The sequence below is a fragment of the Salsipaludibacter albus genome (assembly GCF_019798055.1).
GTDB classification, from domain to species: Bacteria; Actinomycetota; Nitriliruptoria; order Nitriliruptorales; family Nitriliruptoraceae; genus Salsipaludibacter; species Salsipaludibacter albus.
In genome coordinates this window covers 1-57,533 of record NZ_JAHOPH010000013.1, presented here as the reverse complement: position 1 = coordinate 57,533, position 57,533 = coordinate 1, and the positions used below count along the sequence as shown (strand labels likewise).

General features: G+C 72.1%; 49 protein-coding genes, 5 tRNA genes and 1 riboswitch (1 of these 55 running past the window's edge). Of the genes, 33 read left to right on the top strand and 21 right to left on the bottom strand.

Annotation, left to right across the window (positions count from 1 at the left end):
• Positions 1-1,239: the 3' portion of an MFS transporter gene (locus KR546_RS09925; protein ID WP_238444549.1), read on the top strand. It extends 366 nt beyond the left edge of the window; 1,239 of the gene's 1,605 nt are visible here — the last part of the coding sequence; the start codon falls outside the window, past its left edge; it ends in the stop codon at positions 1,237-1,239.
• Positions 1,240-1,281: 42 nt separating this feature from the next.
• Here KR546_RS09925 and KR546_RS09920 read toward each other — a convergent pair whose 3' ends face one another.
• Positions 1,282-2,112, bottom strand: coding sequence for a PPK2 family polyphosphate kinase (locus KR546_RS09920; RefSeq protein ID WP_238444548.1), 831 nt, complete (start codon positions 2,110-2,112; stop codon positions 1,282-1,284).
• 98 nt (positions 2,113-2,210) lie between these two features.
• On the opposite strand from KR546_RS09920, the gene KR546_RS09915 reads away from it, so the two are divergent.
• Together KR546_RS09915 and KR546_RS09910 are read left to right on the top strand one after the other, a co-directional pair.
• On the top strand, positions 2,211-3,095 hold the full coding sequence (locus tag KR546_RS09915; protein WP_238444547.1) for an ATP-grasp domain-containing protein: 885 nt from the start codon (positions 2,211-2,213) through the stop codon (positions 3,093-3,095).
• Between the two features lie 54 nt (positions 3,096-3,149).
• The gene (locus KR546_RS09910) at positions 3,150-4,031 is read left to right on the top strand and encodes a TIGR01777 family oxidoreductase (protein WP_238444546.1); all 882 of its coding nucleotides are present in this window, start codon (positions 3,150-3,152) and stop codon (positions 4,029-4,031) included.
• Here KR546_RS09910 and KR546_RS09905 read toward each other — a convergent pair.
• Positions 4,028-4,735, bottom strand: a complete 708-nt coding sequence (locus KR546_RS09905) for a uracil-DNA glycosylase (protein WP_238444545.1) — start codon at positions 4,733-4,735, stop codon at positions 4,028-4,030. The genes KR546_RS09910 and KR546_RS09905 overlap by 4 nt on opposite strands.
• A gap of 81 nt (positions 4,736-4,816) precedes the next feature.
• Between KR546_RS09905 and KR546_RS09900 the strand changes: the two genes are divergently transcribed.
• Positions 4,817-5,689, top strand: coding sequence for a transglutaminase family protein (locus KR546_RS09900; RefSeq protein WP_238444544.1), 873 nt, complete (start codon positions 4,817-4,819; stop codon positions 5,687-5,689).
• Positions 5,690-5,796: 107 nt separating this feature from the next.
• On the opposite strand, the gene KR546_RS09895 is transcribed toward KR546_RS09900, so the two are convergent.
• Positions 5,797-6,747 (bottom strand): alpha-E domain-containing protein, encoded by a 951-nt coding sequence (locus tag KR546_RS09895; RefSeq protein ID WP_238444543.1) that lies wholly within the window; start codon positions 6,745-6,747, stop codon positions 5,797-5,799.
• 46 nt (positions 6,748-6,793) lie between these two features.
• Positions 6,794-8,341, bottom strand: a complete 1,548-nt coding sequence (locus KR546_RS09890) for a circularly permuted type 2 ATP-grasp protein (protein ID WP_238444542.1) — start codon at positions 8,339-8,341, stop codon at positions 6,794-6,796.
• Between the two features lie 142 nt (positions 8,342-8,483).
• Between KR546_RS09890 and KR546_RS09885 the strand changes: the two genes are divergently transcribed.
• From KR546_RS09885 to trxA, 3 genes are all read left to right on the top strand, one after another.
• The gene (locus KR546_RS09885) at positions 8,484-9,272 is read left to right on the top strand and encodes a DUF1295 domain-containing protein (RefSeq protein WP_238444541.1); all 789 of its coding nucleotides are present in this window, start codon (positions 8,484-8,486) and stop codon (positions 9,270-9,272) included.
• Positions 9,269-9,703 (top strand): M67 family metallopeptidase, encoded by a 435-nt coding sequence (locus KR546_RS09880; protein WP_238444540.1) that lies wholly within the window; start codon positions 9,269-9,271, stop codon positions 9,701-9,703. Before KR546_RS09885 ends, KR546_RS09880 begins: the two co-directional genes overlap by 4 nt.
• Positions 9,704-9,890: 187 nt before the next feature.
• Positions 9,891-10,268: a thioredoxin gene (gene trxA, locus KR546_RS09875; protein ID WP_238444539.1), complete on the top strand. Its 378-nt coding sequence runs from the start codon at positions 9,891-9,893 to the stop codon at positions 10,266-10,268.
• Positions 10,269-10,457: 189 nt separating this feature from the next.
• Here trxA and KR546_RS09870 read toward each other — a convergent pair whose 3' ends face one another.
• Positions 10,458-10,802 carry a hypothetical protein gene (locus tag KR546_RS09870; protein ID WP_238444538.1) on the bottom strand — a complete coding sequence of 115 codons (345 nt, stop codon included), beginning with the start codon at positions 10,800-10,802 and terminating at the stop codon, positions 10,458-10,460.
• A gap of 17 nt (positions 10,803-10,819) precedes the next feature.
• A complete protein-coding gene (locus KR546_RS09865) occupies positions 10,820-12,325 on the bottom strand; it encodes an ATP-dependent DNA ligase (RefSeq protein ID WP_238444537.1) in 1,506 nt (501 codons plus the stop codon).
• Positions 12,326-12,456: 131 nt separating this feature from the next.
• Here KR546_RS09865 and KR546_RS09860 point away from each other — a divergent pair, with 131 nt between their 5' ends.
• The 4 genes from KR546_RS09860 to KR546_RS09845 all read left to right on the top strand — a co-directional run bounded on the left by KR546_RS09860 (position 12,457) and on the right by KR546_RS09845 (position 14,940).
• Positions 12,457-12,912, top strand: coding sequence for an aromatic ring-opening dioxygenase LigA (locus tag KR546_RS09860; RefSeq protein ID WP_238444536.1), 456 nt, complete (start codon positions 12,457-12,459; stop codon positions 12,910-12,912).
• A 148-nt stretch (positions 12,913-13,060) separates the two neighbouring features.
• The gene (locus KR546_RS09855) at positions 13,061-13,546 is read left to right on the top strand and encodes an aromatic ring-opening dioxygenase LigA (protein ID WP_238444535.1); all 486 of its coding nucleotides are present in this window, start codon (positions 13,061-13,063) and stop codon (positions 13,544-13,546) included.
• Between the two features lie 75 nt (positions 13,547-13,621).
• A complete protein-coding gene (locus KR546_RS09850) occupies positions 13,622-14,041 on the top strand; it encodes a universal stress protein (protein WP_238444534.1) in 420 nt (139 codons plus the stop codon).
• Between the two features lie 149 nt (positions 14,042-14,190).
• Positions 14,191-14,940, top strand: a complete 750-nt coding sequence (locus KR546_RS09845) for a phosphoglyceromutase (protein ID WP_238444533.1) — start codon at positions 14,191-14,193, stop codon at positions 14,938-14,940.
• Between the two features lie 60 nt (positions 14,941-15,000).
• Here KR546_RS09845 and KR546_RS09840 read toward each other — a convergent pair.
• From KR546_RS09840 to KR546_RS09825, 4 genes are all read right to left on the bottom strand, one after another.
• A tRNA-Lys gene (locus KR546_RS09840) sits at positions 15,001-15,076 on the bottom strand.
• A gap of 85 nt (positions 15,077-15,161) precedes the next feature.
• Positions 15,162-15,239, bottom strand: a tRNA-His gene (locus tag KR546_RS09835).
• 120 nt (positions 15,240-15,359) lie between these two features.
• Complete coding sequence (locus KR546_RS09830) at positions 15,360-16,991, bottom strand: long-chain fatty acid--CoA ligase (RefSeq protein ID WP_238444532.1); 1,632 nt, start codon at positions 16,989-16,991, stop codon at positions 15,360-15,362.
• Positions 16,992-17,075: 84 nt separating this feature from the next.
• On the bottom strand, positions 17,076-18,407 hold the full coding sequence (locus tag KR546_RS09825; protein ID WP_238444531.1) for a DUF2254 domain-containing protein: 1,332 nt from the start codon (positions 18,405-18,407) through the stop codon (positions 17,076-17,078).
• A gap of 252 nt (positions 18,408-18,659) precedes the next feature.
• Between KR546_RS09825 and KR546_RS09820 the strand changes: the two genes are divergently transcribed.
• From KR546_RS09820 to KR546_RS09805, 4 genes are read left to right on the top strand one after another with little or no spacing between them, the layout of a single operon-like run.
• Entirely contained in the window at positions 18,660-19,103 is a 444-nt protein-coding gene (locus KR546_RS09820; RefSeq protein WP_238444530.1) for a hypothetical protein, read from the top strand.
• A 45-nt stretch (positions 19,104-19,148) separates the two neighbouring features.
• Positions 19,149-19,643, top strand: a complete 495-nt coding sequence (locus KR546_RS09815; RefSeq protein ID WP_238444529.1) for a superoxide dismutase family protein — start codon at positions 19,149-19,151, stop codon at positions 19,641-19,643.
• 31 nt (positions 19,644-19,674) lie between these two features.
• On the top strand, positions 19,675-20,226 hold the full coding sequence (locus tag KR546_RS09810) for an RNA polymerase sigma factor (protein WP_238444528.1): 552 nt from the start codon (positions 19,675-19,677) through the stop codon (positions 20,224-20,226).
• Positions 20,216-20,911, top strand: coding sequence for a hypothetical protein (locus KR546_RS09805; protein ID WP_238444527.1), 696 nt, complete (start codon positions 20,216-20,218; stop codon positions 20,909-20,911). Before KR546_RS09810 ends, KR546_RS09805 begins: the two co-directional genes overlap by 11 nt.
• A gap of 27 nt (positions 20,912-20,938) precedes the next feature.
• Here the strand turns inward: KR546_RS09805 and KR546_RS09800 are convergent, their stop codons facing one another.
• From KR546_RS09800 to KR546_RS09790, 3 genes are all read right to left on the bottom strand, one after another.
• Complete coding sequence (locus KR546_RS09800) at positions 20,939-21,781, bottom strand: alpha/beta fold hydrolase (protein WP_238444526.1); 843 nt, start codon at positions 21,779-21,781, stop codon at positions 20,939-20,941.
• A 78-nt stretch (positions 21,782-21,859) separates the two neighbouring features.
• A complete protein-coding gene (locus KR546_RS09795; protein WP_238444525.1) occupies positions 21,860-22,513 on the bottom strand; it encodes a class I SAM-dependent methyltransferase in 654 nt (217 codons plus the stop codon).
• An 85-nt stretch (positions 22,514-22,598) separates the two neighbouring features.
• Entirely contained in the window at positions 22,599-23,840 is a 1,242-nt protein-coding gene (locus KR546_RS09790) for an MFS transporter (protein ID WP_238444524.1), read from the bottom strand.
• A 76-nt stretch (positions 23,841-23,916) separates the two neighbouring features.
• Between KR546_RS09790 and ddaH the strand changes: the two genes are divergently transcribed.
• The 4 genes from ddaH to KR546_RS09770 all read left to right on the top strand — a co-directional run bounded on the left by ddaH (position 23,917) and on the right by KR546_RS09770 (position 27,192).
• Entirely contained in the window at positions 23,917-24,678 is a 762-nt protein-coding gene (gene ddaH / locus KR546_RS09785) for a dimethylargininase (protein ID WP_238444523.1), read from the top strand.
• Between the two features lie 139 nt (positions 24,679-24,817).
• Positions 24,818-25,855, top strand: coding sequence for a class 1 fructose-bisphosphatase (fbp, locus tag KR546_RS09780; RefSeq protein ID WP_238444522.1), 1,038 nt, complete (start codon positions 24,818-24,820; stop codon positions 25,853-25,855).
• Between the two features lie 57 nt (positions 25,856-25,912).
• Positions 25,913-26,290 carry a sigma factor-like helix-turn-helix DNA-binding protein gene (locus KR546_RS09775; RefSeq protein ID WP_238444521.1) on the top strand — a complete coding sequence of 126 codons (378 nt, stop codon included), beginning with the start codon at positions 25,913-25,915 and terminating at the stop codon, positions 26,288-26,290.
• Between the two features lie 77 nt (positions 26,291-26,367).
• A complete protein-coding gene (locus KR546_RS09770) occupies positions 26,368-27,192 on the top strand; it encodes a PIG-L deacetylase family protein (protein WP_238444520.1) in 825 nt (274 codons plus the stop codon).
• A gap of 24 nt (positions 27,193-27,216) precedes the next feature.
• Here KR546_RS09770 and KR546_RS09765 read toward each other — a convergent pair whose 3' ends face one another.
• From KR546_RS09765 to gcvT, 3 genes are all read right to left on the bottom strand, one after another.
• A complete protein-coding gene (locus KR546_RS09765) occupies positions 27,217-27,909 on the bottom strand; it encodes a nucleoside/nucleotide kinase family protein (RefSeq protein ID WP_238444519.1) in 693 nt (230 codons plus the stop codon).
• Positions 27,906-30,809: an aminomethyl-transferring glycine dehydrogenase gene (gene gcvP, locus KR546_RS09760; RefSeq protein WP_238444518.1), complete on the bottom strand. Its 2,904-nt coding sequence runs from the start codon at positions 30,807-30,809 to the stop codon at positions 27,906-27,908. Before gcvP ends, KR546_RS09765 begins: the two co-directional genes overlap by 4 nt.
• A gap of 109 nt (positions 30,810-30,918) precedes the next feature.
• On the bottom strand, positions 30,919-32,070 hold the full coding sequence (gene gcvT / locus KR546_RS09755; RefSeq protein ID WP_238444517.1) for a glycine cleavage system aminomethyltransferase GcvT: 1,152 nt from the start codon (positions 32,068-32,070) through the stop codon (positions 30,919-30,921).
• A gap of 206 nt (positions 32,071-32,276) precedes the next feature.
• Positions 32,277-32,370, bottom strand: a riboswitch (glycine riboswitch).
• A 294-nt stretch (positions 32,371-32,664) separates the two neighbouring features.
• On the opposite strand from gcvT, the gene KR546_RS09750 reads away from it, so the two are divergent.
• From KR546_RS09750 to KR546_RS09740, 3 genes are all read left to right on the top strand, one after another.
• A complete protein-coding gene (locus KR546_RS09750; RefSeq protein ID WP_238444516.1) occupies positions 32,665-33,897 on the top strand; it encodes a L,D-transpeptidase family protein in 1,233 nt (410 codons plus the stop codon).
• 107 nt (positions 33,898-34,004) lie between these two features.
• Positions 34,005-35,108 carry an S-(hydroxymethyl)mycothiol dehydrogenase gene (locus tag KR546_RS09745; RefSeq protein ID WP_238444515.1) on the top strand — a complete coding sequence of 368 codons (1,104 nt, stop codon included), beginning with the start codon at positions 34,005-34,007 and terminating at the stop codon, positions 35,106-35,108.
• A 2-nt stretch (positions 35,109-35,110) separates the two neighbouring features.
• Complete coding sequence (locus KR546_RS09740) at positions 35,111-35,785, top strand: MBL fold metallo-hydrolase (protein WP_238444514.1); 675 nt, start codon at positions 35,111-35,113, stop codon at positions 35,783-35,785.
• Positions 35,786-35,794: 9 nt separating this feature from the next.
• Here the strand turns inward: KR546_RS09740 and KR546_RS09735 are convergent, their stop codons facing one another.
• Positions 35,795-37,063, bottom strand: coding sequence for a S41 family peptidase (locus tag KR546_RS09735; RefSeq protein WP_238444513.1), 1,269 nt, complete (start codon positions 37,061-37,063; stop codon positions 35,795-35,797).
• Between the two features lie 113 nt (positions 37,064-37,176).
• Here KR546_RS09735 and KR546_RS09730 point away from each other — a divergent pair, with 113 nt between their 5' ends.
• Together KR546_RS09730 and KR546_RS09725 are read left to right on the top strand one after the other, a co-directional pair.
• Positions 37,177-37,455: a 4a-hydroxytetrahydrobiopterin dehydratase gene (locus tag KR546_RS09730; protein ID WP_238444512.1), complete on the top strand. Its 279-nt coding sequence runs from the start codon at positions 37,177-37,179 to the stop codon at positions 37,453-37,455.
• Between the two features lie 22 nt (positions 37,456-37,477).
• On the top strand, positions 37,478-38,713 hold the full coding sequence (locus tag KR546_RS09725) for a YceH family protein (protein ID WP_238444511.1): 1,236 nt from the start codon (positions 37,478-37,480) through the stop codon (positions 38,711-38,713).
• On the opposite strand, the gene KR546_RS09720 is transcribed toward KR546_RS09725, so the two are convergent.
• Together KR546_RS09720 and KR546_RS09715 are read right to left on the bottom strand one after the other, a co-directional pair.
• Positions 38,671-39,600 carry a LysR family transcriptional regulator gene (locus tag KR546_RS09720; RefSeq protein ID WP_238444510.1) on the bottom strand — a complete coding sequence of 310 codons (930 nt, stop codon included), beginning with the start codon at positions 39,598-39,600 and terminating at the stop codon, positions 38,671-38,673. The genes KR546_RS09725 and KR546_RS09720 overlap by 43 nt on opposite strands.
• A 113-nt stretch (positions 39,601-39,713) precedes the next feature.
• Positions 39,714-39,787: transfer RNA gene (locus KR546_RS09715), tRNA-Arg, on the bottom strand.
• A 176-nt stretch (positions 39,788-39,963) separates the two neighbouring features.
• Between KR546_RS09715 and KR546_RS09710 the strand changes: the two genes are divergently transcribed.
• A complete protein-coding gene (locus KR546_RS09710; RefSeq protein ID WP_238444509.1) occupies positions 39,964-40,269 on the top strand; it encodes a hypothetical protein in 306 nt (101 codons plus the stop codon).
• Between the two features lie 11 nt (positions 40,270-40,280).
• Here KR546_RS09710 and KR546_RS09705 read toward each other — a convergent pair whose 3' ends face one another.
• Positions 40,281-41,021 (bottom strand): J domain-containing protein, encoded by a 741-nt coding sequence (locus KR546_RS09705; protein WP_238444508.1) that lies wholly within the window; start codon positions 41,019-41,021, stop codon positions 40,281-40,283.
• 60 nt (positions 41,022-41,081) lie between these two features.
• Positions 41,082-41,152: transfer RNA gene (locus tag KR546_RS09700), tRNA-Gly, on the bottom strand.
• Positions 41,153-41,317: 165 nt separating this feature from the next.
• Here KR546_RS09700 and KR546_RS09695 point away from each other — a divergent pair.
• The 8 genes from KR546_RS09695 to KR546_RS09660 all read left to right on the top strand — a co-directional run bounded on the left by KR546_RS09695 (position 41,318) and on the right by KR546_RS09660 (position 57,506).
• Positions 41,318-41,392 (top strand) — tRNA-Pro (locus KR546_RS09695).
• Positions 41,393-41,526: 134 nt separating this feature from the next.
• A complete protein-coding gene (gene tig, locus KR546_RS09690; protein ID WP_238444507.1) occupies positions 41,527-42,969 on the top strand; it encodes a trigger factor in 1,443 nt (480 codons plus the stop codon).
• A gap of 207 nt (positions 42,970-43,176) precedes the next feature.
• The gene (locus KR546_RS09685; RefSeq protein WP_238444506.1) at positions 43,177-50,286 is read left to right on the top strand and encodes an Ig-like domain-containing protein; all 7,110 of its coding nucleotides are present in this window, start codon (positions 43,177-43,179) and stop codon (positions 50,284-50,286) included.
• 141 nt (positions 50,287-50,427) lie between these two features.
• Positions 50,428-51,081, top strand: a complete 654-nt coding sequence (locus tag KR546_RS09680) for an ATP-dependent Clp protease proteolytic subunit (RefSeq protein ID WP_420804252.1) — start codon at positions 50,428-50,430, stop codon at positions 51,079-51,081.
• A 402-nt stretch (positions 51,082-51,483) separates the two neighbouring features.
• Positions 51,484-52,758 carry an ATP-dependent Clp protease ATP-binding subunit ClpX gene (gene clpX, locus KR546_RS09675; protein ID WP_238444505.1) on the top strand — a complete coding sequence of 425 codons (1,275 nt, stop codon included), beginning with the start codon at positions 51,484-51,486 and terminating at the stop codon, positions 52,756-52,758.
• Between the two features lie 53 nt (positions 52,759-52,811).
• Complete coding sequence (locus tag KR546_RS09670; RefSeq protein WP_238444504.1) at positions 52,812-53,555, top strand: FkbM family methyltransferase; 744 nt, start codon at positions 52,812-52,814, stop codon at positions 53,553-53,555.
• Between the two features lie 114 nt (positions 53,556-53,669).
• Entirely contained in the window at positions 53,670-56,357 is a 2,688-nt protein-coding gene (locus KR546_RS09665) for a valine--tRNA ligase (RefSeq protein ID WP_238444503.1), read from the top strand.
• An 18-nt stretch (positions 56,358-56,375) separates the two neighbouring features.
• Complete coding sequence (locus tag KR546_RS09660; protein WP_238444502.1) at positions 56,376-57,506, top strand: site-2 protease family protein; 1,131 nt, start codon at positions 56,376-56,378, stop codon at positions 57,504-57,506.
• Positions 57,507-57,533: the final 27 nt, after the last annotated feature.

Here is a 57,533-nt window from a genome sequence, read left to right as displayed (position 1 = left end):
TACGAGGGCCACCTGCGTGGTGTCGCCTACGCGGTCATCGGTGGCATGGCCGGGGCCGGGATCGCGGTGGGGCCGATCGTCGGTGGGTGGGCGACGACCGAGCTGTCGTGGCGGGTCGTCTTCGTCGGCGAGGTCGTGCTCGTCCTGGTCATCCTGGTCCTGTCGCGACGGGTGAGCGATGCCGCCCGGTCGGGACCGCCCGTGCGGCTGGACGTGGTCGGCACGGTCCTGTCGGCGCTGGGACTGGGGACGATGGTGCTCGCCGTGCTCCGCGCCAGCACCTGGGGATGGCTGCAGCCCCGCCAGTCGCCCGTGGAGCCCTTCGGGTTCGCCCTGACACCCTTCGTCGTCCTGGCCGGCGCGCTGCTCGTGTGGGCGTTCGTCCGCTGGCAGCGACGCCGCGAGGCGCACGAACAGGACCCACTGGTGCACCTCGACCTGCTCGGTGTCCCGGCGCTGCGCTCCGGCCTGGTGGGCCTGTTCAGCCAGAACCTGGTCCTGATGGGGGTCTTCTTCGGCCTGCCGCTGTACCTGCAGCTGGTGATCGGGCTCGACGCGCTCGAGACCGGGGTGCGGATGCTGCCGGTCTCGATCGCCATGCTGGCGACCTCGGCGCTGGGCTCGGGCCTGTCGGGACGGTTCGGTGCCCGGACGATCGTGCGCAGTGGGCTGGTGGCGACGATGGTCGCGATCATCGCCCTGCTCGCGACGGTCGAGCCGTCGCTGGCGGAGGGCGCCTTCGGCGTGTCGATGGCGTTGCTGGGCGTCGGGATGGGCCTGATCGTCTCCCAGCTCGGCAACGTGGTGCAGTCGTCGGTCGATGCCTCCGGGCGGGGCGAGGCCGGCGGGCTGCAGTTCACCGGTCAGCAGCTCGGGTCGTCCCTGGGGATCGCGCTGATCGGGGCGATCGTGCTCGGCGGGCTGACCACGTCGTTCCTGGCCAACGTCCGCGACGACGCGAGGCTCGACCCCGAGGTGGTCGCGCTGGTCGAGCAGCGACTGGAGGACGCGACGCCGGACTTCCTGCCGGTGGAGGTCGTCGAAGAGGCCGCCGTGTCGGCCGGACTCGACGAGGCCGAGGTCACGGCCATCGTGGAGGACTACCAGGACGCCCAGCTCCGCTCGCTCAAGAGCGGGCTGCTCGTCGCGGCCGTGCTGGCTCTGCTTGCACTGGGGTTCACCGGGAACCTGCCCCGGGGCCGCCCGGGGGAGGTGGTACCGGAGGCCGCGGGGGCCTGACGGCTGGAGGACGTCGGCGGCAGTCCGGCCGGCTCGCCCTCCTCAGTCGTCCAGTGCCGGGATCTCGACGCCGTCGAGGTCGTCGGCGGGCGGAGGTGGCTGCGGATCCATCTCCTCGAGCGTGTCGACCAGCAGCTGTGCGACACACGCGCCGCTGACCCACCGCCGGTCCGCCGGGATCCGGTACCACGGGGCGTGGTCGGTGGACGTGGCGGCCATCGCCTCGCGGTAGGCGTGCATGTAGTCGTGCCACTGCGCGCGCACCTCGAGGTCCCCGTGGCTGAACTTCCAGTTCTTGTCCGGCTCGTCGATCCGTTCCTGGAGTTCCTCGCGTTGCTGCTCGTGCGAGATGTCGAGGAACACCTTCCGGACGACCGTGCCGTTCTCGACCAGCATCCGTTCGAAGTCGTTGATCTGGCGGTAGCGCTGCCGGACGGTGTCCTCGTCGATCCACCCGTTGACGCGCACGATGCCGACGTCCTCGTAGTGCGACCGGTCGAACACGCCGATCGTGCCCCGCGACGGGCACGACGCGTGCACGCGCCACAGGTAGTCGTGGTCGAGCTCGCGGTCGCTGGGCTGCTTGAAGGCCGCGACCTGGACGCCCTGTGGGCTGACCAGTGGGAACACGCGCCGCATCGTCCCGGACTTGCCGGCGGTGTCCATGCCCTGCAGCACCAGCAGGACGGCGCGCGCGTTCTCGGCCCAGAGCCGCTCCTGGAGTTCCGCGACGCGCTCCTGCAGGACGTCGAGGAGGTCCTCGCCCGCGTCCTTGTCCTCCATGCCGGCCGTGGCGTGGGTGTGCTCGCGCACCCCCAGGACGGGCTCGACACCTTCGGTGACACGCAGGTCGGCGAGGTCGGGACGGGCCATGGTTGCCTCCTCGGTCGCCGGCGTCGGGGGAGCCGGGCTGCGGGAGCGGTCACGATACTGTCCTCCACCGCCCGTTCCCGCCGCCGAAGGGGTGCACCGTGCCTCGTGTGCTGATCGCCACCACCGACCTCGACGTGCTCGACGACGTGCCGGTCGACGACGACGACCGGGTGATGGCCGACGCGCTGGCTGCTGTCGGGACGGACGTCCAGGTCGTCACGTGGGACGACCCGGCCGTCGACTGGTCCGGCGCCGACGCCGTGGTCCTGCGCTCGGTCCGACACGACCCCCAGCGTCGCGACGAGCTCGTGGACTGGGCCGGTCGGGTCGGCGGCGTCACGCAGCTGTTCCCGGACGCCGACGTCGTCCGGTGGAACACCCACACGTCCTACCTGCTGGAGCTGGAGGACCGCGGCGCCCCGATCGTGCCCACCGCATGGCTGGCAGCGGGGGATCGCGTGTCGCTGGCAGACCTGGCCGCCGACCGTGGCTGGGATGCCGTCGTCGCGAAGCCCGCCGTGGGTGCCGGCCGTGTGGGCATCGTCGTCGCGCGCGATCCGGCCGCCGAGGAGGAGGCGTTCACCGAGCTGCTCGCCCACCACGACGTGCTGGTGCAGCCGTTCCTCGAACGCGTCGGCGACCTCGGCGAGCTCTCCGTGGTCTGCATCGACGGTCGGTGCTCGCATGCCGTGCGCAAGGTCCCGGCCGCCGGGGACTGGCGAGTCCGGGTCGCGTTCGGCGCGACCCACGAGCACGTCGAACCGGACCTGGCAACGGCCCGCCTGGCCGAGTGGATCGTCGCGGCGACCGAGGCCGAGCCGCTGTTCGCCCGGGTCGACCTGCTGCCGGCTCCGGACGGCACCTGGCAGTTGCTGGAGGTCGATCTGGTCGACCCGGGCCTGCACCTGGCGGGGGCGCCCGGCTCTGCCGAGCGCCTGGCCGTGGCACTGCGGGCCCGGCTGGGCGGGGCGGGTGCGGCCTGAGCACCAGTACCGTCCGGAGAGCGCGGGTCCGCACGACGATGCGAAGGAACCTCCATGAAGGTGGCCATCTCCGGTGCGACCGGGCTGATCGGGTCGGCCCTGGCCGAGCACCTGCGTGCACGCGGCGACAGCGTCGCCCGGCTGGTGCGCTCGGTCGACGACCTGCGTGACGGCGACATCCTGTGGTCGGTCGCCGACCAGCGGCTCGACCCCGACGACCTCGTGGGAACCGACGCCGTGGTCCACCTGGCCGGCGAGCCGATCGACACCGGGTCCTGGACCGACAGCCTCAAGACCTCGCGGGTCGACGGCACGCGCCTGTTGGCCGAGTCGATGGCCGGGCTCGACCGGGGCCCGGAGGTGTTCCTCTCAGCGTCCGCCGTCGGGATCTACGGGTCGCGCGGCGACGAGATCCTGACCGAGGAGTCCACCCCGGGCGACGACTTCCTGGCCGACATCTGCGTCGCGTGGGAACAGGCGGCCGAGCCGGCCCGGGAAGCAGGGCTGCGGGTCGCCCACCCCCGGACCGGGGTCGTGCTGGCCGAGGGCGGCCCACTCGTCGACAAGGTCGAGGTGCCGTTCAAGCTGGGGGTCGGCGGCAAGGTCGGGTCCGGGACACAGTTCGTCCCGTGGATCTCGCTGGACGACGAGGTCCGTGCGCTCGCCCACCTGCTCGACAACGACCTGTCCGGGCCGTTCAACCTGACCGGCCCGGAGCCGGTCCGCAACACCCGCATGACCAAGGCGCTGGGGGCCGCGTGGAACCGGCCGACGATCCTGCCGGTGCCGGTGTTCGCCGTCCGGCTGCTCTACGGCGAGGTGGGACGGGACCTGGCGACGGCGTCGCAGCGGGTGATCCCCCAGCGCCTGCTGGAGTCCGGGTTCACCTTCACCCATTCCACGATCGAGCAGGCCGCGCAGGATGCCCTGGCCTAGCCGTCGGCGAGCTCGAGGGCACGGCGGAAGACGTCGTCGAGCATCTCGTCCGTGAGGCGCCCCGTGAACGTGTTGAGCTGGCTGACGTGGTAGCTGGCGACCAGGGCGCGACCGTCCGCCAGCCGGGCCTCGGCGCCGTGGCCGAAGCGTGGCTTGCGGCCGTCCCACCCACCCAGCCGACAGCACACGTCCCAGGCGAAGCCGCCCAGCGCGACCAGCACGGTCGGATCGAGCAGGGCGAGCTCGTCGACCAGCCAGGTCGACACGCAGGTGTCGCGCTCGGTCGTGGTGGGCCGGTTGCCGGGCGGGGCGCACTTGACGGGTGAGGTGACCCAGGTCCGACGCAGCTCGAGCCCGTCACCGGCGTGCGTGGCGGTCGGCTGGTTGGCCAGCCCGACCCGGTGGAGGCTCGCGAACAGCATGTCGCCGGAGCGGTCCCCGGTGAACATCCGGCCGGTGCGGTTGGCGCCGTGCGCGGCCGGGGCCAACCCGACCACCAGCAGGTCGGCGTCCGGATCGCCGAAGCCGGGCACGCCCCGACCCCAGTAGTCCTGGTCGGCGAAGGCGGCCCGCTTGTCGACGGCCACCCGCTCGCGGTGCGTGACCAGTCGGGGGCACCGTCGGCAGTCCGCGACCCCGGTCGCCACCGCGCCGAGGCGGTCGGTCGACGCGGGGACGGCATCGTCGGAGTGGTGGGTCGTCATGTCCGCGACAGGCTACGGGCCGACCCGTCCACGGCCCCAGGGCGGGGTTGGGCGCGAGACGCCGGGGGTACGCTCCGCGCCATGCTGCTCTCGGTCGAACACACCACCACCTACGCCTACGACGGACAGGCGTGGGACTCGTTCAACGAGGTCCGGCTGCAGCCGGCCGACGACTACCGGCAGACGCTGCTGCGCTTCGACGTGGTCGTCGAGCCCGAGGTGTCGGTCCGCACGCACCGGGACTTCTACGACAACACGGTGCACCACTTCCACCTGCCCGGTCGGCATCCGCGCATGCAGGTGCACACGCGCTCGGTCGTGTCGACCTATGCCATCCCGACCCCGCAGCGTGTCCCGGGCGAGTTGCTGCCGGAGCTGCGCCACCGCTTCTTCGAGTACCTGTCGCCGACCGAGCGGGTCCCGCTCAACGACGACTGGATCGGGATCTTCGGCTCGGTCGCGATCCGCGAGGGCGACGACGTGGTCACCTGGATCACCGACCTGACCGCGCACCTGCAACGCCGCCTGAACTACCAGTCCGACTCGACGACCGTCGACACCCCGCTGGCCGATTTCGCCAAGACCCAGACCGGGGTGTGCCAGGACTTCGCGCACGCCATGCTCGCGATCTGTCGCAGCGTGGGGATCCCGGCGCGCTACGTCTCGGGCTACGTCCACGCCAACCCGTCGGGTGACGAGTCGATGATCGGTGCCGAGGGCTCGCACGCCTGGGTCGAGGTCTACCTCCCGGGCAGTGGCTGGATCGGGTTCGACCCGACCAACGGCTGCATCATCAACCAGGCGCACGTCAAGCTGGCGGTGGGCCGGGACTACGACGACGTGCCCCCGGTGCGGGGACTGCGACGTGGTGCCACGACCGAGTCGCTGACCGTCGAGGTGGCCGTGCGCCACGCCGGTCCCGACGACCTCACCGGTGACCCCACCCCCGCCTGACGCGGTGCCCCGTCCGGCGCCGGCGATCACACTGGACGTTGTGAGCGCAGCGAGCAACTCCAATCTGACCGGATCGGGGAGACGCCGCAGTCCCGAGTTCTCGGCGGTCAGACGACGAAATACGTCCGGGTGAGGACGTCGGACAGCATCGCGACGTCGTCGAGCAGGTCGTCGATCCCCGGCTCCTCGTCCTCCAGGATCGTCGCCACGTCGGTGATCCGGCCCATGCAGGCCGACAGCCACCGGGCGTCGCGGGCGAACTGGTCGCCCTGGCCGGGGTTGACCAGTGCCAGCGACCGCCCGATCCGGGCCAGCGTGTCCGTGCAGTAGCGGACCGACCGTGGCAGGTCGTCCGACAGCAGGAGGAAGTCCGCCATGCTGGTCGCGTCCGGCGCCTGGTGGTGGGTGCGGCGGAAGGTCTCGTAGGCACCGAGCGACTTGAGCAGCGCCATCGCCCGGTGGGCCTCGAGCCCGGCGGCCTCGGCCGCCCCACGGCCCGCCAGCCGGAACCGCAGCTGCAGGGTCCGCAGCGTGTTGTCGGTCCGCTCGACGAGCGCTCCGGCACGCAGGAAGTACCACCCCTGGTCGCGGACGAGGGTGGCGTCGGCGATGCCCGCGAAGAGCTGTCCGGCGTCCCTGGCCGCGAGGCAGAAGTCGGCCAACTCGTCCTCGTCGACCGCGGAGCGGGTGCACAGGTCGAGGTAGGTCCGGTTGAGGGCCTCCCACATCTCGGTGGAGATCCGGCCACGAAGGGTGCGGCCGTTCTCCCGCGCCCGGGCCAGCGACGACGCGATCGAGCCCGGGTTGCGGCGATCGGTGGTGAACCACTCGATGACCGCCCCCGCGTCCGCCCGACCGTGGTGTTCCCGGAAGGCGTCCTCGTCGTCGGTCAGGTCGAGCAGTGGCGCCCACTGCTCGGTGACCAGGCCCGCACTGCCGGGCACGAGGGGTGCCTCGGCCATGGCGATGTAGTTCACCACCAGCAGTCGCGCGGTGTTCTCGGACCGCTCGACGTAGCGGCCCATCCAGTAGAGGTTCTCGGCGATGCGGCTCAGCACGGTGGGGCGACCCTCCTCCCTGGCGCGGGCTGCGGCGACGTGGCCATCACTGGTCCACCTCCAGCAGGCGGGGGGCGGGCTCGGCGTCACGCTCGTCGCGTGGCCTGGTCCGGGCCGGCTCGTCGGCGGCGCCGCCCGGTTCGACGTCCCCGTCGTCGGCCAGCACCCAGGTGTCCTTGGAGCCCCCACCGCGTGACGAGTTGACGATCAGCGAGCCACGTTCGAGCGCCACCCGGGTCAGCCCTCCCGGCACGATCGTGATGTCCTCACCGACCAGGGCGAAGGGCCGCAGGTCGACGTGGCAGGGCTCGAACGCACGCGTGTCCGGGTAGAAGGTCGGGTGGCTGGAGAGTTGGATGATCGGCTGTGCGATGTAGTTGTCCGGGTCGGCCGCGACCACCTCCAGGAAGGCGGCGCGCTCCCGCTCGTCGGCCTGTGACCCGATCAGCATCCCGTACCCGCCGGCGCCCCCGACCTCCTTGATGACCAGCCGTTCGGACTCCGACATCATCAGGTCGAGGCCATCGGGGTCGGCGCCCAGGTGGGTCTCGACGTTGGGCAGGATCGGTTCCTCGCCCAGGTAGTAGTCCACCATCGCGGGCACGTGGGCATAGATCGCCTTGTCGTCGGCCACGCCGGTGCCCACGGCGTTGGCCAGCCCGACGCGTCCGGCCCGAACCACCTCCATCAGCCCCCGGACCCCCAGCATCGAGTCCTCACGGAAGGTGTCCGGGTCGAGGAAGGCGTCGTCGACCCGCCGGTAGATCACGTCGACCACCTGGCGTCCGCGGGTCGTGCGCATCCACACCCGGCCCTCGTCGACGAACAGGTCACGCCCCTCCACCAGCTCGATGCCCATCTGCTGGGCGAGGTAGCTGTGCTCGTAGTAGGCGGAGTTGAACTGGCCCGGGGTGAGCAGGACCACGGTGGGGTCGTCGGTGTCGCGGGGGGACAGGCTCGACAGCGTGGCGAGCAGGTCGATCGAGTAGTGGCGGATCGGCCGCACGCCGTGTCGTCGCAGGAGTCCGGGGAAGCTGCGCGCCGTGACGTCGCGATTGACCAGCATGTAGGACACGCCGGACGGGTTGCGCAGGTTGTCCTCCAGGACCCGGAAGGTGCCCTCGTGGTCGCGGATGAGGTCGGTGCCGACGACGTGGGTCCACGCGCCGTGTGGCGGCTCGACGTCGTGCATCAGCGGCCGGTAGTTCGGGTTGTCGAGCACCAGGCGCGCCGGCACGACCCCGTCGCGGAGGATCTCCTGCTCGCCGTACACGTCGCCGAGGAAGGCGTTCAGCGCGGTGACCCGCTGGCGCAGTCCCGCCTCGACGTGGGCCCACTCGTCCGCGGTGATGATCCGGGGGACCGGGTCGAACGGGAACGCGCGCTCGGTGCCACGGTCGTCGTCGTAGACGGTGAACGTGATCCCCTGGTTGCGGAACGCGAGGTCGGTCAGCGCCCGGCGGCGCCCGAACTCGCGGGCCGACATGCCCCCGTAGAAGGCGAACGTGTCGCGGTAGGCATCACGCACCCCGTCGGGGCCGATCGCCTCGTCGAAGCCGGCAGGGGTGTCGTAGGGCTCCAGTCCGTCCTCCACGCCACTCCTGGTCGTCGGCCGCCGACCACCCTACAAGCCACCGGTCGAACCTCGTCGCCACCAGTCACTACGTTGCCCGGGCGAGCCGGTGGCGGGCGCCATGCCCGGGTGGGCCACCTCGCCGTCGACGAGGAGACCTGACGTGAGCTTCTGGCTGGCCTGGCTGACCGCCCTGGGCACCACCGTGGCCTTTGCCACGCTGGTGTGGATCGCGAGCGTCGTGCGTCACGACGTCAGCCTGGTGGATCGGGTCTGGGGGATGTTCTTCGTCGTCCAGGCGTGGACGGTCCACCTGGTCGGACAGCCGTCGGACCGGTCCCTGCTGGTCGCCGTGCTCGTGACGCTGTGGGGCGTGCGGTTGTCGGCCTACCTGACCTGGCGCAACTGGGGTGAGGGCGAGGACCCGCGTTATGTCGACATGCGGGAGCGGTCGTCGGGCAACTTCACCATCGTCAGCCTGGTCCGCGTCTTCTGGCTCCAGGCCGTGCTGGCGACCTTGGTCGGGATGCCCCTGGTGGCGGTCGCCACGCGTTCCGGCGAGCTGGGCTGGCTGGACCTGGTCGCGGTGGTCGTGTGGGCGGTCGGGGTGTTCTTCGAGGCCGTGGGGGACTGGCAGTTGGCCCGGTTCCTGGCCGATGAGTCCAACCGGGGCACGGTGATGGACCGTGGCCTGTGGCGGTACACGCGCCACCCGAACTACTTCGGCGACTCGGTCGTGTGGCTGTCCTTCGGCCTGTTCGCCGTGGCCGCCGGGGCGTGGTGGGCGCTGCCGGGGCCGATCCTGATGTGGCTGTTGATCGTGAAGGTCTCGGGGGTCGCGATGACCGACGATCGCATGGGCTCGTCGGGCAGCAAGCGCGAGGGCTACGACGAGTACGTGGCCCGCACCAACGCCTTCTTCCCGGGCCCCCGGTCGGAGGTGTCGGCGTGAGCGAGTCGACGTCCGAGGAGCCGCTGCGCCTGGACCGGCAGACGTGGGAGGCGCTGGTGGCGCATGCCTTCTCCGACGTGCCCTACGAGGTCTGTGGCCTGCTGGGCATCGACGACGACGGCACCATCCACCACGTGCCGATCACCAACGACCAGCGGTCGATGACCTACTACGCCATGAACCCGCGGGAGTTGCTGCGGGCGATGCGCGACATCGAGGACAACGAGCGCGAGCTGGTCATCTACCACTCCCACACGCACACCGAGGCGTGGCCGTCCGAGACCGACATCCGCCTGGCGGCCTACCCGGAGGCGACCTACGCGATCGTCACCCTCCAGGACCGCGACCGCCCGAACGTGCGCGCGTTCCGGATCCTCGACGGCGAGGTCACCGAGCGTGGGGTCGTCGTCGAGGCGACGACCGCCCCCTGAGACGCCCCTGGGCGAGGGTCCCTCACCCGGGCGACGCGTGGACGGTCGGGACGCTCGGGGTGCACGCCAGGCCGGGAATGTTCGTGGATGGGGGCTCGTTGACCCCAGCGAACGGGCGCGACAGCGACGCCCTCCGATTTCACGACACATCGACCTCGAGCCCCGCGCGGGCGGAAGCGAGCACGACATGGCAACCGTCGACCTCACCAAGAACGACTTCACCTCCACTGTCGAGGACAACGACATCGTCCTCGTCGACTTCTGGGCCGAGTGGTGCGGCCCGTGCAAGGCCTTCGGCCCGATCTACGAACAGGTCTCGGAGCAGCACGAGGACGTGGTGTTCGCCAAGGTGGACACCGACGCGGAGCAGGAGCTCGGCCAGGGCTTCGGCATCCGGTCCATCCCGACCCTGATGGCCTTCCGCGAGGGCATCATGGTGTTCTCGCAGGCCGGCGCGCTGCCCCAGGCGGCCGTCGAGGACCTGCTGGGCCAGATCCGCGCACTGGACATGGACGACGTCCGTGCCCAGATCGCCGAGCACGAGTCCGAGCACGCCTCGGCCTGACGCGCACCCCCACTTCCACGCTGCCCCCGGCTCCGGCCGGGGGCAGCGTCGTCTCCGGGCCGGTTCGACGTCGTGTGCTCAGTCGCGCTGGTAGATCGCGATCTCGTTGCCGCTGGGGTCGTGGAACTGGAACCGCCGACCACCCGGATACGCGAACGGTTCGCGCGGCCCGACCGGTGCGCCGAACGGTCAGCGCGAGGAGGCCGCCGAGCCACCCCCGACGATCATCCCGAGTCCCAGGACGTAGCCGAAGTCGTACCAGCCACCGTTGTTGTGGACCTCGTAGATGCCGACCCCGTCGGAGAACAGGCTGATCACGAACGTGACGGGCGCGATGACCCCCTGCCACAGCCCGAGCCAGAAGCCCGCGACCTCGCCGGTGGCCGAGGCGACGCCGACGTCGGGGTTCGCGCCCGGCGCACAGCCGGCCAGTGCGACCGCGCCCACCAGCAGCGCCAGGGCCATGGTCACGCGGCGTCGGGTCCGGACGGTCACCTCTCGCCCGGTGGCATCTCGTGGGGTCGCATCTCGCATCGTCACACCTCGCATCGTCACACCTCTGGGGTGATCACGCCGCGATGGATGTCGCGGACGGTCTGGAGCGTGTCGGCGTCCTCGACCCGCTTGTCGTCGCGGTAGCGCTTGACCCGAGCGAACCGCAGGGTGACCCCGCCCGGGTACCGGGACGAGGACTGCACGCCGTCGAACGCGATCTCGACGACCAACTCGGGTCGGACGTGCACGACATGGTCGGACCGGGACGTCTCGCGGGCCAGGAAGGCCTCGGTCTGCCATGCGAGCAGCTCGTCGGTCAGGCCCTTGAAGGTCTTGCCCAGCATCACGACCTCGCCGGTGTCGTCGTCCACCGCCCCCAGGTGGAGGTTGGACAGCCACCCCCGCCGGCGTCCGGATCCCCATTCCGCCGCCAGCACGACCAGGTCGAGGGTGTGCGCGACCTTGACCTTCACCCACGAGGCGCCACGCCTGCCGGCCTCCCACGGTGCGTCCAGGGACTTGACGACGACCCCTTCGTGCCCAGCGGCGAGCGCAGCCCGGAGGTGGTCGGTGCCGACCTCGGGGTCGTCGGTCTCCACACCATCGGCCAGGTGGTCCGGCGCGACCCGGGCCAGGGCTTCGCGGCGGGTCGTGAGCGGCTCGTCGAGCAGGTCGGTGCCGTCGAGGTGCAGCAGGTCGAAGAAGACCGGGCGCAGGTGGGTGTCGCCGGACATGGTGTCCTGGAAGGCCCGGGGTCGACCGTCGTCGTCCAGCGCGAGTGCCTCGCCGTCCAGCACCACGGTGTCGGCGGCCAGGCCCCGGGCGGCCTCGACCACGCGCGGGAGGTCGCCGGTGACGTCGCGGAGGCTGCGGGTGAAGACCGCGACGTCGTCGCCGGTCCGGTGGACCTGGATGCGCATCCCGTCGAACTTGGTGTCGACGCGGGCGGGGCCGGTGCGGGCCAGGGCGGCCGCCAGGTCTGGCTCCGAGCTCGCCAGCATGGGCAGGACGGGCCGACCGACCTCCAGGCCGATCGCGGCCAGCGCCTCGGCGCCGTCCTCCATCGCCACGACGGCTGCCGCCGTGAGGTCACCGCTCAGCATGGCGGCCCGGCGCACCACGGGCTCGTCCACCGCCGCGGCGCGTGCCACGGCGGCCAGGACCACGCCCTCCAGCGCACCCTGGCGCACCTCCTGGAGCACCAGGCCACGAAGCAGCGACTGCTCGTCGGTGGTTGCCCGACCCCACAGGTCCTCGAGCACCCGCGAGCGGCGGGCGACCGAGCCCGGCCCGCTGGTCGTCGCGAGCGTGGCGAAGGCGTCGTCCACGTCCGCCACGGACAGGGTCGGCTCGCCGGCCGGTGCGACCTCGAGGTCACGCAGGCTGGCCCATCCGACGCCCATGCGGCCCTGCCGTGGTGCGCCGGTCAGCATCGCCGTCCCGGCGGCGCGCTCCTCGTCGTCGAGGGCCGCCAGGGTCTCGGCGAGCCGTGCCACCTTGGCCAGGCGGGATCGCGTGCTCGCGACGTCCGCCCAGGTCCGGGCCACCTCCACGAACAACATGCGCAACCTCCCGTGACGAGCCCTCAGCCTAGGGCTGCGAGGGGGCGGGTCGTGTCCGCAACTCCTCGCGTCGCCCGGACCGGTGTGCAAGGATGGGTTGCACCTCCCCGTCCCGACCAAGGAGTGCTGTCATGGCGACTGCCACCACTGACACCCACACCTCCTCCAGCTCGACCGTCCGCACCTTCGGGTTGCTGGTGACGATCGCGGGCATCGTCCTGGCCGTGGCCGGGATCGCGACCTGGTTCGTCGTCCAGGGCCAGCTCGCCGACGAACAGATCGTGGTCGCCGACGACGCGGCCATGTTCGCGGGTGAGCCGGTCGACGGACCGCTGACCGCCTACGCGCAGGCCGGCGTCATCAACGTGCACGCGCTGGAGTCCACCGACGGGCTGACCTACGCCCAGCTGGAGCGCGACGACCCGGCCCGCGACACCGTCATGACCGCGTCCTTCCTGCGCGCGTCGCTGTTCACCTCCGTGGTGTCGTTCGGGATCGCCGCCATGGCCGTGGGGCTCGGCGTCGTGTTCGTCCTGATCGGACTTGCCCTGGTTCGCCTGGCGGGGGATCGACGCGCGGTCGTGTGACGGCCGTCCGGCGCGACGGGGACGTCCCGCCGGCGGGGGGTCGAAGGTCCTTCTGGATGGGGCCGCTCTCGTCGGTGCGCGCGGTCGTCACGGTCCACGCTGGGGGCATCCGGGAACACCCCGGTGCCCCCACTGCAAGGATCGTGACATGTCCGCAACCACCGACACCACCGTGGCCACGACCACCGTGGCCGACTCGACCACCTCCTCGACCGTCCGCCTGCTGGGAATCCTCGTGGGCATCGCCGGCATCGTCCTGGCGATCGGCGGTGCCGTCACCTGGTTCACCGTGCAGGGGCAGCTGGCCAACGAGAACATCACGGTCTCCGAGGACGCCGCCATGTTCGGTGGCGCGACCGTCGACGGCCCGCTGACCGCCTACGCCCAGGCCGACATCATCAACCAGCACGCGCTCGAGTCCACCGAGGGCCAGACCTACGCCGAGCTGGACCGCGAGGACCCGCTGCGTGACGTCGCCATGAACGCCTCGTTCCTGCGGGCCTCCCTGTTCACGTCGGTCGTGTCCTTCGGCGTGGCCGCCATGGCCATGGCCCTGGGTGTCATCTTCGTGCTGGTGGGCTGGGCGCTGGTGCGGCTGGCCACACCGACGCCGGCCGCACCGCGGGCCGGCTGACGACCGGCACCCGACCCCACGACGTGCCGGGTGGCTGCTGCCGCCCGGCACCACCCGTCCCCCGGGAGGCACACCATGGACCGCATCGTCGTCGGCATCGACGGATCACCCCACGCTGCGCGGGCCGTGCGGTGGGCCCGTGACGAGGCCCGGGCACACGGGGCCATCCTGCAGGTCGTGATGGCGTGGCACTGGGGCGACCAGCGCCACGTCGATCCCGACGCCCCGTTCGACCCGACCTACGACCAGGAGGCCGCCCGCGAGACGCTGGAGGCCTTCGTGGCCCAGGCGCTGGGCGACGACCTCGACGGGGTCGAGGCCGTCGCCGTGCTGGACCTCCCGGCCCGCGCGTTGCTGGAGCAGGCCGAGGACGCGGACCTGGTGGTCGTCGGCAGCCGCGGTCGGGGTGGCTTCGCCGGCCTGATGCTCGGCTCGGTCAGCCAGCAGGTCATGACACACGCCCCCTGCCCGACGGTGGTCGTCCCGGATCGCTGACGGCACCATCGGCCGTCCTGCCCCGGCCGACCGTGACGGAACAGCGCGAACTGTGGCACCGATCCGTCACGCTGCGGGGGTCGGTCGTCGCGGCCATACTGGTCCCGGTGGGCGCGGTCGCGTCCGTTGCCGGTCGCGAAGGATCGCACATGACCACGCTCGTCCTGCTCCGACATGGCCAGTCCACCTGGAACCTCGAGAACCTGTTCACCGGCTGGGTCGACGTCGACCTGACCGAGCAGGGACGCGACGAGGCCCGCCGGGGCGGGGAACTGCTGGTGGAGGAGGGCGTGCTGCCCACCGTGTGCCACACGTCGCTGCTGGTGCGGGCCATCCGGACGTCGTGGCTCGCCCTGGACGCGTGCGATCGGACCTGGGTGCCGGTGCGTCGGTCCTGGCGGTTGAACGAGCGTCACTACGGCGGGCTGCAGGGCCTGGACAAGGCCCAGACGACCGCGAAGCACGGTGCCGAGCAGGTCCACGTGTGGCGACGGAGCTACGACGTCCCGCCGCCGCCGATCGAGCCCGGCTCGGAGTTCGACCCGGCTGGGGACCCGCGGTACGCGTCGCTGTCGCCGGACGTCGTGCCGGCGACGGAGTGCCTGGCCGACGTCGTGGCCCGGATGATGCCGTACTGGTACGACGCGATCGTGCCGGACCTGCGGGCAGGCGAGACCGTGCTGGTCGCGGCGCACGGCAACAGCCTGCGGGCGCTGGTGATGCACCTCGAGGGAATCAGCACCGACGACATCCCGGACCTCAACATCCCGACCGGGGTGCCACGGGTGTACGACCTCGACGACGACCTGCGGGTGAACTCGGCCGCCTACCTGGGCGACCCCGACGAGGTCGCTGCCGCGGCGGCCGCGGTCGCCGCCCAGGCCGCGGCACCGGGCTGACCCACGCCGGACATGCCACGGCCCGACTCCCCGTGCGTGCGGGAGTCGGGCCGTGGTGCATGGTGCGCCGCCAGGGACTCGAACCCCGAACCTGCCGGTTAAGAGCCGGATGCTCTACCAATTGAGCTAGCGGCGCGGACGACCGGACACGGTACCCCGTCGGATCACGGGCGCCCGCTGCGGTCGTGCACGCCCGTTCGCCGGTGCGACGAGGGGCGTGGTGGGGTGGCTGAGGGGACTTGAACCCCCGGCCTTCTGGATCACAACCAGACGCTCTAACCAAGCTGAGCTACAGCCACCGTGCGAGCCCGGGACGACCGTCCCGGACGCGACCAGCGAGGCTACCGCACCGGCTCGTGGGCAGCCAAAGAGGGCCGGGCCCGGCCATGGCGCCGGGGTGCGGTCGCCGCTGGGCCGGGCTAGTCCACGACTGCGATCTCCAGTCGGCCCTCGTCGTTGTCGCCACGCAGGACCTTCTTGTCGAACTTGCCCACCGACGTCTTGGGGATCTCGTCGACGAAGGTCCAGCGCTCGGGCAGCCACCACGACGCGACGCGTCCCTCCAGGAAGGCGACGAGTTCCGCGGGGCTCACCTCCTCGCCGTCGGCGACCACGACGCAGGCCAGGGGACGCTCGTCCCACTTCTCGTCCGGCACGCCGATGACCGCGGCCTCGACCACCTTGTCGTGGGCCATGATCTCGTTCTCGAGGTCGACCGAGCTGATCCACTCGCCGCCGGACTTGATGACGTCCTTCGCCCGGTCTTTGATCACCAGGTAGCCGCCCGGCTCGATCACGCCGACGTCGCCGGTGCGCAGCCAGCCGTCGTGGAACTTGTCGTCGGTGTCCTCGTCGAGCCCGTGGTAGCCGGCCGTGATCCACGACCCGCGGACCTCGACCTCACCCTGGGCGTCGCCGTCCCACGCAAGCTCCTCGCCGTCCTCGCCGATGATGCGCATCTCCACACCGGGGACGATGCGGCCGGCCTTGGCCCGGTACTCGGCTCCCTCGTGCCAGTCCATCGAGGGACTCGGTGGCAGGCCCACGGTGCCCAGGGGCGACATCTCGGTCATGCCCCAGCCCTGCACGACGTCGATGTCGTAGCGCTCGTGGAAGGCGTCGATCAGCGAGCGCGGCACGGCCGAGCCCCCGATGACGCACGCCGTGATGGTCGACAGGTCGATGTCGACCGCCTGGCCGTACTGCAACAGTCCGTTGAAGACGGTCGGGACGGCGGCGGCGAAGGTCGGTCGCTCGGCGGCGATGAACGCGGCGAGCGGCTCGGGCTGCAGGAACCGGTCCGGCTGCAGGACGTCCATGCCCATGATCCACGACAGGTAGATCAGCCCCCAGGCGTTGGCGTGGAACTGGGGCACGATCATCAGCAATCGATCGCCGGTCCCGACGCCCAGCCCACCGGTGCTGGCCCCGAACGTGTGGGTCCACTGGGACCGGTGCGAGTAGACGACGCCCTTGGGGTTGCCGGTGGTGCCGGAGGTGTAGCACATGGTGCAGGGGTCGGACTCGGCGACGTCGGGCCAGTCGGCCTCGGGCGAGGCGTCCGCGATCAGCTCCTCGTAGCGCAGGACGTCCCGACCCAGCGCCGAGGCGTCGCCGTCACCGACCACCACGATGTGGTCGACGACCTCGAGCGTGTCCTTGACCCGGGCCAGCAGGGGCACCAGCGAGTCGTCGACGATGATGACCTTGTCACCGCCGTCGCGGATGACGTAGTCGAGCTGGTCGGGGAACAGCCGGATGTTGAGGGTGTGCAGGACCGCACCCATGCACGGCACGCCCAGGTAGGCCTCCGCGTGCTGCTGGTTGTTCCAGGCGAACGTGGCGACCACGTCGCCCTGCTCGACACCCAGGTCGGCCAGGGCGTTGGTCAGCCGGATCGCGCGCTCGGCGGTCTCGGCGAAGGTGCGACGGGTCGCCGACTCGCCGTGCCAGGTCACCACCTCGTGCTCGGCGTGCACCCTGGCGCCGTGCCAGAACATGTTCTGCACGGTCAGCTGGAAGTCGTCCATCATGGTGGAGGTGACGGTCATGGTGGTCCTCGTCGCGATCGGTCGGGAGCCCGGGTCGGACGGTACGACCCCATGGCAGTCACGTCAGGCTGTTTCGGGGCCAGGTCAGCTGGCGTGTGGGTCCGCGCCGGCGTCCTGCCCTCCCAGCACGTCCCGGGCCACCTGGATCGCGTCGTCGACCGGTGCGCGCTCGACGTCGTCCATGTCGGCGTCGCCCACGGTTCGTGCGATGCGCCCCAACTGCGTGGCCAGGGCCTCGTGTCGGGTCGGTCCCGTCACGCCCTCCGCGACGTCGCGGACGAGCTGCGCCAGCGCCCGGAGCACCTCGGCGTCGTGGCGGCCGTAGTGGAGCAGCTGGTTGACCGCCATGGCGAGGTGGTCGGCGAAGTTGGGACGAGGGATCATCACGGTGACGTCGTCGCGTGCACGCACGAGCGTGCCCAGGTCGTGGCCCGCCATGGTGCGCAGGATCCTGGTGAGGTGCTGGATCGCCTGGACCGCCGTGGTCGGGTCGTTCACGCCGGGAGACAGTGCTCGCGTCCCGATGTCGACCAGCTGGCGGATGCCGAACGACGGGTCGTGGCCGAGGCTCCGATCGGTCGCCAGCACGACGTGCTCGACCACCACGCGCCGGGCCTCGTCGACGTCGACGGTGCCACCGTCGGGCCGCCAGGCCCAGGCCAGGGTGGTGTCGCCGGTCACGAAGGCACCCACCACGGGACGGAGGCGGACCGACAGGCCGGCGTCGGCGGCCGCGTCCAGCATCGCGTCGGCGTCGAAGTCGTCCAGGTGGCCGGTGCGAGGAGCCGGGACCACCGTGACGTCGTCCGGGAGCTCGACCTCGTCGACGTCGTCGTCGAGCCGCGCGGGGCGGAAGGTCGCCTCGATCGCGGCCACCGTCTGGTCGCCGACCCGTGCCATGACCCGGTCGATGCGCAGTTGCTGGGTGAGGTGGTGGATGAAGTAGACCAGCGCGATGATCGAGGCCAGGGCGGCGATGATCGCCACGCTGACGCCCAGCGTCGGCACCGACAGGGCGAACCGGTCGGTCTCGCCCTGGACCGCCTGCAGGAGCACCAGCGACAGCGTGAACGTGCCGAGGAAGATCGCCAGCACGACCTTGTTGCCCCGGTCGGCCAGGAACGAGCGCATGAGGCGTGGCGTGAACTGTCCGGACGCGACCTGCAGGGCCACCACCGTCAGGGAGAACGTCAGTGACGTGACGGTCATGGTCGACCCCGCGATCACCGACAGGACGCTGCGGGCGCTGTCCGCGGACCCCACGAACAGCGGCAGCAGCCACGCCCCGGTGTCGCCCAGTGGGGCCAGCAGCAGCGCGGCTGCCAGCCCGAGCGCCACCCCGAACGCCGGGATCACCCACAGCGACGAGCGCAGTTGCTGGAGCCGATGGGTGGCCCAGAGCCGGAGGGTGTCCATGGCGTCGACGCTATCCGTCGCAGGATCTCGACGACCGCCGTCGTCCGTCGCGGTTGACGTGGGTGGCTCAGCGGGCGATGGTCGCCTGACGGTGCCGAACGGGGACGGTGCGCACGACTCGTGGTCGTCCGCGGGGGAGGGGGCGGTCGGGGAGCGCGCGTCGGCGTCGGGATCCCGACCGTCATGTCACCCGTCGGGCGGACTCGATCGTCTGTCTGGGTGGAGGCAGGGATCCGGACGGAGGGAGTGGCGATGGCCTGGTGGCAGCTGGAACTGGTCACGGCCGTGGTGCTGGTGGCGATCATCGTGGTCCTGGGGCCGCTCATCAAGCGGTTCGGTCGGGCCTATGCGGGGGACGTGTTCCGACAGAACCCGCGAACCGGCACGAGCTACCTGGTGCTGATGGACTTCGCCTACTACCTGGTGTTCGGCGCGTACGTGATGTTCGTCGTGCAGTTCACCAAGGATCCCCTGTGGAGCGCCACGGTGGGTGGGGCACAGCTCCAGGCCACGACGTTGCGGATCGGTGGACTGCTGGTCCTGATGGGGGTGCTGCACGGCTTCAACGTGCTGTCGCTGCCGGTGGTCGGGAGGCTGCTGGGCATGGGTCGCACGGCGAGCCTCGACCAGCCCCCCACGCAGGGGTCCGACTTCGACCTCCCGCACCGACCCCGTCCGGGGTCGGCCGACGCCTGATCGTCATCGGCCCCCAGGGCCCGGTGACACCGAACGGAGAAGTCCATGACGTCAACGACCCGACCGACCATCCGACTGCTCGGCGCGGCACTGCTGCTGCTCGCCCTGCTCGTCCCCACGACCGCCGTGTCCGCCGACCAGGCCGCGACCGTCACCCGCGGCACCTTCACCACGCTCGCCGGCGGCGGCGACCTGGGCTACGACATCGTCGGCCATGCCACGATGGTGCGCAGCCCGGCGACCGCAACGACCCGTGTCCGGGTGCACGTGTCCGGCCTCGAGCCGGACGCGACGTACGGCGTCCACGTCCACGCCGCGGGGTGTGACAGCACCCCGCCCGGCGGGGGCCACTACCAGCACGAGGTGGGTGGCGCGGTCGACGCGATCAACGAGATCTGGCCCACGATCACGACCAACGCGGCCGGGGTGGGCATGGGCCAGGCGGTCCATGACCACGTCGCACGAGCCGACGCACGGGCGGTGGTCATCCATTGGCCCGACAACCCGGCCGTTCGGCTGGCGTGCCTCGACCTGTCCTGACTGGGCCGGCGTGCGGGGCGGGGGCGCCGGGGTGGCGGAGGCCGGATCGTCGGCCTCCGCGACCCACGCGTCCGTCCCCCGGGTCGAGGAGTTGTTCCGGAGCGAGGGAACCTCCCTGGTCCGGCTGGCCCGGTTGTTCACCGAGGACCGCAACGCCGCCGAGGACCTCGTCCAGGAGGCATTCATCCGCTTCCACCGGACCCGGCGACGGATCCGTGATCCGGACGCGGCGGCGGCCTACCTCCGATCGATCCTGCTGAACCTGTGTCGGGACCACAATCGCCGGGGCCTGATGTCGCGTCGCCACCACGCCACCCAGCCACCCGACCCGGCCCCCGAGGCACTCGACACCGGCGTGGTGGAGCGCCTGGCCAGCCAGCGGGAGTCGTCGCTGGTGGTCATGGCCCTGCAGGCCCTGCCCCGACGCCAGCGGGACTGCCTGGTGCTGCGCTACCACCTGGGTCTGTCCGAGCGGGAGATCGCCGCCACGCTCGGGATCTCGCCCAACACCGTCAAGACCCACGTCCGCCGTGCGATGGCCACGCTCGAACAACGACTGGAAGGCACCCGCGATGGAGCCTGACGAGCGGCCGTTGCGGGTCGACGACCGGGTGCGTGGCGTCATGGCGGACCTGGACACCCGGCCGTCGGACGACCTGCTCGACCGGGTGCGCGCCGCCATCTCCGCCGACGTCGTTCGCCGACGCCGCCGTCGGCGGATCCTCGCGATCGTGGTCGTCGCGGCCGTGGCGATCGGCCTGGTCGCGCTCCAACGGGGACCGCTCGGGTGGTTCCTGGACTGGCGCCTGCTCGAGGTCGTCGAGACGCTCGTCATGCTCGGGCTGGTCGTGGGGATCCGGCCACTGTTGGACCGTGTCGGCAGCGACTTCCTCGCGGCCTGCCTGGGAGGCTCGGTCGAGGCAGCGTCCCGGCTCGCGCCGCTGCTCGACCTGGCATGGAACCTCGTCTTCGTGGGGATCACCCTGATGAGCACGTCCTTCGCGCCGACCGTGCCGGTGACGGCGACGTGGGCGGCACAGCTGGACCAGGGCCTGGAACGGGTCGGCGGGCTCCTGCTCGCCATGGGGGTCCTCCACGGCGTGACCTTCCTGGGCCTGCCACTGGCGGGAGTCGCGTACCGGGCGGCGACGACGGGTCGTCCGATGCCACGATGGACCATGATCCTGATGGCCGTGGTCGGGGTGTTCGGGGCCCTCGTGGTCCTCAACCTGGTGCTGGGCATCGGGGGTGCCGTGAACGCCGGGTGAGCGTCGCCCGGCCGCGCAGTGGTGCCGTCAGTCCGGCGCGAGGGTGTCGAGGATCGTCGGGTAGTCGTCGAGGAAGCCGAAGATCGCCGTGTCGTCACGGACCTCCAGGGTCGCGCCCGGGATGGTCTCGGCCAGCCACTGGGCGTGGTGGGGCGGATGCACCGTGTCCACGCCACCCGCCCAGACATGCGTCGGCACCGCGATGTCGGCCGGGTCGAAGCCCCACGGCCGCGTCATCAGGCCGAACTCCCGGGCGGCGGCCGTCGGCGACTGGGAGATGTCGGGGAAGCTCGTGCGCAGGATCGGCCAGGCGTCGGGGCGGCGGATGACCTCCTGGTCCGGGCCCGGGCGCATCCGGGTGAACTGCTCGGCGGCCCGGTCGAGGTCGCGGCGGGTCTGCCACCGGATCATGCGGAGCATGCCCGAGAGCGCGAACGGGGCATGGCGACCGAGCAGGAAGGCGAGGGCCGATGCCCGGTCCATGCCCGCACGACCACCGACCTCCTCGAGGGGGGCGATCGGGCCGAGCAGGCCGAGCGCGGCGACCCGGTCCGGGTGGCGGGCGGCCACGGCGCATCCGAAGGCCGTGCCACCCGACAGGGCGAACACGCCGGCACGGTCCAGCCCCAGGTGGTCGAGCAGCGCGGTCACGTCGTCGGCCACGCTGGCGAACGTCGCGTCCGGCATGTCCGTGGAGCCAAAGAATCCGGGTCGGTCGGGCGTGAGGACACGAATGCCGTGATCGGCCGCCCAGGCGTGGGCCAGGCGACCCTGCAGGCGCGACCCGGCACCGTCGGTCACCACGATCGGCCGACCGTCCGGGTCACCGAACTGGGCCCAGGTCAGCGACCGCCCGTCCGGCTGTCGCATCGACCGCTCGTCGTCCTCCGCAACCCGTCGTCGCCCACCCATCGTCATTCCTCCCCCGGCCCCCCGTCGGCCGATCTCTCAGGTCCCTCGTGGCTCCAGGGCGATCGTCCGCCAGGCCAGGCCGGCGTCGTCGTCAACCACGACGAACCCGGCCGCGGCGGCATGGGCCAGCACGTCGTCCACCGGATGGACGAAGGCCCGGAACGCCCGTCCACTGCGTGCCATGAACCGGTTGCCGATCCCGATGAAGGCCCGGGTCCGGCGACGGTCCACCGGGAGGGTCACGACCAGGCGACGCCGGGTCAGCGCCAGGAGCGCGTCCACCATGCGTTGCCAGTGCGGGTAGCAGCACAGCACCCGGTGGGCGACGACCAGGTCGGCGACCGGCAGGTCCTCGACGTCGTCGACGACGTCGCCCACGCGGCGCTCGACCCGGTCGGCCAGCCCACGCTCGACGAGCAGTTCGACGGCGCGATCCTCCCACCCGGTCGACAGGTCCACGCTCGTGGCCGTCGCCACGCGGTCCTGTTCGAGCAGCGCCACCTGGATCTCGCCCAGCCCGCCTCCGACCTCCAGCAGGGTCGCGTCGCCGTCACCGGCGTTCGCGGCGAACTCGGCAGCCCGACGCGCCGAGCCGTGCAGCCCGACGTGGCGGAACAGCCAGGCACGCCTGGTCGCCTCGCCGCCACCGAACAGCGACGAGTACTCGTCCGCGTGGCAGCAGCTCGCCACGAACCACCTCCTCGGCTTGCGTCCACCACCCTAGGTCGAACCCGGGGCAGGCGGTACCGATGTCGGCTTCTGCCGAACCACGGAGTCACTCCGCGCCGATCCCCGTCTCGGGCAGCCGCAGCGACACCACGACCCCGGACGCCCCCAGCAGGGCCAGCGCCAGCAGCGCCAGCTCCGTGCCGAGCATGGCCAGCAGCGCCGTGACCCCGCCGACGGCCAGCAGGAGCAGGCCCATGACCGTGTTGGAGACCGCCACGTAGCTGGTGCGGGCACCGCGGTCGCCCAGCTCGACGACGTAGGTGGACCGGCCGACCCGGGCGCCCGTGTGCACCAGCGAGAGCAGGAAGTACAGCGTGACCCACGGCCACAGGCTCGTGGCGCCGATCCGGTCCACGACCAGGACCACCACCACGACGACCGAGGCGGTACCGGCAGCGATCGCCATCACCGTCCGGCTGGAGGTGTCGGCGAACCGCCCCCAGGCCCGCCCACCGAGGAGGGACGCCAGCCCTGCCGCGATCACGAACGGTCCGAGGCCGGCGATGTCGTTGCCGGTGGCGTCGACGGCGAGCGCGACGACGAACGGCGGTGTCAGGGCCGAGGCCAGCAGCAGCGTGCGTGCGATCACGAAGTGGCGGAAGTCGGCGTCGTCGCGGAGCAGCCCGACCGCGTCGCCCAGGGACTCGATGTTGGCCTCGCGATCCGCGGCCGCCGGCTCGTCGATGCCGACCAGCACGGCGATCGCCAGCACCCACAGGACCGCGCCCCCGACGAGCAGCCAGGCGAACGTGGTGGCAGCAGCCCCCTCGACGTTGCGCAGGCCGAACCCCAGGGTCAGCGCCGCCAGGCCGGACGCCGAGTCGGCCCACCCGCTGACCCGGCCACGTCGGCCCGGCGGGATGGTCCGCCCCATCACGTCCTTGATGCTGAGCGAGCACAGCGACCGGGCCAGGGCGAACACCGCGAGCAGGACCAGGATCGCCACGCCCGCGGCCGTCCCGGTCAGCGTGGCGGCGACGGCACCCATCCCGGCCGCGGCGAGGGCCTGGCCGATGGCACCCAGCACCCACACCCGGGTGCGTCGTTCGTGGGCGGCGACCCACGGCGAGATCGACGCCTGGGGGAGGAGCGCCCCGGACTCGCGGATCGGCACGAGCAGGCCGGTCAGCGCCACGGGCGCGCCGACCGTCTCCAGGAACCATGCCAGGACCGTCTTGGGGTCCACGATCCGGTCACCGAACTTGGTGAGCGTCAGCGCGCCGACCAGTCGTCGGGACGCCGACCGGGTCCGGGGGTCGTCACGCTCGGTCGAGGTGGTGTCGGTCATCGGGACTCCCGGTGGATCGGGCGCCGGTGCCGGCGGTTCGGACGCGCTGGTCGTGTCGGTCGGGCATGCTGGCCGCATGCCCACCGCGCTGGTCCGCCGCCCGGGTCCTCGGCTCGCCGAGGGCCTGGTCACCCATGTCGACCGGGTGCCGGTGGACCTCGACCTCGCACGGCGGCAGTGGGAAGGTTACGTGGCCGCCCTCGACGCCAGCGGCTGGACGACGGTCGAGGTCGAGCCCGCCGACGACTGCCCGGACGCGGTGTTCGTGGAGGACTCGGCGATCGTGCACGGTGACCTGGCCGTGGTGACCCGCCCCGGAGCACCCCAGCGACGTCCCGAGACGGCCGGGACCGCGGCGGCGCTGGAGGCCGCCGGCCTGCGAACGGTCCGGCTGGCCGCCCCGGCGACGCTTGACGGTGGCGACGTCATGCAGGTGGGGCGGACCGTCTACGTCGGCGAGGGCGGCCGCACCAACGCTGCCGGCATCACCCAGCTGGCCGGCCACCTCGAACCGCTCGGGGCCAGCGTGGTCGCCGTGCCGGTCACGCGGGTCCTGCACCTGAAGTCGGCGGTGACCGCGCTGCCCGACGGCACCGTGATCGGCCACGCGCCGCTGGTGGACACCCCGGAGCTGTTCCCGTCCTTCCTCCCGGTCCCTGAGGAACCGGGCGCCCACGTCGTGGTGCTGGACCCCGGCACCGTGCTGATGGCCACGGGCGCCCCACGGACCATGGCCCTGTTGGCCGACCGGGGACTGGACGTCGTGACGGTCGACGTCGGGGAGTTCACCAAGCTCGAGGGGTGCGTGACCTGCCTGTCGATCCGCCTGCGCGACTGACCCGCGACCGGACGGCCCCGCCGCCGGGCGGGCAGACGCGACTGGTCGTGCTTCCTAGGCTGGATCGTGCGACCGCTGTCGCCTCCGCGACGATCATCGAACCATTCGTCGCTGTGCCCACCGCCGGAAGGCCAGCGCCATGGACGAGCTCGACCGGGATCCCCCGGCACCACCGGTCGGCGCCGATGCCGTCGCGGAACTGGTCACGATCGAGCAGTTCCTGCAGGACCGCCGTCCCGAGGGGGCCAGCGGTGACCTGACCGCGTTGCTCTACGACCTCGCGCTGGCGGGCAAGCTGATCTCCAACCGCACCCGGCGGGCGGGGCTGACCGAACTGATGGGGGCCTCGGGGGTGATCAACCCCCAGGGCGAGGAGCAGAAGGCCCTGGACCTGTACGCCGACGACGTCGTGACGTCGCTGCTGCGCCGGGGAGGACGGGTCTGCGCGATCGTGTCCGAGGAGCGACCCGAGCCGACCATCGTCGACGGCACCGGGACCTACGTGGTGGTGCACGACCCGTTGGACGGCTCGTCCAACATCGACTCCAACGTCAGCATCGGCACGATCTTCGGGATCTACCCCCGGCTCAGCGACCCGGACGGCCCACCCGACGACGGTGACTGGCTGCGTCCCGGGCGTGACCTGGTCGCGGCGGGCTACGTCCTCTACGGCACGTCGACCGTCCTGGTGCTCAGCACCGGCGACGGCGTCCACGCCTTCACGCTGGACCCCGAGGTGGGCGAGTTCGTGCTGACCTGGGCCGACATGCACCATCCCGACACGCCGGCGTACTACAGCTTCAACCACGCCTCGTCGCCCCTGTGGGACCAGGGCATCGGGGACTTCGTGGCCTGGCTCGAACGGCCGGACACGCCCCAGCTGTCCCAGCGCTACATCGGCTCGGCCGTGGCCGACTTCCACCGCAACCTCCTGCACGGCGGCATCTACGGCTACCCGGCCGAGACCGGACTGCCGGACGGCAAGCTGCGGATGGTCTACGAGGGTGCGCCCCTGGCCTTCCTCGCCGAGCAGGCCGGCGGCCTGGGGTCCGACGGCCACCAGCCGTTGCTGGACGTGGTCCCGACCACCATCCACCAGCGCACACCGGTGTTCCTCGGCCACCGTGGGCTGGTGGAACGCCTGCAGGACATGGTCGACGCGGCCCCCGGGCCGTGACGTCACGACGTCGGTGCGTCCTTGACAGCCGCCCCCTTCGCCAGCAGCCTCCGCACCATGGATGACGACTCCCCACACGACCGCCTGGTCGCAGCGCTGGAGGCGATCCAGGCTGTCGCCGAGGACAACACGCAGCGCAACGACGCCATCCAGCGTCGTGCCCAGCGCCTGCTCGACCAGCTCGACGCGGACGTCTCCGTGGCCGAGTTGATGCGTCGCGAGCCCGGACCCCGCATCGTCGAGCTGGTCAGCGCCAACCTCGCCAGCCTGCAGGATTCGGGGGCCCATCTCCGCGGGGTGCAGGCGGAGGCCCTGCGTGAGGAGGGACTCACGATGGCCGAGATCGCCGACCTGTTCGGCGTGACGCGCCAGCGCGTGTCGAGCCTCCTGGCAGCCGCCCGCCGCCGCGGCGATGACGTCGACAGCGCCCATTGACAACTCTTGCTCCACCGAGCAGGCTTCGGCGAGCAAACGACCGCGACGCAGGTGGCACGTCCGTGGATCCCATGGGCATGGACGATCGGGGCCCGGGGGCGCACGACGGGCGTCGGGTCCTGGCCTTCGTGGCCGCCCATCCCGACGACGACGTCATGGGTGTCGTCGGCATCGTGGCCGGCCTGCGGGACGATCCCGGGCTGCGGTTCGTGCTGGTGCACGCCACCGACGGCGAGGCCGGCGAGATCGCACCGGGCAGTGGGGCCACGCGGGCCACGCTGGGTGCGGTGCGACGCGAGGAGGATCGCGCGGGCTGGCGCGTGGTCGGTCGCGAGCCGGATCGCCACGAGTGGTTCGGACTTCCCGACGGCGGACTCGCCGACCTGCCGGACGGGCTGCTCGCGGACCGCATCGCGACGGTGTTCGCCACCGAGCGCCCCGACGTCGTCGTGTCGGCGGGACCCGACGGGATCAGCGGCCATCCCGACCACGTGGCGGTCGGGCGCGCCACCACGGACGCCTTCCTGCGTTTCGCCGGCGACGACGGGCCGGGGTTCCGCCGGCTGCTCCACGCCGCCGTGCCGCAGTCGGCGCTGGACCGCCACAACGCGTGGCTCGAGGCGGCGGGTCGTCGGCCCCACGACCCGACGCGGGTGTACGACCTGCGGGGCGTGCCCGACGAGACGATCGCCTGCTCCGTCGACCAACTCGAGCACGTCGAGGTCGTCGAGGCCGCCTTCCGGGAGCACCGCACCCAGTGGGCACCGCCATGGAGCGAACAGACTCCCGAGGGCTGGCGCTGGGCCGCGGGCGCCAGCCACTTCGTCATGGCCTGGCCGGACTGGGTGCCCGGCACGCCCCGGCTGCAGGACGTGTTCGCGGACCTGGGACCCGGTTCGTAGATCCCGTCACCGTCGTGCGGGGCGTCATCCGTCCCCGTCCAGCGGGGCGTCCCGTGCGGTCGCGGGGACCAGGTGGGCGTCCGCGAGGTCGTCGTTGTCCACCACGACGGTGGCCCGGCGTCGCGGGTCGCACCCGGCCAGGTAGAGCCGCTGGCCCTCGACGTAGCGTCGGTTCGACGGGCTGTCGCGGGACGGGTCACCTCCGTCCCGGCCGGCCATCCGGGCCACCGACACCGCGAAGTCGACGTCGAGGAACACCGTGAAGTCCCAGCTGTCACGGAGCTCGGGGCGGTGCAGGAAGATCCCGTCGACGACCACCACCCGGACTCCGGAGAGGTCCTCGACCACGTGGGGGACCGGTCGCTCGGCGTCGACGTCGTGGATCGCACGAACGACCTGCCGGTCGCCACCGGGTGCCAGGGGGTCGAGCAGGAGCCCCCGCAGCGCGTCGAGGTCGTAGGAGTCGTGGTAGAAGCCCTCGGGCGAGGTCCGGCCACGCCGGTACCGCGCGGCCGCGGGACGGTGGAAGCCGTCGATGCTGGCGCGGGCGACCGCGAGGTCGCGCTGGGCCAGCACTGCGGCGAGCTCGTCGGCGAAGTGGGTCTTGCCGGACCCGTCGACGCCGTCCACCCCGACGCGGAGCGGACCGTCGCCTCCGGCCGCGGCGACCACCGCGTCCGCGATCGTCGCCAGGGTGGCGGCTCGTCGTCCGCTCACGCCTCGACCAGGTCCTGCCACTCGGTCATCGGGGGGCAGGCACAGATCGGGTTGCGGTCACCGGCGGCGTTGTCGATCCGACCGATCGGCGGCCAGTACTTGTCGGCCATCGATTCCGGGCCGAGCGGGAACGCTGCCCTCGAGCGTGGGTAGGCCCGGTCCCACGTGTCGGCCGTCACGACCGCCGCCGTGTGGGGGGCGTGCCGCAGGGGCGAGTCCTCGACGCTGGTCCCGCCGTCCTCGACCTCGCCGATCTCGACGCGGATCGCCGTCATCGCGTCCACGAACCGGTCCATCTCGCGCAGCGACTCGGACTCGGTCGGCTCGACCATGAGGGTCCCGGGGACGGGGAAGGACATGGTCGGCGCATGGAAGCCGTGGTCGATCAGGCGCTTCGCGACGTCCTCGTTGGTGACCCCGGTCCGGTCCGTGATGGCGCGGAGGTCGACGATGCACTCGTGGGCGACCAGGCCGTTGCGTCCCCGGTACAGCACCGGGAAGGACTCCTCGAGCCGGTGTGCGAGGTCGTTGGCGGCCAGGACCGCCACCGCGGTCGCGGCCTCCAGCCCGTCGCCCCCCATCATCGCGAGGTAGGCCCACGAGATGGTGAGGATGCCGGCCGAGCCCCACGGGGCTGCCGCAATGGTCGTGGCGTCGGGGGTGCCGCCGGTCTCGGGGACCACCACCGGGTGGGTCGGCAGGAACTCGACGAGGTGCTCGGCGACCCCGATCGGGCCGACGCCGGGACCACCGCCGCCGTGCGGGATCGCGAAGGTCTTGTGGAGGTTCAGGTGGGCCACGTCGGCGCCCAGGTCGCCCGGTCGCACCCACCCCACCAGCGCGTTGAGGTTGGCGCCGTCGAAGTAGACCTGGCCGCCGGCCTCGTGCACCGCCTCGATCATCGTGGTGATCGCGGTCTCGAACACGCCGTGGGTGGACGGATAGGTCACCATCAGCCCGGCCAGGTCGTCGGCGTGGCGCTCGCACCGTGCCCGCAGGTCGTCCAGGTCGACGTTGCCGTCGTCGTCGCAGGCGACGACCTCGACGTCCAGGCCCGCCATCGCGGCCGAGGCGGCATTGGTGCCGTGGGCGGACGCCGGGATCAGCACGACCGTGCGCTGCGGGTCGCCGTTGGCCTCGTGGTACCGCCGGATCGCCAGCAGGCCGGCGAACTCGCCCTGCGAGCCGGCGTTGGGCTGGAGCGAGACCTGCGCGAAGCCGGTCAGCTCGGCCAGCCAGGTCCGCAGGTCGTCGATCACCTCGTGCAGGCCCGCGGCGCGTTCCGGTGGCACGAACGGGTGCAGGTCGGCGAACTCCGGCCACGAGATCGGCTCGAGCTCCGCCGCGGCGTTGAGCTTCATGGTGCACGATCCCAGCGGGATCATCGAGCGGTCCAGCGCGAGGTCGCGGTCGGACCAGCGGCGCAGCAGCCGCATCAGCTCGGTCTCGGCGTGGGCGTCGTGGAAGACCCGGTGGTCGAGCACGTCACGGTCGGGCTGGTCGCCCAGCGGCGACGCCGGCGGCTCCACCTCGTCGGTGGGTCGGCGGCCCATCCCGGTCGCGACGGCCGTCACGACCCGGGCCACCAGCGCGGCGTCGGCACCCTCGCCGAACGCGATCCCGACGTGGCCCGCGTCGACCTCGCGCAGCTCCAGGTCGTCCGCACGGGCGGCGGCGTGGACCGCCGCGGCGTCGTCCACGGCCACGGTCACGGTGTCGAACCACCGTGTCGTGACGACGTCGAGGTCCATGGCGCGCAGGTGCCCGACCAGCAGGCTGGTCGCGTCGTGGACCTCGCGGGCGATCCGTCGCAGGCCCGACGGCCCGTGGAAGATCGCGTAGGCCACCGACGCGATCGCCGGCAGCGACTGGGCCGTGCAGATGTTGGAGGTCGCCCGCTCCCGACGGATGTGCTGCTCGCGGGTCTGCAGGGCCAGGCGCAGCCCGGCGTTGCCGTCGGCGTCCACCGAGACCCCGACCAGGCGGCCGGGCAGCATCCGTCGATGGCGCTCGGTGACGGCGATGAAGCCGGCGTGCGGTCCGCCGTACCACAGCGGGACGCCGAACCGCTGGGTCGACCCGACCGCGACCTGGAAGCCCAGGTCGCCCGGCGCGGCCAGCAGCAGGAGCGCGAGCGGGTCGCACGCCGCGATCGCGACGGCACCGGCGTCGTCCGCGGCGTCGGTCCATGCGGTCACGTCTCGGACCTGTCCGGACGACCCGGGGTACTGCACGACCAGTCCGAAGGTGTCTGCCAGCTGCTCGGCCGGGTCGTCGTGGTCGAGGTCGACCGTGCGTACGTCCAGCCCGAGGGCCTCCGCCCGCGTGGTGACCACGGCCAGGGTCTGGGGGTGGACGTCGGCGTCGACCGCGACCGTGTCGTGGCGACCCCGGGTCGCCCGGTGTGCCAGCGCCACCGCCTCGGCCGCCGCCGTGGCCTCGTCCAGCAGGGACGCGTTGGCCAGGTCGAGCCCGGTCAGGTCGCACACCATCGTCTGGAAGTGCAGCAGCGCCTCCAGCCGCCCCTGCGAGATCTCGGCCTGGTACGGCGTGTAGGCGGTGTACCAGGCGGGGTTCTCCAGCACGTTGCGGCGGATCACGGCCGGCGTGACGGTCGGGTGGTAGCCCATGCCGATCAGTGGCGTGCCGGGGGTCGTCCGCGACGCCTGCTCACGCAGCGCGGCCAGCACCGCTGCCTCGGAGCGCGCCGGCGGCAGGTCGGCCCGGCCACGGTGGTCGATGCCCTCGGGCAGCGCCGCGGCCATGAGGGCGTCGAGCGAGTCGTGGCCCAGCCGGGCCAGCATGGTGGCGACCTGGGCGTCGTCGGGCCCGACGTGCCGGCGGGGGAACCCGTCGGGCAGCGTCGTGGCGGTCACGGGCGCGGACAGTGTCGTGGTCATCGCGGTCTCCGGGTGGTCCGGACGGGGAGGGAACGGCAGGCGGTGTGGAGTTGGCGGGTGGCGGGGAACCTCGGGCAGTGGTCGGTGGCCGAGGCCCGTCGTGGCCGCGTCACCGGCGGTACTGGTGGGGGACGTGGGGCAGCCGGACGATCGTGACCTCGACGTCGTTGCCGCGGACGTCGGCGACCAGGTCGTCGCCGGTCGCCACGTCGGGGGTCACGTAGCCCATGGCCACGGGACCGTCGACGGTCGGGCCCCAGCCGCCCGAGGTGACCGCGCCGACGTCGCGGCGCCGGTCTTCCTCGACCAGTGCGAGGTGGGCCCCGGGTCGCACCGGCCGGCGTCCGGTCACCGCCAGGCCGACCAGGCGGCGTGGTGGCCCGTCGGCCAGCTGGCGGGCGAGCACCTCGCCGCCGGGGCAGCTCGGGGCAGCCCGCTGGTCCTTGGGGATCGTCCAGGTCAGCCCGGCCTCGACCGGGGTGGTCTCGGTGTCGAGGTCCTGGCCGTACAGGCACAGCCCGGCCTCCAGGCGCAGCGAGTCGCGCGCGGCCAGCCCGACCCAGCGGACCCGCTCGTCCGCCAGCAGGGCGTCCGCCAGCCGGCGACGGGTCGCGGCGTCGGCGATCACCTCGAAGCCGTCCTCGCCGGTGTAGCCCCCGCGCGACAGCCAGCAGTCGAGGTCGTCGGCGCCCCCCGCCAGGCCCGTCGGGCGTCCGTCCAGGAAGGACAGGTCCGCGGTGTCCTCGCCCAGGTCTGCCAGCACCGCGGCGGCGTCGGGGCCCTGCAGGGCCAGCACGCCCAGCTCGTCGCGCGGCGTGACCGTGACGTCGGAGTCGAGGTGGCCGACGAGGTGGTCGAGGTCGACCTCGGCGCGTGCGGCGTTGGCGACGACCCGGACACGGTCGTCGGCCAGGCGGGTGGCGATCAGGTCGTCGACGACGCCGCCGGCCTCGGTGGTCAGCACGAGGTAGCGCGACCGTCCGGGTGCCAGGTCGGTCAGCGTCGAGGGGGTCAGGGCCTCGAGCGCGGCGGCGGCGTCGGGTCCGACCAGGTCGATGACCAGCATGTGGCCGACGTCGAACAGGCCCGCCGCATCGCGGCAGTGCAGGTGCTCGGCCATGGGGGAGTCGTACGACAGTGGCATCGACCACCCCGCGAAGTCGACCATCCGGGCGTCGGCGGCGACGTGGTGGTCGTGCAGGGGGGTGCGGCGGAGCGGCGTGCCGCTCGTGCCGCCGGACGAGACGTCGGGGGTGCCCACGTCGGGCCTCCTGGTGGGGCGATGGCGGGTGGTCGGGTCGGACCCGGAGCGGGTGGCTGCCCGGGCGACCGGGACGTGCTCGGAGTCGCCCTCCCGCTCTGTCATCGCCGGCCGGGGGCCGGGGCCTGAGAGGTTCGTCCCGGCCGCGTGGCGGGCGGGAGTTGCACCGTCGGCGGACCACGCCTGTGGTCGCTTTCCAGAGGTGCCAGCACGACCCGGTCCTGGGTGCCTGAGAGTTTGGTGGGAGGTGGGATGCCCCTTCGGCGCCGTCTCGAGGACGGTCTCTCCCGGGTGTGCACGGCTGTTCGGTTTGCGACGAGGCTACTGCACCGCGCCCGGGCCGCGGCGGACCCGTGGCCGGGTGTCGGGCCGGGGGTCGGTCGGAGTCCTCCTCCTCGCGTCGGGGACTCTCGTGGGACTTCGGTCCCAGCAGTGGTGGGCCATCGTCCCGTCCGGCCCGTCGCCTGCGGCGTGGCCCACCTGTACAGTGCAGAACCGACCGCGAGGGGCACTCGAGACGCGACTGCGGTCGTCCCGTCGAGTCCCCCCGCCAGTCGGACCGCTGACCGATCTGAACCCCTTTCGAGGATCCTGATGCCGATCTCCCCCCGAGCCGCCGCGGCACTGGCCGTGGCAGGGCTCCTGCTGTCCGGATGCGGCGCTGCGTCCGGTGCGTCGTCGCAGGCCGGGTCCGCCGTGCAGGCGGAACCCGTCGCGGCGCAGCCGGTCGCCCTGGGTGGGTCGTCCGTGGACGCCGTCGGGGCGCAGGTCCTCGCGGTCGGTGCCGAGCGGCTGGCCGAGGCCGAGGCCGCCATGACCGCGCGCCAGGACGCCAAGGTGGTCGCGCGCGACCGGGCGGTCGTCATGGCCGCTGCCGAGGCCCAGCGCGACGCCAAGCGCAGTGCCCGCCAGGCTGCCCGGGACCTGGTCGAGGAGCAGGAGCGCCTCGACGAGATCGCGGCCAACAAGGACGCCCAGGAGATCCTCAAGGAGCTCGGGTACTACGACGGCGGCATCGACGGCGACGTCGGGCCCAAGACGAAGGCCGCGGTCGAGGAGTTCCAGGAGGTCAACGGGCTGGAGGTCGACGGGGTCATCGGCGACCAGACGACCAAGGCGCTGGAGTCCGACGACGCCAAGCCGAAGCCGGAACCCGAGCCGGAGCCCGAGGAGGACGAGGAGTCCGAGTCCGAGGGCGAGGACGACGAGCCGGTCGACGACGGCGAGGGCGTCATGTCGGTCAGCGACGCACAGAAGGTCCTGCGCGACCAGGGCTACTACCTCGGCGAGGTCGACGGCGAGGCCGGCGACGCGTTCACGTCCGCGCTCGTGGCCTTCCAGAAGGTCAACGGCATCTCCCGTGACGGCTCGCTGGGACCCGACACCTCGGCCGCGCTGCGCAACCCGAAGCAGCCGTCCCTGAAGGGCGGCAACAGCACGCGGATCGAGATCGACCTGTCGGCCCAGGTCATCCACCTGGTCAAGAACGGCACCCGCGTCCGCACGATGCCGACCAGCAGTGGCAACGGCGAGCAGTACGCGACCTCGTCCGGTGGCACCGCCAACGCCAAGACCCCGGTTGGGGACTTCGTGATCGAGCGTCGCATCGAGGGCATCCGCGAAGCCGACCTCGGGATCCTGTACGACCCGCTGTACTTCTACAAGGGCTGGGCGATCCACGGGTCCAACAGCGTGCCGGCGTACGAGGCCAGCCACGGCTGCACGCGGCTGACCCGGGCCGACGCCAAGTGGCTGGGCGCCCAGGTGCCCAACGGCACCCAGGTCCGCATCTACGGTGGCACCCACACCTTCATCCCCACCGGGTAGGCCGAGCCGGGGGCGACGACCGGCCACGGGTCGGGCGTGGGCCACCTCCTATCCTCGACGACGGGCGCCGCAACGGCGCCCGTCGACGCGTTCGAGGAGTACGAGGCATGTCCAACACCGTCAAGGGAGTCGTCGCCCGGACCGAGGGAGCACCCGTCGAGTTGGTCGACGTGGTCGTCCCCGATCCCGGCCCGGGGGAGGTCCGCGTCGACGTGCAGGCCTGTGGCGTGTGCCACACCGACCTGCACTACCGCGAAGGCGGGATCAACGACGAGTTCCCGTTCCTGCTGGGTCACGAGGCGGCCGGCGTGGTCGAGTCGGTCGGACCGGACGTCACCCGGGTCGCCCCGGGCGACTTCGTGGTGCTGAACTGGCGGGCCGTGTGTGGCGAGTGCCGCGCCTGTCGCAAGGGCGTGGTCCGCAACTGCTTCGCGACCCACAACGCCGAACAGTCCATGACGCTGGAGGACGGCACGCCGCTGACCCCCGCACTGGGCATCGGGGCGTTCGTGGAACAGACCCTGGTCGCGGCCGGCCAGGCGACCAAGGTCCCGCAGGCACGACCCGAGGCGGTCGGGCTGCTCGGCTGTGGCGTCATGGCCGGCTTCGGTGCCGCGGTCAACACCGGTGGCGTGACCAGCGCCGACTCGATCGCCGTCTTCGGCTGTGGTGGCGTCGGTGACGCCGCGATCGCCGGTGCCGCCCTGGTCGGCGCCCACACGATCATCGCCGTCGACGTCGACGACACCAAGCTCGAGTGGGCCCGCGGCTTCGGTGCGACCCACACGGTCAACGCCGCCGAGACCGACCCGGTCGAGGCGATCCGGGAGCTGACCGATGGGTTCGGGACGGACATCGTCGTCGAGGCGGTCGGCCGGCCCGAGGTGCTCGAGCAGGCGTTCTATGCCCGGGACCTGGCCGGCACGGTGGTGCAGGTCGGCGTCCCCACGCCCGACATGGCGCTGCCCGACATCCCGATGATCGACTTCTTCGGGCGTGGCGGAGCACTGAAGCCCTCCTGGTACGGCGACTGCCTGCCCGAGCGGGACTTCCCGATGCTGACGTCGCTGTACCAGCAGGGCCGCTTCGACCTCGACGGGTTCGTCAGCGAGGTGATCGGCCTCGACGACGTCGAGGAGGCCTTCCACCGGATGGAGCGTGGCGAGGTGCTGCGCTCGGTCGTGTCGATGCCCGGTCGCGAGGGGAGCTGAGGATGCTGGACCACGAACGCATCGAGATCGACGGCGTGTTCTCCCTGGACGGGCAGGACTTCGACGTCACCAACAACGTCTGGCTGGTCGGCGACGCCGAGGAGGTCGTGGTCGTCGACGCACCCCACGACGCCGGCCCGATCGTGGAGGCCGTCGGCGACCGGATCGTGGTCGCCATCGTGTGCACCCACGGCCACAACGACCACGTCAACGCCGCGGTCGACCTCGCCGATGCCGTGGACGCACCGATCTGGTTGCATCCCGAGGACCGGATGCTGTGGGACGCGGTCCACCCCGATCGCGAGCCCGACGGTGACCTGGAGCACGGGCTGGTGATGGACGTCGCCGGTGGCTCGCTGGTCGTGCGCCACGCCCCCGGCCACTCGCCGGGCTCGTGCGTGCTCGTCGACGGCATGGGTGGCGGGGGCCAGGTCTTCACCGGCGACACCCTGTTCGAGGGTGGCGCCGGGGCGACCGGTCGGTCGTTCTCGTCACGTCCACAGATCCTCCAGTCGATCCGGCACCGCCTGCTGGACCTGCCCGACGACACGGTGGTCCACACCGGCCATGGTCCCTCGACCACGATCGGCGCCGAGCGCCCCGGGATCGAGCAGGCGATCGCCGACGAGCTCGGCGCGCAGGACACCGCCCCGGGCACGACCGACCGCGACGGCTGACACCCGCCGTCAGGGCTGCAATGCCGCGGCCAGGGTCGGGTCGCGTCCGGCCGCGTGGTCGTCCCACCGCACCGGCACCTCCCGGTCGACGACGGTGGCGGCCGGCCGGTCCATGTCGCCGTAGGCGCCGGTCGCGACGTGCACCTGGATCCCGGACTCGGGCAGGCGGTGGAGGCGGGCGTCGGCCCACAGCCCCGGTGCGCCTCCCATCGTCTCGCCCAGCAGTCGCGCGTCCGTGGTGGTGCGAAGTTCGGCGGCCATCAACGCGGCTGCCGAGAACGTGCACCGTCCGACCAGGATGCGGAGCGCATCGGGGTCGTCGGCCGTGACGTCCTGCAGCAGGTCCACCAACGGCGCGTTCGCGGGCAGTTCACCGCCGGGGTTGTCCCGCAGGTCCAGGACCACGCGCGCCGGGTCGGCCGACTCGATCGTCGTGGCCACCTCGTCGACGAACTCCCGGTGGGAACGACCGTCCAGCCGGAACACGACGCGACCCCACCGGACCACCACGGCGTCATCGACCGTCCGGACGTCCCACGTCGGGACCTCGCTCGGCAGCCCCGGGCACACCAGTGGGTCGAACAGGTCGAAGTGGGTGGCGTAGTCCCGGGCCGGCACCGGGTCGAGCGCCACGTCCTGCCCGTCGAGCTCGAGGGTCGGGGCGAGTCCCACGCCGGCGAGCACCTCCGGGACGACGAGGTACTGGGGGAGGCGTCCGCGCAGGCTGGCGTCGTTGTCGCGTGGCACCAGCGGTGCGACCAGGTCGGCCGTGGCGTCTGGCTCGCGGCCGCCGATGGCCGTCACCTCCCGGCCGACCAGGTCGTCGTGGCCGGGGAGTGCGGCGACCACCCGCCACCCGTCCGCGAAGGGGTACAGCTGCAGCGGCCACAGCTGCATGTCCGGCTGGGCGAGGGGGAACACGCCGCTGTGACCGTCGCGGGCACGGCCGGCCGTGGCGTCCATCACCGTCGCCAGGAACGCGGGCTCGTCCATCGCGGCCAACTCGGCGTCGTCGGGAAGCTCCGGGCCGAGGTCGAGGGGCGCGACGTGGCGGGTTTCGAACAGCTCCGTGACCGTCGCGAGGTCCGCGCGCCGGGCGGCGACGACCGAGGCCTCCGCCACCGACTCCGTCGCCGGGGCCGCGCTCGTCGTCGGGTCTCGACTCGTGGAGGTGGCGGTCGGCGACGTCGTTCCCGTGCTGCTGGGCCCCTCGTCGCTGCAGCCGGCCGACACCGTGGCCAGCACGACCACGGCGACGAGGACCCTGCCACGTCCCATCCCGTCGCCCCCGATCCTCGCTGGCCCGATCCTAGGTGTGGACCGGTGGTCGATTGCGGGGAGGCGGAGCGGCCACCACCATGGCACCGACGACCCGACGACGAGGAACCCCCATGGATCCGCTCGACCGCGTACGCGAGGAACTGCTCGACTGGGAGCTGGACGACGACGGCATCCATCGCACCATCGAGGTGGACGACTACGGTGCCGCGATGGCGCTGACGGTCCGGATCGGGCTGGAGGCACAACGTCGCAACCACCACCCCGACATCACGGTCGGGTGGGGCACGGTGAAGGTGTCGCTGGTCACCCACGACGCCGACTCGTCGGTCACCGACAAGGACGTCGACCTCGCGGCGTGGATCGACGGGGTGACCGCACCCGCCGGGTGACGGCACGCACGCAGGAGGCTCCATGGACGACGGCACGGTCACGGGCGACCTCTCACCCATCGAGGTCCGGGTGCTGGGCTGCCTGGTCGAGAAGGAGGCCACGACGCCGGCGTCCTACCCGCTGACGCTCAACGCCCTGCGCAACGCCTGCAACCAGACGTCCAGCCGCGACCCCGTGATGGACGTGACCGAGCAGGAGGTGCAGTCGGCCCTGCTGAGCCTGCGCGACCGCCGGCTCGCCCGGCCCGTGCGCAACCCGGGCGACCGGGTCACGAAGTTCCGCCACGCCGTCCCCGACGAACTCGAGCTCGACGACGCGCAGACCGCGGTGCTGTCGGTGCTGGCCCTGCGAGGGGCCCAGACGCCGGGCGAGCTGCGCACCCGAACCGGCCGCCAGCACGACTTCGCGACGGTCGAGGAGGTCGGCGACGTCCTGGCGGGGCTGTCCACGCGCAGTCCGGCACTGGCACGGGAGCTGGCCCGTGGCCCGGGCCAGAAGGAGTCCCGCTGGCTCCACCTGCTGGGTGACCATCCCGGCGAGGACGGTGACGAGGCGACGCCCGCCGCGGCCAGCGCGTCGGCGCCGACCGGCGGCTCGACGATGGCCGCGACCTGGGTCGCCGGCGCCGAGGCAGTCGTGGCAGCGATCGCGGACCCGGCCGTCGGGGCTGCCTGGGACCAGCTGTCGGTGCTCGAGGGCCAGACCGTGGCCAGCCTCGCGGGCCACCTCGCCCGCGGAGCCGTGTGGCTCGTCGGCGAGTACCTCGACGACGAACTCGACGACGAACTCGACGACGACCTCGACCAGTCCGGGGGACCACCGGACTTCACCAGCGCCGCCCACTACGTCGCCGACCTCGCGGACAGCCTCACCGACGACGACCACCGCGCGATCCGTGACCGTGGTGCCGCGGTCGCGGCGGTCGGCCACGACCACCTCGTGCGCACGGCCCGCGCGCGGCTGGACGCGCTGGCGACGCGGGTGCCGACCGTCGAACCCGACCGGGTCATCGCGGCGTACGCCGGCCTGTCGATCCGCTTCGACGACTACCTCGCCACCCGGATCGTCGAGCAGGCGGTCCACCTCGACGACCTGGACCGCAGCGTGGCCGGCCTCGACGTCGACGTCCCCGACGAGGTCGTGGCGGTCGCGACGACCGTCGGGCTGGACGTCCTGCGCCGCCGTCACGGGAGCATGGCGGGCCTGCGGGTCCTCTACCGGGCCACCTTCGCCGCCGACTGCCTGCCGGTGTTCTGAGCGAACCGGTCGGCCGACTCGCGCAGGGCCGTCCGGAACGCCCCGATCGCGGGGTGGATGACCCGTCCGCGGCGAACGACCGTCGAGATGCGGCGCACCGGACTGCGGGGCAGGGGGCGGACCAGGACGTCGGGGGCGGCGGCTGCCCCGGCCAGGGCGGGCAGGATCGTCGCGGCGTGGCCGGTGCTGGCGAAGCGCAGGCGCAGGACCAGGTCGTTGAACGCGAACCGGACGTCGGGCTCGAAGCCCGCGTCGCGACAGAAGGCCACCGACCAGGCGTGCGCCATCGTGCCACGCGGCTCGAACACCCACGGCCGCTCGGCCATGTCCTCCAGCACCGTGGCCGGGCCCCATGCAGCCGGCACCACCAGCTGCAGGGGGTCGTCCAGCGCGAGCTGTCGGTCGAGCTGCTCGTCGGGAGCGGCGGCGCGGTTGGGGTACTCCTCGTCCACGGCGACGTCGAGGTCCTCGGTGATGACCGCGGGCACGGACTCGGCCGGCTCCAGCACCCAGGCCTCGACCCGCAGCCGGGGGTGGCGCTGGGCCAGGATGTCCAGGGCGTCGGGCAGCAGCGCGTGGGCGACGCTCTGGAAGGTGCCCACCCGCAGCGTGCCGGTGACGTGGTTGCCGGCGGCGGCCAGCTCGGACTCGGCCTGCTCGAGGCGGGCGAACACCGCGTCGGTGTGGCGGACCAGCAGCCGGGCCTCCGGGGTGAGTGCCACGCCCCGCCCGTCGGGCTCCAGCAACGTCACGCCCACCTCCTCCTGCAGCTTGCTGAGCTGCTGGGACACCGCACTGGGGGAGTAGGACAACGACTGGGCGACCTTGGCCAGCGTTCCCCGGCGGGACAGCTCCCGGAGCAGCCGAAGTCGTCGCAGGTCCAGCATCGTCGCCCCGTTCGTCAGCCCCGGTGACGAGTATGGCACAGGACTGTCGCGCTCGACGTGACGATCACTCCGCGTTGATCCTCTGGGGTGGAGGGCCTCCCGGGGAGGCACGGCGCGCCCGGGAGGATTCGAACCTCCGACCCGCGGATTAGAAGGCCGCTGCTCTGTCCAGCTGAGCTACGGGCGCGTGCGAGGGGAAGGGTAGACCCCCGGTGTGTCGTGGTCGGTCGGGCCACGAGCAGGGGGAGGGGCCCCGGTGCTCGAGGGCGAACGAACCCGTCGGCACCCGGGATCCACCCGTTGCGCCGGGTTCGCCGACCGTGCATGATGGAGATGCAGCGACCCGGGGGTTGGTGGTCGGTCATGCACACCACGGACAGGGCGACGGCGGGCTCGACGATCCCGTCGGGTCTGCCGTGGCGCCGGGTCGGCATCGCTGCCCTGCGGACCGTCGCGTGGCTGCTGCTCGTCGCCGGCGTGTGGATCGTGCCCTTCGCTGCGGCCTACTGGGTGCTGCCGCGTGGTCCCGAGGGCGGCCTCGACCCGTGGTGGGCCTGGATGGTCGTGGAGGCAACGGTCGCGACGCTGGGGCTGTCCATGACGACGTGGTGGGTCGCGGACTGGCTGGACGCGCCCGCATCGCTCGACCCCGCGCAGGAGCGCCGCTAACCAGCCGGTGGTCACTCCGTCGGGCGCCGCCACGTCTCCAGGGGCCAGTCCATGGCCGTGCAGAAGTCCGCGAGCACGTCGGCCACGACCACGGCCGTGACGGCGGGGTCCTCGTCGGGGCGGACCACGCAGGTCGACTCGGTGCCGGCGGGGTTGCGGGTCGTGGACCAGCCCGGCGGCAGGCTCGCACGATCGACGCGCTTGCGGCCCCCCGGCGGGAAGGTCGCGACGACCTCGAGGTCACGACCGGTCCGACCGCGGCGGGTCGCGCCCCCCACCTCCCAGCGCGACAGCAGGTCGTCGGAGAGGTGGCGCACGACCCGGTTCAGCAGCGACCGGGGCGCCCGGCTGACCCCCACCACCGGGTCCGACGAGTCCAGGTCGAACGCGTCGTGCACCGCGGCCGCCACGCCGGCGCGGCTCCACGCCTGGCCGGGAGCCGGCGCGGTCGCGCCGTCCAGGAGGGAGGTGTCCACCCGGTCACGGCTGCCGTTGACGCCCACGTCGACGCCGGTGGAGGGATAGGCCCGCCGGCCGGTCGAGGGCGACGACGGCGTCGGTCGGCGGCGCGCGGCCCCGTCCAGCAGCAGGTCCACGGCAGCGGTCAGCTGCTGGAACGTGGCGAGGTCGCCGCCCGTGTCGGGATGGTGTTTGCGGGCCAGCGATCGGTAGGCGCGCCGGATCTCGTCGGGCGAGGCGTGTCGGTCCACGCCCAGCAGGTCCCGGGCCTGGTCGAAGCTGATCGTGGCCATGGGACAACCACCGCAGGTCGAGGGACGAGCCGGCTGCCGACGAGCGGCTGCACGCGGAAGAGCGGGTGAAGGGAATCGAACCCTCATGACCAGCTTGGAAGGCTGGGGCTCTGCCATTGAGCTACACCCGCGGGGCGTCGGACAGGGTAGCGGCGCGGCTGCGGCCGACTCGCCCGGCGCCGACGCGGGCTCCGCGGCTCCGACGAGCACCGGGGACGGCCCACGCAGGGCCGAACGACCCGGCAGGGCGCCGGGACGCCACCGGTGGGGGCGATAGCATCGGGGGTCGCAGCAACCGGGGCGTGGCGCAGCTTGGTTAGCGTGCCTGCTTTGGGAGCAGGAGGTCGCCGGTTCGAATCCGGCCGCCCCGACGACACGCGGGCGTGAACTCGTCCGGCCACCCGGCCCCGACCACGCCCCCATCCACCCTTCCTCCACCTGCTGGCCCGGCCCGCTCCCGGTCGGCCCGGCCACCCACCTCGCACGACGAACAGGCAGCCCTGCCATGACCAGCCCGATCACCACCCCCCTCACGACATCCGTCGAGACCCTGGACCCGGTCCGCGTCAAGCTGACCGTCGAGGTCGACGCCGCGGCCGTCAAGAAGGCCCACGACCTCGCGGCCCGCCACCTCGCCCAGCAGGTGAACCTGCCCGGCTTCCGCAAGGGCAAGGCCCCACGCCGGTTGCTCGAGCAGCACCTCGGTGCCGGGGCGGTCGCCCAGCACGCCATGGAGGACCACCTCGACGACTGGTACCGCGAGGCGCTGGAGGCCGAGGAGCTGGTCCCGGTCGCGCAGCCCGAGGTCGACATGCAGACCTTCTCGGAGACCGAGGGGGCGGCCTTCACCGCCGAGGTCCAGGTCCGGCCCGAGATCGACCTGCCCGACCACACCGGCATCCAGGTCACCCACCCCGAGTGGTCGGTCGACGAGGCAGAGGTCGACGAGCGCATCGAGGAACTGCGCGAGCGCTTCGCCGAGGTGGACGAGGTCGAGCGTGCCGCCGGCACCGGCGACTACGTCACCATCGACCTCACCGTCCACGTCGACGGTGAGGAGCTGGAGTCCGCCCACGTCACCGACGCGCTCTACGAGGTCGGTTCGCAGGGCGTGACCGCCAAGCTCGACGACGAGCTGGTGGGCGTCGAGGCCGGCGCCGAGTTCACCTACGTCGACGACCTGCCCGAGGAGTACCCCGAGCACGGCGGCGAGGAGGCCGAGTTCACGGTCACCGTCCACGACGTGCGTGCCAAGACCCTGCCGGCGCTCGACGACGACTTCGCGGCGACCGCCAGCGAGTTCGACACCTTCGAGGAGCTGCGTGCCGACGTCCGTGCCAACCTGCTGCGCCAGGCGATCAGCGAGGCCCGCCACGAGGCGCGTGGGAGCCTGCTCGAGGCCTACCTCGCGACGATCGAGGTGCCGCTGCCGCCCGCCATGGTCGACGACGAGATCGACGGCCAGCGTGCCCAGCTGACCCAGCAGGCCCAGCAGTACGGGATGACCTTCGAGGACCTCCTGGCCACCCAGGACATGGAGGTCGAGGCCTGGGAGGAGCAGGTGACCGGCCAGGCCGAGGCGTCGGTCAAGGCCCGGCTCGTGCTCGACACCCTGGCCGAGCAGCTCGAGGTCGACATCGAGCCCGACGACGTCAACCGCGAGATCAGCCGTCACGCGATGCAGATGGGCATGGGCCCGGAGCAGGTCGCCCAGATGATCCAGGAGCAGGGCTCGCTGCCCGCCCTGATCGGCGACATCGCCCGCCGCAAGGCCCTGGACGCCATCGTCGAGGCCGGCACGCTCGAGGGCGAGCCCGACCAGGAGACCCTGGTCGAGCTTGGGCTGGCGGAGGACCCAGACGCGGCCGACGACACCGACGAGGGGGGCGAGGGGGCCGACGACCGGGCGTCCGGCGACCCCGATGCCGGGGACGCCACCCGGGACTGACCTCCCGGCCCGGCGACGACCCACACCAGCGGCTCCACGTGGGCCGCTGGTGTTCCTCGTCATGGCCTTCGCACGGGCCACGGCGACCCTGACGAGCGACGGGTTGGCCACGACCGGGACACCTGTCACTGTCGGTGCCGGCAGGGGCGTGGTCACGTGGTCATCGACGCCACGGAGGTGGCGTCCACGGGGCATGGGGGTGCGTCGATGGATGGCCGACGGCTGGGGGCGATCCCGCACGACTCGTCGCGACCCGGACCCGGGAGCCTGGACCAGGGCCGCGGGCACCGGGTCCCCGCCGCGCTGCTGGTGGTGATGCTCGCCGCCGCGTCGTTCGTCGGCCTGGCGGGGCGGGCGGGGGCCGCGCCCGGTCGCGCGGTCGAGGAGAACCGGATCGCGACGGGTGACCTGGGCGTGACCCGTCCCACCGGCATCGCGTGGGACCCTGTGGCCGACGTGCTGTGGGTCGGTGAGCCCGGTGACGCCGCCCTGGTCGGCATCTCGCGTGACGGCGGCGAGGTGCGGGACGTGCTGCGGACCGATGTCGACCCGGCGACCGCGACCGTCGACGCCACGGGTGACCTGGTGTCCACCGACCGTGCCCGCGTGTCCTCCGAGGACGACGCCGGGATGGTCACGACCCGGGACATCCCGGTCCGGGACCCGACCGCCATCGCGACCGACCCCGCGAGCGGCGACGTGGTGGTGCTGGATGCGGAGGTGTCGAGCCTGGTCCGGGTCGGGTCGGACGGCGACGTCACGGAGGTCGAGCTCGACGACGCCTGGGCGGGTGACGGGTTGGACGCGGTGGCGGTGGACCCGTCGACCGGGCTGGTCAACGTGGCGGACTGGTCGGCCGACACGGTCGTCGCCGTGGACGCCCAGGGCGAGGTCGTGGGGTCGCGCACGGTCGAGTCGGAGTCGCTGGTCGACCCGGGTGCGATGACCTTCGCGCCGACGGCGGACTCGACCGACGACGCCGACGCCACGAGCCTGTACGTGGTCGATGCGGGGTCCGAGGAGACGTCGGGCGGGGTGGTGGAGCTGTCGCTGGCCGCCGCGGTGGAGGCTGCGGCGATCGACGACGTCGCCGAGCTGGTCCGCACCACGGACCTGTCGGCGTACGACCCACCCAGTCCGGACCCGGCGGGGGTGACGTGGTTGGCGGACCTGGATCGCCTGCTGATCTCGGACTCGGAGGTCAACGAGATGGCGATCTTCGAGGGGGCGAACCTGTTCCAGGCCACCCGCGCAGGTTCGCTGGTGCGAACCGGGGTGACGTTGCCGTGGTCGAACGAACCCACCGGGGTGTCGCACGACCTTGGCAACGGTCGACTGTTCGTGTCGGACGATCGCAGCACCGGCAAGCTGCACACGGTCAGGCCCGGTCCGGACGGCCGCTTCGGGACCACCGACGACGCGGTGACCACGGCGACGATGGGCAGCTTCGGGTTCGGGACGATCGACGCCGAGGACGTGGCCTACCACGCTGCGTCGGACACGGTGTTCGTGGTCGACGGGGTGAATGCGGAGGTGTGGCGGATCTCGCCGGGTCCCGACGGGGTCTTCACCGGTGGCGGGTCGACGGGCGACGACACGATCAGCCGTTTCGACCTGGCCCGGCACGGGATCCAGGACCCGGAGGGGATCGTCCACAACGTGTTCGACGACACGCTGCTGGTGGCCGACCGACGGACCGACCTGGTCCACGAGCTGACCCTGGCCGGCGGGCTGATCCGGATCATCGACATCTCGGCGGCCGGGGCCCGGACGCCGGCGGGCATCACGCTCGCGCCGTCGTCGGACGGCCTCGGCACGTCGATGTACGTGGTCGACCGGGGCGTGGACAACGACTCGGACCCGGACGAGAACGACGGGCGGCTGCACGAGTTGCGCTTCCCCGGCCCGGTCGGGGACCTGCCCCCGGTCGCGTCCGACGACGCCGCGACCACCGTGGTCGACGAGGCGGTGACGATCGACGTGCTGGCCAACGATGCCGACCTGGGTGGGGACCCGCTCAGCCTGGGCGGCGTCGGGGCACCGTCGGACGGCACGGCGGTGGCCAATGCCGACCAGACGGTGACCTACACCCCGGATCCGGGATTCGTGGGGACGGACAGCTTCCCCTACCAGGTGTGCGACCCGGACCCGCAGTGCGACACGGCCACGGTCACGGTGACGGTGCTGGCCGTCAACGCACCGCCGGTGGCGGTCGACGACGCTGTGACGACCGGGGTCGGGGTCGCGCGCACGATCGGGGTGCTGGTCAACGACTCGGACCCGGAGGGCCAGGTCCTGACCGTGACCGGGCTGGTGCAGCCGGGTGACGGGACCGCGGTGGTGAACGCGGACCAGACGGTGACCTACACGCCCGATCCCGGGTTCGTGGGGGTCGACACGTTCACCTACCGGGCCAGCGACGGCCTCGACGTGTCGGCTCCGGCGACGGTGACGGTGACGGTCACCGCGGACTGGGATCCGCCCCTGGAGATCCAGGTGTCGTCCGACACCGACGATGCGGAGGAGGCCGCGGACGGCACGATGGACCGGGGCAGTTCGGACCTGGAGATGGTCCAGGAGGCCAGCGTGCAGACGGTCGGGGTGCGTTTCGACGGGATCGTGGTGCCGCCCGGCGCGGACGTGACCGAGGCGTGGGTGCAGTTCGAGGCCGACGAGACCGACGCGACCCCGACGACCCTGCGGTTGGCGTTCCAGGACGCCGACGACCCGTCGACGTTCGGGGTCGTGCCGTTCGACATCTCCTCGCGGCCGACGTTGGCCCAGACGGTGATCTGGACCCCGCCGGCGTGGAACGTCGTCGGGGAGCGTGGTCCGGCCCAGCGCACCCCGGACCTGTCGCCGGTGGTGCAGCAGCTGGTGGACCAGCCCGGTTGGCAGTCCGGCAACGCGATGGTGCTGGTGGTGACCGGCAGCGGCAAGCGCACCGCGGAGGCCCACGACGGGTTCCCGGCCCTGTCACCCACCCTGCACGTGCGCTTCGACGGCGGTGGGACCGGGGCCAACACCGCACCCGACGTCGTCGCCAGCGCCGACGCGACGTTCCTCGGCCAGACGGCCGACCTGTCCGGTCACGTGGCCGACGATGGCCTGCCCGGTGGTCCGCTGGACGCGACCTGGTCGAAGGTGGCCGGGCCGGGCACGGTCACGTTCGTCGACCCGAACGCCCTGGACACGACCGCGACGTTCTCGCAGTCCGGCACCTACCAGCTGCAACTGTCGGTGGACGACGGGGAGTTGGTGGGTTCGGACCTGGCGCCGGTGGAGGTGGTGGCGCCGGGCGACACCGGCCCGTCGACCGTGTCGTTCGGGCTGTTCGGTGACTACGGCAACGGGTCGGCGGACGCCGCCGAGGTCGCGGCGATGCTGGACGGGCAGGCGCCGGACTTCCTGGTCACGGTCGGGGACAACAACTACGGGCCGGGGGACCAGGACTCCACCGTTGGGCCGCTCTACGCGGACTGGATCGGCAACTACCGCGGGGTGCACGGTGACGGGGCGGCGTTGAACGCCTTCTTCCCGGCGTTGGGGGACGAGGACATCGAAGCCGGTGGTGGGTTGGCCGACTACCTGGACTTCTACACCGTGCCGGGCGGCGGCCACGTCGCACCGGCGGCGTCGGGTAACGAGCGCTACTACGACGTCGTGCGTGGTCCGGTGCACGTGTTCGTCCTCAACCCGCACAGTTCCGAGCCCGACGGTCGTGACGTCGACTCGGTCCAGGCCGACTGGTTGCAGGCTGGGCTCGCGGCGTCGACCAGTCCGTGGAACGTCGTGGTCGTGCACGACCCGCCGTACTCGTCCAACGGCAACGACACCGACACCCAGTGGCCCTACGCCGACTGGGGAGCCGACCTGGTCGTGTCCGGGGACCGCCACGTCTACGAGCGGCTCCAGGTCGACGGCCTGACCTACCTGGTGTCGGGGTTGGGTGGGGCGTCGATCGCCGATCCGGCGCCGTCGTTGTTGCCCGAGAGCCAGGCGTACTACCGCGACGGGTTCGGGGCGGTGCTCGCCGAGGCGTGCGACTCCGGCCTGACCGTGACCTTCCACTCCGTCGACGACGGGGTGGTCGACACGCACACGCTGGGCGTCCCCTGCGGCACCGACCCGACCCCCGCCACGCCGACCGACCTGGTCGCGACCGGCGCAGACCAGGCCGTGGACCTGGCCTGGACCGACGTCGCCACCACCGAGACCGGCTACGAGGTCGAGCGCTCCACGGCGGGCCCGGTCGGACCGTTCACGCCCGCCGCGACCCTGGGCGTGGACGCGACCGAATGGACCGACACGGGGCTGACGGCCGAGGTCGAGCACTGCTACCGCGTGCGCGCCACCGGGTTCGCGAGCCCGTCGGACTGGAGCGGCGTGGCCTGCGCCACCCCGGCGGTGCCCGCCGCCCCGGTCGCCGCCGACGACATCGCGACGACCGACGAGGACGTCGCCGTCAGCATCGACGTCCTCGCCAACGACACCGATGCCGACGGTGACCCGTTGACGGTGGCCAACGTGTCGACGCCGGCCCACGGCACCGCGGTGGTGGCGGCCGACGGGACGGTGACCTACACCCCGGCGGCGAACTTCCACGGCGTGGACGCGTTCACCTACACGGCCGACGACGGCACGTCGGCGTCCAACGTCGCCACGGTCAGCATCACGGTTGTCCCGGTCAACGACCCGCCGGTGGCCGTCGACGACACCGCGACGACCGACGAGGGCGTGGCCGTCGACATCGACGTGCTGGCCAACGACGTCGACGTCGACGGGGACGTGCTCACGGTGACGAGTGTGTCCCCGCCCACCAACGGCACGGCCGCGGTCGGCGCCGACGGCACGGTGGAGTACACACCGGCTCCGGGGTTCGTTGGCGTCGACACGTTCACCTCCACGGTCGACGACGGCAACGGCGGCACCGACACGGCCACCGCCACCGTCACCGTCACCCCGGTCGACGACCCGCCGGTGGCGGCCGACGACACCGCCACGACCGACGAGGACGTGGCGGTCACCGTCGACGTGCTGGCCAACGACACCGACCCGGACGGCGCCGCCCTGACGGTGACGAACCTGTCGGTGCCGCCGAACGGCACCGCGGTTGTGGAGGCGGACGGCACGGTGACCTACACCCCGGCAGCCGACTTCCACGGCGTGGACACGTTCACCTACACGGCCTCGGACGGCACGTCGGCCTCGGACCTCGCGACGGTCACCCTGACCGTGACCCCGGTCCCCGATGCCCCCGACGCGGTCGACGACGCCATCACCACCGACGAGGACGTCACGGTCGACCTCGACCTGCTGGCCAACGACGTCGACGTCGACGGTGACTCGTTGACCGTGACCGCGGTCGGCGACCCGAGTGGCGGTGGCCACGTCGACGTGCAGCCCGACGGCACCGGGACCTACGCCCCGCTGCCGGACTTCCACGGCGTGGACGCGTTCACCTACACGATCGACGACGGCACCGGGCGATCCGACACTGCCACGGTCACCGTCACGGTCACGCCCGTCAACGACCCCCCGGTCGCGGTCGATGACTCGGCCACCACCGACGAGGACGTCGCGGTCGTCGTGGACGTGCTGGTCAACGACGTCGACGCCGACCTGGACGCCTTGGCGGTGACCGACCTGTCCACCCCGTCGTCCGGCACCGCCCAGCTGCAGCCGGACGGGACGGTCACCTACACGCCGGCCCCGGACGCCAACGGGATCGACACGTTCACCTACACGGCGTCGGACGGTGTCGCGACGTCAGCCGCCGCGACCGTGACGATCACGGTCACACCCGTCAACGACCCGCCCATGGCGCGCGACGACACCGCCGACACCCGGGTCGGGACGCCCGTGACCATCGACGTGCTCGCCAACGACGACGACCTCGAGGGGCCCCTGGACGTGGCCTCCGTGAGCATCACCACCGCCCCGGGCAACGGCGTTGCCGCCGTGGTGACCGGCGGCGCGATCGCCTACACGCCGGACGGTGGCTTCAGCGGCACCGACGGCTTCGCCTACCGGGTCTGCGACGCCGAGGGTGCGTGCGCCACGGCATCCGTGACGGTGACCGTCGCCGACGACGTGGTCCACCAGTTCGCGGCGTCCGAGACCACGATCCTCGGGGCGATCGTTTCCGGCGGCTTCGCCGCGACGGTGGTCGCCGACGGCGTCAGCGAGGTCCTCACCGAGCAGCACTCAGGTGGACCTCGCGCCTCCCGCACGAGCTGGCTCGACCATCGCTGGGCGTTGCAGGTCGTCAACGGTGAGGCCATGACGCTCGAGGTGGTGGCGTCGCGGTCGGCCAACGGGGAGGGCGACGACTTCGGGTTCGAGCTGTCGCGCGACGGCGGCAACTCGTGGCAGCGGATCCTGACGGTGGCCAGCGCCGGCGCGCCGAGCCTCCACACCGGCGCCATGCCGCCGGCGACCACGGGCCCCATCCTGGTCCGGGTCGTGGACACGAACCGGACCGCGGGCAACAGCGGGGCCGACACCGTGAGCGTGGACCAGCTCGTGGTCCGGACCACCAATCCACTGGGCGCCGTGCCGGAGGTGGCCCTGACCGCCCCCGACGCCCAGGCCGACGAGGGCGGGGGCACCGGGACGTTCCGCCTGACCCGCAGCGACACCACTGGGCCGCTCACGGTGGGCTACACGGTGGCCGGGACGGCCACCGCCGGCAACGACTACGTGGCCCTGCCGGGGACCGCGAGCTTCGCGGACGGCCAGGCGCAGGTCGACGTCACCGTGTCGCCGCTCCAGGACACCGACGTCGAGGGCGACGAGAGCGTCGAGCTCGTGCTCGTGGTCTCCGCGACCCACACGATCGTGCCGCCCGGCAGCGCCACGACCGTCATCGCCGACGACGACGTCGCGGCCGCCGAGGCACGGGCCACCGCCCAGACCACGGTGCTCGGGTCGGTCCAGGGCGGCACCATCGTGTCGACCCACTTCGACGACGGCGACGTCCAGACGCTGCGCGAGGAGTACACGCAGGGTCCGTGGAGGGCCCGGCTGGACCACCGCTGGACCTTCCAGGTGGCGGCGGGCAGCAGTGTGCAGTTCCGCGCGCGGGCCCACCGGCTCGGCACCGAGAACATGGTGTTCGCATGGTCGACGAACGGCTCGACGTGGACTCCGCTCGCGACCGTCGACAGCTCGACCGAGCAGGTGTTGACGGCGAGCCTGCCGGCCGGGCCCGCCCGGACCGTCCAGGTGCGCGTCACCGACGTCCTCGACGACAAGAACGACGTCGACCGTGGGTCGGTGGTCGTCGACGAGCTGGTCATCACCGCGACGCCGTGACGGCCCCACGACCAGCCCGCCGCGCGCGGCCGACCGGTCCAGGTTGTGTGCGCCCGCGTCGCTCACATCGGGTCGGGACACGGGCCACCGGGGGTAACGTGATCCTCCACGCAGCTCACCGTCCGCCAGCAAGGGATCGCCGTGGCCACCACCCCGTACGGATTCGCCCCCCACTCGATCGTGACTTCGCCCGACAACTACCTCGTGCCGACGGTCATCGAGCAGACCAACCGCGGTGAGCGGGCCTTCGACATCTACTCGCGCCTGCTCCAGGAACGCATCATCTTCCTGGGCACGCCGGTCAACGACGAGATCGCCAACGTCATCATGGCACAGTTGCTGCACCTGGAGTCGGAGGACCCCGACAAGGACATCAACATCTACATCAACTCGCCCGGTGGGTCCATCACCGCGCTGTTCGCCATCTTCGACACGATGGAGTACATCAGCCCCGACGTCGCCACCATCTGCCTCGGCCAGGCCGCGTCGGCCGCCGCGGTGCTGCTGGCCGCCGGGACCAAGGGCAAGCGCTTCGTCCTGCCGCGGGCCCGGGTGCTGCTGCACCAGCCCCACGGTGGGGCCGAGGGCCAGGCGGGCGACATCGAGATCCAGGCCCGCGAGATCCTGCGGATGCGTGACCAGCTCAACGAGATCCTCGCCGACAAGACCGGCCAGACGGTCGAGAAGGTCGACAAGGACACCGACCGCGACTTCATCCTGACCGCTCCCGAGGCCGTCGAGTACGGCATCGCCGACCGCGTCCTGGAGTCCCGCAAGGCCCTCGCCGACCGGTGATCCTGCATGCGGTGCGGATCTCCGCACCGCCAACTGCCTGGGTGCACAGGTCGGCGACCGCGGCCTGACGTCGACGGCCGCTGGCCGCACCGCATGAACCCCGACGATCCAACAGCGATCGTCGGGGTTCGCCCGTTGGTCGGGGACTTCTGCCTGGTCCGGTCGCCCCTCCGCCGCGCCTGTCGGTCTCGTGGTCGACCCGAACGGGGGACCCTCGCGGCGCTGTGTGCCGCGACGGTCCCATGCGCTGCGGGAGCATCCGTGCCCGACGGAGCATGAGGTGTCGAACGGTCCTCCCTGCTGGACCCGCACGTCCGTCCGCAGCGCATGCACGACCTCGTCGCCTCCCCGGCGTCCCTCTCAGTACGCTGGCCGGCGGGAGTCTGACGCAGGTGGGACCCAATGGCCAAGTTCACCGATGGTGGCGAGTTGCTCAAGTGCTCGTTCTGCGGCAAGTCACAGAAGCAGGTGAAGAAGTTGATCGCCGGTCCGGCGGTCTACATCTGTGACGAGTGCATCGAGCTGTGCAACGAGATCATCGAGGAGGAGCTCGCCGAGGCGGTCGACCTCGACCTCGACGAGCTTCCCCGCCCCAAGGAGATCTACTCGTTCCTCGACGAGTACGTCGTGGGCCAGGACGCCGCCAAGAAGACCCTGGCCGTCGCGGTCTACAACCACTACAAGCGCATCCAGGTCGAGACCGGCAAGGACGACGTCGAGCTCGCCAAGTCCAACATCATGCTGCTGGGACCGACCGGGTCGGGCAAGACCCTGCTGGCCCAGACGCTGGCCCGGATGCTCAACGTGCCGTTCGCGATCGCCGACGCCACGGCGCTGACCGAGGCCGGCTACGTCGGCGAGGACGTCGAGAACATCCTGCTGCGCCTGATCCAGTCGGCCGACTTCGACATCAAGAAGGCCGAGACCGGGATCATCTACATCGACGAGATCGACAAGATCGCGCGCAAGTCCGACAACCCGTCGATCACCCGTGACGTCTCCGGCGAGGGCGTCCAGCAGGCCCTGCTCAAGATCCTCGAGGGCACGGTCGCGTCGGTGCCACCCCAGGGTGGCCGCAAGCACCCACACCAGGAATTCATCCAGATCGACACGGCGAACATCCTGTTCATCTGCGGTGGCGCGTTCGCCGGGCTGGAAGAGGTCGTCGAACAGCGACTGGGCCGTCGCGGCGTCGGCTTCGGTGCCGACGTGCGCAACCGCAACGACAAGGACCTGGCCGACCTGCTGGCCAAGGTGCTGCCCGAGGACCTCCACCGGTTCGGGCTGATCCCGGAGTTCATCGGCCGCCTGCCGGTCATCTCCTACGTCGAGCCGCTGGACCGTGAGTCCCTGGTCGACATCCTGACCGTGCCGCGCAACGCCCTGGTCAAGCAGTACGAGCGCTTCTTCGACTTCGACGACGTCGAGCTGGAGTTCGAGGAGGAGGCACTGTCCGAGATCGCCGACCTCGCGATCCTGCGCCAGACCGGTGCCCGAGGACTGCGGGCCATCCTCGAGGAGATCCTGCTGTCGACGATGTACGAGCTGCCGTCGCGCCAGGACGTCAAGCGGTGCGTCATCACCGCCAAGACGGTCCGCGAGAAGACCAACCCGACCCTGGTGCCGCACGCCGCGCCCCTGCGCGAGGTCGAGCCGCCGACCGAGAAGTCGGCCTGAGCACCCACCTCCTCGAGGCGGCCTGACCGCCTCCGTCCTGCCGGAGTCGTGACGTGGTCCCAGCACGCCCTGCCGACCCCGGTCGTGACCTTCCCTCGCCCCGGGTCCGGCGGTTCGTCGACCGGGTCCCGTTCCTCGACAAGGAACTGTTCGTCCTGCGGTCGCTGGTCGGCCCCGGCGACACGGTCATCGACGTCGGCGCTGCCGGCGGCGCCCACACCTTCGTCGCCGCCGACCTGGTCGGCTCCACCGGGCGGGTCCTGGCCGTGGAGGCACGGGCCGGGTCGGCACGGCTGCTGCGGGGCTGGCGACGGATCCTGGGCGCGGACCAGGTCACGGTCGTCCACGGCGCGGTGGGACGGGACACCGGTGAGCTGACCCTGCGCGTCCCCCTGGTGCCGACCCGCAGCCACGCCGACCCGGGCCGGGAGGGCGGCGACGACGGCACGCTGCTGGCCCGGCTCCCGGCCCGGACCCGCACGGTCGGCATGACCACGCTGGACCACCTGGTCGCGACCCACGGACTGGATGCCGTCGACGTCGTGAAGGTCGACGTGGAGGGGGGCGAGCCCGACGTGCTGGCCGGTGCCACCCGGCTGCTGGACGAACAGCGGCCGACCCTGATCCTGGAGGTCTTCGACCCCTTCCTGCGGCGCACCGGCACCAGCGCCGCGGGGCTGTTCGCCGACCTGTCGGGCCACGGCTACGTGCCGCACCGGTTCGGCGACGACGGCCTGGTCGTCGTCGACCAGCCACTCCCGGACGAGCACAACTACGTGTTCGTGCCGACCGGCTGAGCCGACAGCGCCTCCGTATACCCTCCCCAGCCATGCCCGGAGACCGGGTCGTCCCGGGCCCGAAGGGTCCGCGCACGGCACCCGGACGACCTCGAGCGACCCCAGGTTGACGTGATGACCGACACTCGCCCCACGCCCGTCGACGACCTCCCGACCGCCTACGACCCGGCGGGCGTCGAGCAGCGGCTCTACGCCGACTGGGAGTCGTCGGGACTGTTCCACGCCGAGCCCGACGACCCCGGCGAGCCGTTCGCGATCGTGCTGCCGCCGCCGAACGTGACCGGCGCGCTGCACGTCGGCCACGCGCTCTACATCACCGAGGACGCGATGGTCCGCCACGCGCGGATGACCGGGCACAACGCCGTGTGGGTCCCGGGCATGGACCACGCCGGCATCTCCACCCAGACGGTCGTCGAGCGCGAGCTGGCCACCGAGGGGCTGACCCGCCACGACCTCGGCCGGGACGCCTTCATCGAGCGGGTCTGGGCGTGGGTGGAGGAGTACGGCGGGCAGATCCTCAACCAGCTGCGCCGGCTCGGCTTCAGCCTCGACTGGGAACGCGAGGCCTTCACGTTCGACGAGCCCCGGTCACGGGCCGTGACCGAGGTCTTCGTCACCCTGCACGAACAGGGACTGCTGTATCGCGGCAACCGCCTGATCAGCTGGTGTCCCCAGTGCATGACCGCCCTGTCCGACATCGAGGTCGACCACGTCGAGACGGCCGGGACGCTGACCCGGTTCGTCTACCCCTGGGTCGACCAGGAGCCCGGCCGGGACGGCGTCACCGGGATCGCGGTCGCGACCACCCGGCCCGAGACGATGCTGGGGGACACCGCCATCGCCGTGCACCCCGACGACGAGCGCTACGCCTCGGTGGTCGGCCGCACCGTGCGCCACCCGTTCCTCGATCGCACGATCCCCGTCATCGCCGACGACTGGGTCGACCCCGAGTTCGGCTCGGGCGCGGTCAAGATCACGCCGGCGCACGACCCCAACGACTTCGCGATGGCCGAGCGCCACGACCTGCCTGCGATCTCGGTGATCGACCCCGATGCCACCATGAACGGGGAGGCCGGCCGGTTCGCCGGCATGGATCGCTTCGACGCCCGGGAGGCGGTCGTCACGGCGCTGGACGAATCCGGCCTGCTGCTCGACCGCGAGGACTACACCCACCAGGTCGGGACCTGCTCACGCACCGGCGACGTGGTCGAGCCGCTGCTGAGTGACCAGTGGTTCCTGGAGGTGCGCCCGCTGGCCGACAAGGCGCTGGCCGCCGTGGAGGCCGGCGACACCCGGGTCCTGCCACCGCGGCTGCAGAAGTTCTTCGTCGAATGGCTCGAGAACCTCCACGACTGGTGCGTGTCGCGCCAGATCTGGTGGGGCCACCGCATCCCGGCGTGGTACTGCGGCGACGACCACGTGACCGTCGCACGTGACACCCCCGACGCGTGTCGAGAGTGTGGCTCGACCGACCTGCGCCAGGACGACGACGTGCTCGACACGTGGTTCTCCAGCCAGCTGTGGCCGTTCACCGTCTTCGGGTGGGAGAAGCCCGGTGACGTCACGCCGGAACTGCAGACCTGGTACCCGAACTCGGTGCTCGAAACCGGCTACGACATCAACACGTTCTGGGTCTCGCGGATGCTCCAGATCGGGTTGTGGTTCCTGGACGACGTGCCGTTCACCACGATCTGGAACCACGGCCTGGTGCGGGACGGCCAGGGCAAGAAGATGTCCAAGTCGTTCGGCAACGTGATCGACCCGTTGGAGTTCATCGAGTCGCATGGGGCGGACGCCCTGCGTCTCGCGTTGTTCCAGCACTGCTCGCCGGGCACCGACGTGCCCCTGTCGCCCGACTGGGTCGAGGGCGCCCGGCGCTTCCTCAACAAGCTGTTCAACACGATCCGCTTCGCCCTGCTGAACCTTGACGGGACCACGCCCGGTGAGCTGCCGGACGACGCCGAGCTGGGTCTCGCCGACCGGTGGATCCTGTCGCGCCTGGAGGTCGCGCGCGCGGCCGTCGACGACGCCTACGGGCCGTGGGACTGGGCCCGCATGTCGACGGCGCTGTACCACTTCACCTGGGACGAGCTGGCCGACTGGTACCTCGAGGCCGCCAAGGTCGTGCTCTACGGCGACGACGAGGACGCCAAGTCGACCACCCGCGCCGTGCTGGCCCGGGTGCTCGACGACCTGCTGCGGCTGTGGCACCCGCTCATCCCGTTCGTGACCGAGGAGCTGTGGCGCCACCTGACCGGGGCGACCGGGGGCCGTGACTCGCTGATGGTGCAGGAGTGGCCGTCGGCCCGGACCACCGTCGATCCCGACGTCGAGGCCGAGTTCGCCGTGGTCGTGGACCTGGTGACCGAGGTGCGCCGGTTCCGTTCCCTCAACGACGTCGCGCCGTCCCGCCGCTTCCCCCTGGTGGTGTCCTCGACCCGCGCCGACCTGCTGTCGGACCACGTCGACCTGGTGACCGCCCTGGCGGGCCTCGAGTCGATCAGCTTCGTCGAGGAGATCACCGAGCGACCGGGCACGTCCACGATCGTGTTCGGCGCCGGCGAGGCCCAGGTCGAGCTGGCCGGGCTGATCGACGTCGCGGCCGAGCGGGCCCGGCTCGAGCGCGAGCTCGACACCGCCCGTGGGTTGCTCGAGCGCAGCCGGGCCAAGCTCGCCAACGAGCAGTTCGTGGCCCGCGCCCCGGCCGACGTCGTCGCGGCCGAGCGTGACCGGGAAGCCAGCCAGGAGCGGTCCATCGCCGAGCTGCGCCGCCAGGTCGACGCGCTGGACGAGCTGCTATGACCACCCTGGGCCTCGCACATGCCTGACCCCCTCGGCCCGATCAACGCCGGCCGGCGGGGCGGGCTGTCGTTCCAGCTCGGCCCGATCCCGGTGACGATCCACATCAGCTTCCTGCTGGTGATGGGGTTCCTGGGGATCACGCTGGGTGACCCGCTGCTGATCGGGGTGTGGCTGGTCGTCGGTGCGGCGTCGGTCCTGCTGCACGAGCTCGGCCACGCGATCGCCGCGCGGATGGCCGGGTTCGAACCGCGTGTCGAGCTGGCCGGCATGGGAGGCGTGACGACCTACCGGGGCGAGCGGTCGCGCGGCTGGAGCCTGTTCATCACGGCCGCCGGACCGGGCCTGCAGATCGTCGCCGGGCTGGCCGCACTGCCGTTCGTGCCGGGCGTGGGCATCGTGTACCGCGGAGACCTGGTCGAGTTCGCGCTGAGCGTGTGGGTCGTGGTGTCGCTGTTCTGGGGCGTGCTGAACCTGGTGCCGATCCTCCCGCTCGACGGCGGCCAGCTGTTCCGCAACCTCGTGCCAGGCGGACCCGACACCCGCACCCGGGTGGCCGAGGTGGTGTCGGTGGCGATGGCCGGGGTCGGCATGGTGTGGGCCCTGTTGTCCGGGCTGACCATCGCCGCGCTGCTGGCCGGGTGGTTCGGCTTCGCGAACCTGCAGTCGGTGCTGTCGGGGCGCGAGCGTCGGTCGGGCACGTCGACGGTCGCGCTGGTCCAGCGGGCGCAGGACCACTTCGGGGCCGGCGAGTACGACGAGGCCGCGGACCTGGCCGGCCGGGCCGCCCAGCGGGACACCGCCGACACCGCGACACGCACGATGGCCGGGTCACTGGCGCTGGCGAGCCGGTTGCGGGCCGGACGGTCCCGCGACGCCTACCGGATGGTCGCCGATCCCCGCCACGACCTCGCCTTCAACGAGGTCCTGGTGGCCCACGCCCTGGCCGCGCACCCGAACCGCCCGGCCGTCCAGCGCGTGCTGGACGCCGGTCGCGCCTCCCGCGACGAGGCCCGCCCGCGCGGGATCACCGCGATCGTCGCCCTGCTCCACGGCCACCCGTCCGTTGCCGACGACGTGCTGGCGACAGGTCCCGTGTCGCCCGCCGTCACCCGCGAGGTCGAGCGCATCCGCGCGGCTCGCCACGCCTGATCCCACCCGACCACCACCCGCCGGACC

Coding starts and splice junctions, on each gene's coding strand:
- KR546_RS09705 (WP_238444508.1), bottom strand. CDS start 41,021: ATGGCCACGATCAGCTTCGACCAGGCCCGGGACCTGCTGGGCGTGGAC.
- KR546_RS09865 (WP_238444537.1), bottom strand. CDS start 12,325: ATGTTGTTCGTGGAGGTGGCCCGGACCTGGGCGGACGTCGCGAGCACG.
- KR546_RS09685 (WP_238444506.1), top strand. CDS start 43,177: ATGGATGGCCGACGGCTGGGGGCGATCCCGCACGACTCGTCGCGACCC.
- KR546_RS09750 (WP_238444516.1), top strand. CDS start 32,665: ATGCCGATCTCCCCCCGAGCCGCCGCGGCACTGGCCGTGGCAGGGCTC.
- KR546_RS09665 (WP_238444503.1), top strand. CDS start 53,670: ATGACCGACACTCGCCCCACGCCCGTCGACGACCTCCCGACCGCCTAC.
- KR546_RS09800 (WP_238444526.1), bottom strand. CDS start 21,781: ATGCGACAGCCGGACGGGCGGTCGCTGACCTGGGCCCAGTTCGGTGAC.
- KR546_RS09790 (WP_238444524.1), bottom strand. CDS start 23,840: ATGACCGACACCACCTCGACCGAGCGTGACGACCCCCGGACCCGGTCG.
- KR546_RS09740 (WP_238444514.1), top strand. CDS start 35,111: ATGCTGGACCACGAACGCATCGAGATCGACGGCGTGTTCTCCCTGGAC.
- KR546_RS09845 (WP_238444533.1), top strand. CDS start 14,191: ATGACCACGCTCGTCCTGCTCCGACATGGCCAGTCCACCTGGAACCTC.
- gcvP (WP_238444518.1), bottom strand. CDS start 30,809: ATGACCACGACACTGTCCGCGCCCGTGACCGCCACGACGCTGCCCGAC.
- KR546_RS09910 (WP_238444546.1), top strand. CDS start 3,150: ATGAAGGTGGCCATCTCCGGTGCGACCGGGCTGATCGGGTCGGCCCTG.
- KR546_RS09855 (WP_238444535.1), top strand. CDS start 13,061: ATGTCCGCAACCACCGACACCACCGTGGCCACGACCACCGTGGCCGAC.
- KR546_RS09920 (WP_238444548.1), bottom strand. CDS start 2,112: ATGGCCCGTCCCGACCTCGCCGACCTGCGTGTCACCGAAGGTGTCGAG.
- KR546_RS09860 (WP_238444536.1), top strand. CDS start 12,457: ATGGCGACTGCCACCACTGACACCCACACCTCCTCCAGCTCGACCGTC.
- KR546_RS09870 (WP_238444538.1), bottom strand. CDS start 10,802: ATGCGAGATGCGACCCCACGAGATGCCACCGGGCGAGAGGTGACCGTC.
- KR546_RS09830 (WP_238444532.1), bottom strand. CDS start 16,991: ATGACCGTCACCTCCACCATGATGGACGACTTCCAGCTGACCGTGCAG.
- clpX (WP_238444505.1), top strand. CDS start 51,484: ATGGCCAAGTTCACCGATGGTGGCGAGTTGCTCAAGTGCTCGTTCTGC.
- KR546_RS09850 (WP_238444534.1), top strand. CDS start 13,622: ATGGACCGCATCGTCGTCGGCATCGACGGATCACCCCACGCTGCGCGG.
- trxA (WP_238444539.1), top strand. CDS start 9,891: ATGGCAACCGTCGACCTCACCAAGAACGACTTCACCTCCACTGTCGAG.
- KR546_RS09825 (WP_238444531.1), bottom strand. CDS start 18,407: ATGGACACCCTCCGGCTCTGGGCCACCCATCGGCTCCAGCAACTGCGC.
- KR546_RS09730 (WP_238444512.1), top strand. CDS start 37,177: ATGGATCCGCTCGACCGCGTACGCGAGGAACTGCTCGACTGGGAGCTG.
- KR546_RS09710 (WP_238444509.1), top strand. CDS start 39,964: ATGCACACCACGGACAGGGCGACGGCGGGCTCGACGATCCCGTCGGGT.
- KR546_RS09905 (WP_238444545.1), bottom strand. CDS start 4,735: ATGACGACCCACCACTCCGACGATGCCGTCCCCGCGTCGACCGACCGC.
- KR546_RS09820 (WP_238444530.1), top strand. CDS start 18,660: ATGGCCTGGTGGCAGCTGGAACTGGTCACGGCCGTGGTGCTGGTGGCG.
- tig (WP_238444507.1), top strand. CDS start 41,527: ATGACCAGCCCGATCACCACCCCCCTCACGACATCCGTCGAGACCCTG.
- KR546_RS09745 (WP_238444515.1), top strand. CDS start 34,005: ATGTCCAACACCGTCAAGGGAGTCGTCGCCCGGACCGAGGGAGCACCC.
- KR546_RS09725 (WP_238444511.1), top strand. CDS start 37,478: ATGGACGACGGCACGGTCACGGGCGACCTCTCACCCATCGAGGTCCGG.
- fbp (WP_238444522.1), top strand. CDS start 24,818: ATGGACGAGCTCGACCGGGATCCCCCGGCACCACCGGTCGGCGCCGAT.
- KR546_RS09900 (WP_238444544.1), top strand. CDS start 4,817: ATGCTGCTCTCGGTCGAACACACCACCACCTACGCCTACGACGGACAG.
- KR546_RS09815 (WP_238444529.1), top strand. CDS start 19,149: ATGACGTCAACGACCCGACCGACCATCCGACTGCTCGGCGCGGCACTG.
- KR546_RS09805 (WP_238444527.1), top strand. CDS start 20,216: ATGGAGCCTGACGAGCGGCCGTTGCGGGTCGACGACCGGGTGCGTGGC.
- KR546_RS09720 (WP_238444510.1), bottom strand. CDS start 39,600: ATGCTGGACCTGCGACGACTTCGGCTGCTCCGGGAGCTGTCCCGCCGG.
- KR546_RS09735 (WP_238444513.1), bottom strand. CDS start 37,063: ATGGGACGTGGCAGGGTCCTCGTCGCCGTGGTCGTGCTGGCCACGGTG.
- ddaH (WP_238444523.1), top strand. CDS start 23,917: ATGCCCACCGCGCTGGTCCGCCGCCCGGGTCCTCGGCTCGCCGAGGGC.
- KR546_RS09775 (WP_238444521.1), top strand. CDS start 25,913: ATGGATGACGACTCCCCACACGACCGCCTGGTCGCAGCGCTGGAGGCG.
- KR546_RS09660 (WP_238444502.1), top strand. CDS start 56,376: ATGCCTGACCCCCTCGGCCCGATCAACGCCGGCCGGCGGGGCGGGCTG.
- KR546_RS09770 (WP_238444520.1), top strand. CDS start 26,368: ATGGACGATCGGGGCCCGGGGGCGCACGACGGGCGTCGGGTCCTGGCC.